This is a genomic window from Enterobacter sp. 22452 (assembly GCF_052045065.1).
GTDB classification, from domain to species: Bacteria; Pseudomonadota; Gammaproteobacteria; order Enterobacterales; family Enterobacteriaceae; genus Enterobacter; species Enterobacter mori.
In genome coordinates, this window is the sequence record NZ_JBQEOB010000004.1 from 15,222 (window position 1) to 72,634 (window position 57,413).

The 57,413-nt window shown below is 50.3% G+C and carries 57 protein-coding genes, 3 tRNA genes and 1 other annotated feature (1 of these 61 only partly in view); of the genes, 20 read left to right on the top strand and 40 right to left on the bottom strand.

The window, feature by feature from the left end; all coding sequences use genetic code 11:
* Positions 1-6: 6 nt before the first annotated feature.
* Positions 7-82, bottom strand: a tRNA-Asn gene (locus ACTJJA_RS12700).
* A 319-nt stretch (positions 83-401) separates the two neighbouring features.
* On the opposite strand from ACTJJA_RS12700, the gene nac reads away from it, so the two are divergent.
* From nac to ACTJJA_RS12735, 7 genes are all read left to right on the top strand, one after another.
* Entirely contained in the window at positions 402-1,319 is a 918-nt protein-coding gene (gene nac / locus ACTJJA_RS12705; protein ID WP_010432103.1) for a nitrogen assimilation transcriptional regulator NAC, read from the top strand.
* A 96-nt stretch (positions 1,320-1,415) separates the two neighbouring features.
* On the top strand, positions 1,416-2,366 hold the full coding sequence (cbl, locus tag ACTJJA_RS12710) for an HTH-type transcriptional regulator Cbl (RefSeq protein ID WP_440668298.1): 951 nt from the start codon (positions 1,416-1,418) through the stop codon (positions 2,364-2,366).
* Positions 2,367-2,604: 238 nt separating this feature from the next.
* Positions 2,605-2,958, top strand: coding sequence for a type II toxin-antitoxin system RelE/ParE family toxin (locus ACTJJA_RS12715; RefSeq protein ID WP_237844318.1), 354 nt, complete (start codon positions 2,605-2,607; stop codon positions 2,956-2,958).
* A gap of 4 nt (positions 2,959-2,962) precedes the next feature.
* Positions 2,963-3,265: a helix-turn-helix domain-containing protein gene (locus ACTJJA_RS12720; RefSeq protein WP_182945657.1), complete on the top strand. Its 303-nt coding sequence runs from the start codon at positions 2,963-2,965 to the stop codon at positions 3,263-3,265.
* Positions 3,266-3,493: 228 nt separating this feature from the next.
* Entirely contained in the window at positions 3,494-4,453 is a 960-nt protein-coding gene (locus tag ACTJJA_RS12725; protein WP_440668301.1) for a quinone oxidoreductase family protein, read from the top strand.
* Between the two features lie 276 nt (positions 4,454-4,729).
* On the top strand, positions 4,730-4,987 hold the full coding sequence (locus ACTJJA_RS12730; protein ID WP_440668303.1) for an AbrB/MazE/SpoVT family DNA-binding domain-containing protein: 258 nt from the start codon (positions 4,730-4,732) through the stop codon (positions 4,985-4,987).
* Positions 4,988-5,320, top strand: a complete 333-nt coding sequence (locus tag ACTJJA_RS12735; protein WP_440668305.1) for a type II toxin-antitoxin system PemK/MazF family toxin — start codon at positions 4,988-4,990, stop codon at positions 5,318-5,320.
* A gap of 54 nt (positions 5,321-5,374) precedes the next feature.
* Here the strand turns inward: ACTJJA_RS12735 and ACTJJA_RS12740 are convergent.
* Positions 5,375-5,450 (bottom strand) — tRNA-Asn (locus tag ACTJJA_RS12740).
* Between the two features lie 103 nt (positions 5,451-5,553).
* Positions 5,554-7,008 (bottom strand): multidrug efflux MATE transporter EmmdR, encoded by a 1,455-nt coding sequence (gene emmdR, locus ACTJJA_RS12745; RefSeq protein ID WP_120157882.1) that lies wholly within the window; start codon positions 7,006-7,008, stop codon positions 5,554-5,556.
* Between the two features lie 161 nt (positions 7,009-7,169).
* On the opposite strand from emmdR, the gene ACTJJA_RS12750 reads away from it, so the two are divergent.
* A tRNA-Asn gene (locus tag ACTJJA_RS12750) sits at positions 7,170-7,245 on the top strand.
* A 53-nt stretch (positions 7,246-7,298) separates the two neighbouring features.
* Complete coding sequence (locus tag ACTJJA_RS12755; protein ID WP_440668307.1) at positions 7,299-7,631, top strand: gamma-glutamylcyclotransferase family protein; 333 nt, start codon at positions 7,299-7,301, stop codon at positions 7,629-7,631.
* 49 nt (positions 7,632-7,680) lie between these two features.
* On the opposite strand, the gene ACTJJA_RS12760 is transcribed toward ACTJJA_RS12755, so the two are convergent.
* From ACTJJA_RS12760 to dacD, 4 genes are all read right to left on the bottom strand, one after another.
* Entirely contained in the window at positions 7,681-8,016 is a 336-nt protein-coding gene (locus ACTJJA_RS12760) for a DUF496 family protein (RefSeq protein WP_010432067.1), read from the bottom strand.
* A 147-nt stretch (positions 8,017-8,163) separates the two neighbouring features.
* Positions 8,164-9,222: an FUSC family protein gene (locus tag ACTJJA_RS12765; RefSeq protein WP_100165945.1), complete on the bottom strand. Its 1,059-nt coding sequence runs from the start codon at positions 9,220-9,222 to the stop codon at positions 8,164-8,166.
* Positions 9,223-9,313: 91 nt separating this feature from the next.
* Positions 9,314-9,787 carry a DNA gyrase inhibitor SbmC gene (gene sbmC, locus ACTJJA_RS12770; protein ID WP_010432063.1) on the bottom strand — a complete coding sequence of 158 codons (474 nt, stop codon included), beginning with the start codon at positions 9,785-9,787 and terminating at the stop codon, positions 9,314-9,316.
* Between the two features lie 118 nt (positions 9,788-9,905).
* On the bottom strand, positions 9,906-11,078 hold the full coding sequence (dacD, locus tag ACTJJA_RS12775) for a serine-type D-Ala-D-Ala carboxypeptidase DacD (protein WP_440668565.1): 1,173 nt from the start codon (positions 11,076-11,078) through the stop codon (positions 9,906-9,908).
* Between the two features lie 192 nt (positions 11,079-11,270).
* Between dacD and sbcB the strand changes: the two genes are divergently transcribed.
* On the top strand, positions 11,271-12,707 hold the full coding sequence (gene sbcB / locus ACTJJA_RS12780; protein WP_440668310.1) for an exodeoxyribonuclease I: 1,437 nt from the start codon (positions 11,271-11,273) through the stop codon (positions 12,705-12,707).
* A 108-nt stretch (positions 12,708-12,815) separates the two neighbouring features.
* Here sbcB and ACTJJA_RS12785 read toward each other — a convergent pair whose 3' ends face one another.
* The 4 genes from ACTJJA_RS12785 to ACTJJA_RS12800 form a co-directional block, all read right to left on the bottom strand.
* A complete protein-coding gene (locus ACTJJA_RS12785) occupies positions 12,816-14,174 on the bottom strand; it encodes an APC family permease (protein WP_010432055.1) in 1,359 nt (452 codons plus the stop codon).
* Positions 14,164-14,226 carry a membrane protein YoeI gene (yoeI, locus tag ACTJJA_RS12790; protein WP_099458931.1) on the bottom strand — a complete coding sequence of 21 codons (63 nt, stop codon included), beginning with the start codon at positions 14,224-14,226 and terminating at the stop codon, positions 14,164-14,166. The genes ACTJJA_RS12785 and yoeI overlap by 11 nt, the downstream gene beginning before the upstream one ends.
* 219 nt (positions 14,227-14,445) lie before the next feature.
* Positions 14,446-15,375 carry a LysR substrate-binding domain-containing protein gene (locus ACTJJA_RS12795; RefSeq protein ID WP_440668312.1) on the bottom strand — a complete coding sequence of 310 codons (930 nt, stop codon included), beginning with the start codon at positions 15,373-15,375 and terminating at the stop codon, positions 14,446-14,448.
* Positions 15,376-15,416: 41 nt separating this feature from the next.
* Positions 15,417-16,241 (bottom strand): SDR family oxidoreductase, encoded by an 825-nt coding sequence (locus tag ACTJJA_RS12800; RefSeq protein WP_260659004.1) that lies wholly within the window; start codon positions 16,239-16,241, stop codon positions 15,417-15,419.
* A 173-nt stretch (positions 16,242-16,414) separates the two neighbouring features.
* On the opposite strand from ACTJJA_RS12800, the gene hisL reads away from it, so the two are divergent.
* The 9 genes from hisL (at position 16,415) to hisIE (ending at position 23,631) form a co-directional block, all read left to right on the top strand.
* Positions 16,415-16,465 carry a his operon leader peptide gene (gene hisL, locus ACTJJA_RS12805; protein WP_099516347.1) on the top strand — a complete coding sequence of 17 codons (51 nt, stop codon included), beginning with the start codon at positions 16,415-16,417 and terminating at the stop codon, positions 16,463-16,465.
* Positions 16,441-16,564: a sequence feature (His leader region), on the top strand. (Overlaps the previous gene by 25 nt.)
* 45 nt (positions 16,565-16,609) lie before the next feature.
* Complete coding sequence (gene hisG / locus ACTJJA_RS12810; RefSeq protein WP_028018500.1) at positions 16,610-17,509, top strand: ATP phosphoribosyltransferase; 900 nt, start codon at positions 16,610-16,612, stop codon at positions 17,507-17,509.
* 5 nt (positions 17,510-17,514) lie between these two features.
* Entirely contained in the window at positions 17,515-18,819 is a 1,305-nt protein-coding gene (hisD, locus tag ACTJJA_RS12815; protein ID WP_440668315.1) for a histidinol dehydrogenase, read from the top strand.
* A complete protein-coding gene (gene hisC, locus ACTJJA_RS12820; RefSeq protein WP_440668317.1) occupies positions 18,816-19,877 on the top strand; it encodes a histidinol-phosphate transaminase in 1,062 nt (353 codons plus the stop codon). The genes hisD and hisC overlap by 4 nt, the downstream gene beginning before the upstream one ends.
* The gene (gene hisB, locus ACTJJA_RS12825; RefSeq protein ID WP_042716027.1) at positions 19,874-20,941 is read left to right on the top strand and encodes a bifunctional histidinol-phosphatase/imidazoleglycerol-phosphate dehydratase HisB; all 1,068 of its coding nucleotides are present in this window, start codon (positions 19,874-19,876) and stop codon (positions 20,939-20,941) included. The genes hisC and hisB overlap by 4 nt, the downstream gene beginning before the upstream one ends.
* Positions 20,941-21,531 (top strand): imidazole glycerol phosphate synthase subunit HisH, encoded by a 591-nt coding sequence (gene hisH, locus ACTJJA_RS12830; RefSeq protein ID WP_042716025.1) that lies wholly within the window; start codon positions 20,941-20,943, stop codon positions 21,529-21,531. The genes hisB and hisH overlap by 1 nt, the downstream gene beginning before the upstream one ends.
* Positions 21,531-22,268, top strand: a complete 738-nt coding sequence (gene hisA / locus ACTJJA_RS12835; protein ID WP_089600476.1) for a 1-(5-phosphoribosyl)-5-[(5-phosphoribosylamino)methylideneamino]imidazole-4-carboxamide isomerase — start codon at positions 21,531-21,533, stop codon at positions 22,266-22,268. The genes hisH and hisA overlap by 1 nt, the downstream gene beginning before the upstream one ends.
* The gene (gene hisF, locus ACTJJA_RS12840) at positions 22,250-23,026 is read left to right on the top strand and encodes an imidazole glycerol phosphate synthase subunit HisF (protein WP_042716022.1); all 777 of its coding nucleotides are present in this window, start codon (positions 22,250-22,252) and stop codon (positions 23,024-23,026) included. The genes hisA and hisF overlap by 19 nt, the downstream gene beginning before the upstream one ends.
* Positions 23,020-23,631, top strand: a complete 612-nt coding sequence (gene hisIE, locus ACTJJA_RS12845; protein WP_440668320.1) for a bifunctional phosphoribosyl-AMP cyclohydrolase/phosphoribosyl-ATP diphosphatase HisIE — start codon at positions 23,020-23,022, stop codon at positions 23,629-23,631. The genes hisF and hisIE overlap by 7 nt, the downstream gene beginning before the upstream one ends.
* 39 nt (positions 23,632-23,670) lie before the next feature.
* Here hisIE and wzzB read toward each other — a convergent pair whose 3' ends face one another.
* Positions 23,671-24,651 (bottom strand): LPS O-antigen chain length determinant protein WzzB, encoded by a 981-nt coding sequence (wzzB, locus tag ACTJJA_RS12850; protein ID WP_440668322.1) that lies wholly within the window; start codon positions 24,649-24,651, stop codon positions 23,671-23,673.
* Positions 24,652-24,842: 191 nt separating this feature from the next.
* Here wzzB and ACTJJA_RS12855 point away from each other — a divergent pair, with 191 nt between their 5' ends.
* The gene (locus ACTJJA_RS12855) at positions 24,843-25,847 is read left to right on the top strand and encodes an NAD-dependent epimerase (RefSeq protein ID WP_440668324.1); all 1,005 of its coding nucleotides are present in this window, start codon (positions 24,843-24,845) and stop codon (positions 25,845-25,847) included.
* Between the two features lie 53 nt (positions 25,848-25,900).
* Here the strand turns inward: ACTJJA_RS12855 and ugd are convergent, their stop codons facing one another.
* From ugd to ACTJJA_RS12995, 28 genes are all read right to left on the bottom strand, one after another.
* Positions 25,901-27,067 carry a UDP-glucose 6-dehydrogenase gene (gene ugd / locus ACTJJA_RS12860; protein WP_440668326.1) on the bottom strand — a complete coding sequence of 389 codons (1,167 nt, stop codon included), beginning with the start codon at positions 27,065-27,067 and terminating at the stop codon, positions 25,901-25,903.
* Between the two features lie 224 nt (positions 27,068-27,291).
* On the bottom strand, positions 27,292-28,698 hold the full coding sequence (gene gndA / locus ACTJJA_RS12865; protein WP_440668328.1) for an NADP-dependent phosphogluconate dehydrogenase: 1,407 nt from the start codon (positions 28,696-28,698) through the stop codon (positions 27,292-27,294).
* 149 nt (positions 28,699-28,847) lie between these two features.
* A complete protein-coding gene (locus tag ACTJJA_RS12870; protein WP_440668330.1) occupies positions 28,848-29,924 on the bottom strand; it encodes a DUF1972 domain-containing protein in 1,077 nt (358 codons plus the stop codon).
* Positions 29,921-31,006 (bottom strand): hypothetical protein, encoded by a 1,086-nt coding sequence (locus tag ACTJJA_RS12875; protein ID WP_214593807.1) that lies wholly within the window; start codon positions 31,004-31,006, stop codon positions 29,921-29,923. Before ACTJJA_RS12875 ends, ACTJJA_RS12870 begins: the two co-directional genes overlap by 4 nt.
* Positions 30,990-32,171: a glycosyltransferase family 4 protein gene (locus ACTJJA_RS12880; RefSeq protein ID WP_440668332.1), complete on the bottom strand. Its 1,182-nt coding sequence runs from the start codon at positions 32,169-32,171 to the stop codon at positions 30,990-30,992. The genes ACTJJA_RS12875 and ACTJJA_RS12880 overlap by 17 nt, the downstream gene beginning before the upstream one ends.
* Positions 32,158-33,129: a glycosyltransferase family 52 gene (locus tag ACTJJA_RS12885; RefSeq protein ID WP_440668334.1), complete on the bottom strand. Its 972-nt coding sequence runs from the start codon at positions 33,127-33,129 to the stop codon at positions 32,158-32,160. The genes ACTJJA_RS12880 and ACTJJA_RS12885 overlap by 14 nt, the downstream gene beginning before the upstream one ends.
* Positions 33,126-34,382 carry a lipopolysaccharide biosynthesis protein gene (locus ACTJJA_RS12890; protein ID WP_440668336.1) on the bottom strand — a complete coding sequence of 419 codons (1,257 nt, stop codon included), beginning with the start codon at positions 34,380-34,382 and terminating at the stop codon, positions 33,126-33,128. The genes ACTJJA_RS12885 and ACTJJA_RS12890 overlap by 4 nt, the downstream gene beginning before the upstream one ends.
* 12 nt (positions 34,383-34,394) lie before the next feature.
* On the bottom strand, positions 34,395-35,084 hold the full coding sequence (locus ACTJJA_RS12895; protein WP_429165524.1) for a cytidylyltransferase domain-containing protein: 690 nt from the start codon (positions 35,082-35,084) through the stop codon (positions 34,395-34,397).
* A complete protein-coding gene (locus tag ACTJJA_RS12900) occupies positions 35,084-36,142 on the bottom strand; it encodes a nucleotidyltransferase family protein (protein ID WP_440668339.1) in 1,059 nt (352 codons plus the stop codon). Before ACTJJA_RS12900 ends, ACTJJA_RS12895 begins: the two co-directional genes overlap by 1 nt.
* Positions 36,143-36,175: 33 nt before the next feature.
* Positions 36,176-36,787 (bottom strand): acetyltransferase, encoded by a 612-nt coding sequence (locus ACTJJA_RS12905; protein WP_440668341.1) that lies wholly within the window; start codon positions 36,785-36,787, stop codon positions 36,176-36,178.
* A complete protein-coding gene (neuB, locus tag ACTJJA_RS12910; RefSeq protein ID WP_440668343.1) occupies positions 36,780-37,856 on the bottom strand; it encodes an N-acetylneuraminate synthase in 1,077 nt (358 codons plus the stop codon). Before neuB ends, ACTJJA_RS12905 begins: the two co-directional genes overlap by 8 nt.
* Before the next feature lie 4 nt (positions 37,857-37,860).
* The gene (gene neuC, locus ACTJJA_RS12915) at positions 37,861-39,015 is read right to left on the bottom strand and encodes a UDP-N-acetylglucosamine 2-epimerase (protein ID WP_440668345.1); all 1,155 of its coding nucleotides are present in this window, start codon (positions 39,013-39,015) and stop codon (positions 37,861-37,863) included.
* A gap of 11 nt (positions 39,016-39,026) precedes the next feature.
* Positions 39,027-40,175, bottom strand: coding sequence for a LegC family aminotransferase (locus ACTJJA_RS12920; protein ID WP_440668347.1), 1,149 nt, complete (start codon positions 40,173-40,175; stop codon positions 39,027-39,029).
* Between the two features lie 10 nt (positions 40,176-40,185).
* Entirely contained in the window at positions 40,186-41,376 is a 1,191-nt protein-coding gene (locus ACTJJA_RS12925) for a UDP-N-acetylglucosamine 4,6-dehydratase (RefSeq protein WP_440668349.1), read from the bottom strand.
* A gap of 3 nt (positions 41,377-41,379) precedes the next feature.
* Positions 41,380-41,925, bottom strand: coding sequence for a dTDP-4-dehydrorhamnose 3,5-epimerase (gene rfbC / locus ACTJJA_RS12930; RefSeq protein WP_440668351.1), 546 nt, complete (start codon positions 41,923-41,925; stop codon positions 41,380-41,382).
* 3 nt (positions 41,926-41,928) lie between these two features.
* A complete protein-coding gene (gene rfbA, locus ACTJJA_RS12935; protein WP_214593795.1) occupies positions 41,929-42,807 on the bottom strand; it encodes a glucose-1-phosphate thymidylyltransferase RfbA in 879 nt (292 codons plus the stop codon).
* 52 nt (positions 42,808-42,859) lie between these two features.
* Positions 42,860-43,759 (bottom strand): dTDP-4-dehydrorhamnose reductase, encoded by a 900-nt coding sequence (rfbD, locus tag ACTJJA_RS12940; RefSeq protein WP_440668353.1) that lies wholly within the window; start codon positions 43,757-43,759, stop codon positions 42,860-42,862.
* Entirely contained in the window at positions 43,759-44,844 is a 1,086-nt protein-coding gene (gene rfbB, locus ACTJJA_RS12945; protein WP_440668355.1) for a dTDP-glucose 4,6-dehydratase, read from the bottom strand. The genes rfbD and rfbB overlap by 1 nt, the downstream gene beginning before the upstream one ends.
* Positions 44,845-45,196: 352 nt before the next feature.
* Complete coding sequence (gene galF / locus ACTJJA_RS12950) at positions 45,197-46,093, bottom strand: GalU regulator GalF (protein WP_010431970.1); 897 nt, start codon at positions 46,091-46,093, stop codon at positions 45,197-45,199.
* Between the two features lie 177 nt (positions 46,094-46,270).
* Positions 46,271-47,662, bottom strand: coding sequence for a colanic acid biosynthesis protein WcaM (gene wcaM / locus ACTJJA_RS12955; RefSeq protein WP_440668357.1), 1,392 nt, complete (start codon positions 47,660-47,662; stop codon positions 46,271-46,273).
* Between the two features lie 12 nt (positions 47,663-47,674).
* Entirely contained in the window at positions 47,675-48,895 is a 1,221-nt protein-coding gene (wcaL, locus tag ACTJJA_RS12960) for a colanic acid biosynthesis glycosyltransferase WcaL (RefSeq protein ID WP_010431964.1), read from the bottom strand.
* Positions 48,892-50,172, bottom strand: coding sequence for a colanic acid biosynthesis pyruvyl transferase WcaK (gene wcaK, locus ACTJJA_RS12965; RefSeq protein WP_100165926.1), 1,281 nt, complete (start codon positions 50,170-50,172; stop codon positions 48,892-48,894). Before wcaK ends, wcaL begins: the two co-directional genes overlap by 4 nt.
* Positions 50,173-50,187: 15 nt before the next feature.
* Entirely contained in the window at positions 50,188-51,666 is a 1,479-nt protein-coding gene (wzxC, locus tag ACTJJA_RS12970; protein WP_440668360.1) for a colanic acid undecaprenyl disphosphate flippase WzxC, read from the bottom strand.
* A gap of 1 nt (position 51,667) precedes the next feature.
* A complete protein-coding gene (gene wcaJ, locus ACTJJA_RS12975; protein WP_108418179.1) occupies positions 51,668-53,062 on the bottom strand; it encodes an undecaprenyl-phosphate glucose phosphotransferase in 1,395 nt (464 codons plus the stop codon).
* A 128-nt stretch (positions 53,063-53,190) separates the two neighbouring features.
* On the bottom strand, positions 53,191-54,561 hold the full coding sequence (gene cpsG, locus ACTJJA_RS12980; protein WP_440668362.1) for a colanic acid biosynthesis phosphomannomutase CpsG: 1,371 nt from the start codon (positions 54,559-54,561) through the stop codon (positions 53,191-53,193).
* Positions 54,562-54,671: 110 nt separating this feature from the next.
* Entirely contained in the window at positions 54,672-56,108 is a 1,437-nt protein-coding gene (gene cpsB, locus ACTJJA_RS12985; RefSeq protein WP_089598073.1) for a mannose-1-phosphate guanyltransferase, read from the bottom strand.
* Positions 56,109-56,111: 3 nt separating this feature from the next.
* A complete protein-coding gene (gene wcaI / locus ACTJJA_RS12990; RefSeq protein WP_126816548.1) occupies positions 56,112-57,335 on the bottom strand; it encodes a colanic acid biosynthesis fucosyltransferase WcaI in 1,224 nt (407 codons plus the stop codon).
* Positions 57,332-57,413: the 3' end of a GDP-mannose mannosyl hydrolase gene (locus tag ACTJJA_RS12995; protein ID WP_148400094.1), read on the bottom strand. Its footprint extends 398 nt past the window's final position; only the last 82 of its 480 coding nucleotides appear in the window; the start codon falls outside the window, past its right edge; it ends in the stop codon at positions 57,332-57,334. Before ACTJJA_RS12995 ends, wcaI begins: the two co-directional genes overlap by 4 nt.

A 57,413-nucleotide genomic window follows, 5' to 3' on the forward strand; every position in this document is an offset into this window, starting at 1 on the left:
CAAATTTGGCTCCTCTGACTGGACTCGAACCAGTGACATACGGATTAACAGTCCGCCGTTCTACCGACTGAACTACAGAGGAATCGTGTGAACGGGGCGCATATTATCGACCTGCGTTCGCCTTGTCAAAGGATGGATCAACACCTTTCGATCGTTTGCTGACAAAATCAGCAAAGTGACGCTTTTGCCAACGTAATGCACCGTCATGGTGCAAACATACCTCTAATGGGGCAGATCATAAACTGCTGTTTCAGTCATTAAACCCCCATCCATGATTAGCTTTCCTTATTTTCAGCCGCTTAGCAACAAATCAGACCTCTTCGCAAAACTGGCATTCATATTGCAAAACCAGTTCAACAACGACAGCCGGTTCCGGCACAGTTTTTTGAACAGGGGGCAAAATGAACTTAAGACGACTGAAATACTTCGTAAAAATCGTCGATATCGGCAGCCTGACTCAAGCGGCAGAAGTGCTGCATATCGCGCAGCCTGCGCTGAGCCAGCAGGTGGCTACGCTGGAAGGCGAGATGGATCAGCAATTACTGATCCGCACCAAGCGCGGCGTAACGCCAACAGAAGCTGGCAAAATTTTGTATACCCATGCCCGCACTATTCTGCGTCAGTGTGAACAGGCGCAGCTGGCGGTGAACAATGTCGGCCAGACCCTGAGCGGACACGTTTCCATTGGTTTAGCGCCAGGAACCGCGGCATCGTCTATCACCATGCCACTGCTGCAGGCCGTTCGCGCTGAGCTGCCTGAAGTGCTGGTCTACCTGCACGAAAACAGCGGTTCTGTGCTGAATGACAAACTGCTCAACGGCCAGCTGGATATGGCCGTCCTTTACGATCGCTCTCCCGTCGCCGGGATCACCAGCCAGCCGCTGCTGAAAGAAGATCTTTATCTGGTCGGCACCCGCGACTGCCCCGGTCAGAGCGTTGATTTAACCGCCGTGGCCGAGATGAATCTCTTCCTGCCGCGCGATTACAGCGCGGTGCGCGTGCGCGTGGATGAAGCGTTCTCCCTGCGCCGCCTGACGGCCAAAATTATTGGCGAAATTGATTCTATTTCCACGCTGACCGCAGCGATTGCCAGCGGAATGGGAGTAACGGTCCTGCCGGAATCCGCCGCCCGCTCGCTGTGCAGTGCGGCAAACGGCTGGATGGCGCGCATCACCACGCCTTCAATGAGCCTGCCGCTGTCGCTGAATATGTCCGCACGCGGATCGCTGTCGCCGCAGGCGCAGGCAGTAAAAGAGATTTTGATGTCGCTGGTCAGCAAGCCGTCGCTTGAGAACCGTGAACTCCAGCTCGTGAGTTGATATTCCATAAAAGCATAAGATGCTGGTTTTTATTATTTGTTCTGCAGCTCAGCTGACTCTAACAATAGAGCTATGTCAGATGCGCCGGAGTGAATCGTGAATTTCCAGCAACTTAAAATTATCCGTGAGGCGGCCAGGCGGGACTACAACCTGACCGAAGTCGCTAACATGCTTTATACATCCCAGTCGGGCGTCAGCCGCCATATTCGCGAGCTGGAAGAGGAACTGGGGATAGAGATTTTTATCCGTCGCGGCAAGCGTCTGCTTGGGATGACGGAGCCGGGCAAGGCATTGCTGACCATCGCTGAGCGGATCCTCAACGAGGCCAGCAACGTGCGTCGTCTGGCGGATCTCTTCACCAATGACGCCTCGGGCGTGCTCACCATCGCCACTACCCACACGCAGGCGCGCTACAGCCTGCCGCCGGTGATTAAAGCCTTCCGCGAACTTTTCCCGGATGTCCGTCTGGAGCTTATTCAGGGCACGCCGCAGGAAATTGAAGTGCTGCTGCAAAACGGCGGGGCGGATATCGGCATCGCCAGCGAGCGTCTGAGCAACGATCCGCTGCTGGTGGCCTTCCCGTGGTTCCGCTGGTACCACAGTTTATTACTCCCTGTCGATCATCCGCTGAATCAGGTCTCTCCCCTGACGCTGGAAGACATTACGAAATGGCCGCTGATCACTTACCGCCAGGGCATTACCGGACGCTCGCGCATTGATGAAGCCTTCAACCGCAAAGGGCTCACGCCGGACGTGGTGCTGAGCGCGCAGGACTCCGATGTGATCAAAACCTACGTCGAGCTGGGTCTGGGCATTGGCCTGGTGGCGGAACAATCCAGCGGGGAACGCGAAGATGGGAACCTCGTGCGTCTTGATACGCGTCACCTGTTTGACGCCAATACCGTCTGGCTTGGCCTGAAGCGCGGACAGCTGCAGCGCAACTATGTCTGGCGCTTTATCGAGCTCTGCAACGCCGGGCTGTCGGTGGACGAGATTAAACGTCAGGTAATGGAGCCGGAAGAAGTGGCGATTGATTACCAGATTTAGCTGCTGGCTTGCCCGGTAGCGCTGCGCTGGCCGGGCTCGTCGCTCAGTTGAGCGGATCCTGACTTTTTTCGATGCTGCTCGTAACAAAATGAATATCCGATAAGGGATACGCAGAATTACTCCGGCACGCATTCTGTATTCTCCTAACCCCACAAGAATCTTCTTTTCCATCTCAGCATAATCATTGCTATAGCTTTGCACGTATATAGCTTTTGATCTATATTTGATGGGAGGTCTTGTGTGGACAATTAATACGACGGACAGGTTTGATCGCTGGTTCACTTCGCTTGACGATACCGATCGCGCCAGCGTACTTGCAGCAATGCTTGTTTTGCGAGAGAAGGGGCCGGGTTTATCGAGACCCTACGCTGATACGCTTAAAGGCTCTCGTCACAGCAACATGAAAGAGCTACGTATTCAGAGTAAGGGTGATCCATTGCGGGCGTTTTTCGCATTTGACCCAAACCGTACCGGCATCATGCTTTGTGCTGGCAATAAGGTCGGCAGTGAAAGGCGATTCTACGATGAGATGCTTCTCGTTGCTGACCGGGAATTCACTTACTGGCTGAATACATTAAAAGAGAGGGAATAGCACGATGGGAAGAACCCTTGAGCAGCTTATAGCGGATGAAAAGCCGGAGGTTGTCGCCAGCGCTCAGGCGATAGCAACGGATATTTTGCTCAACATTCATCTGGCTGAGTTACGTGAGAAAGTACATAAAACCCAAGTAGAGATGGCACAGGCTCTGGGTATCAGGCAGCCTACCGTTGCGGTAATGGAAAAGCCCGGGCGCGATTTGAAACTCTCTTCACTTAAGCGTTACGTTGAGGCTGCGGGCGGAAAGCTGCGGCTTGATGTTGAACTGCCAGATGGCTCGCACTATGAGTTTGTGCTGTAGGGCAGAAGAATGATGGACAACGTCGCTTGTTTATCCGCCCGATCTGGCACCTGTAAAGTGTCTTTGTGTTCACCGGACAGATTTCGCCCCATTACAAAGGTACAAACATAACAACATGCGAAGCCGTTTTCCCCTTCGGACAGCAGGCGTTCTATGATCGTAATCGGTGCTCACCTGCCATAAAATCTAACGACTTCCCACGGGTCTTGATATGACAGAGGAAAATGAATGAAAGCAGCGGTTTATGACGTGGAAGGCGCTCCCGACGTCCTGCAATACATTGATGTCCCGGATCCGGTCGCAGGGCCTGATGACGTCCTGATTTCTGTCGAGGCAATCTCGATTGAAGGGGGAGATCTGATCAACCGGCGCTCAACGCCGCCGCCTCTTCCTTCGTGGATCGTCGGCTACGCGGCCGCGGGCACAGTGGTTGCCGTCGGTTCGAAAGTCCGTCATCGCAGGGTTGGAGACAAAGTGACTGCGTTTAGCATGCAGGGATCGCATGCGGAACGCTGGGCTGTGCCTGCGGAACGAACCTGGCTTATACCGGATGGGGTGGATGCAACAGACGCGGCGGTGGTACCGATTTCTTTTGGAACCGCGCATCATTGCCTTTTCACACGAGGCATGCTCCGGCACGGAGAAACCGTCCTGATTCAGGCAGCAGCAGGGGGCGTGGGGCTCGCGGCCGTTCAGCTTGCCTCACAAGCAGGCGCGACGGTTATCGCCGTGGCAAGCGGAACGCAGCGAAGAAGTCGGTTGCTTGAATTGGGTGCCGATTATGTTGTGGATCGTGTAGAGGACAACATCGTGGACAGTGTCCGAGAGTACACCCGTGGCGCCGGTGTTGACCTTGTCATCGATCCGGTAGGGACGACGTTGCCTGTTTCGCTTTCTGCACTCGCTCCGCAAGGACGTCTCGTCTTCGTCGGTAATGCGGGCGGTGGCAGTCTGACTGTCGACTTGTGGCCGCCAATGCAGTCTAACCAGACACTCATGGGGGTATTCATGGGGCCCCTTTTTGAAAGGCCCGGCGTTCGGACAAGTGTGGACGACATCTTGCAGGCTGTGGCAGAAGGGCGCATCAGGGTTGTCATTGACCGTGTCTTCCCCCTGGCTAACGCCGCCGCAGCCCACGAATTCGCTGAGACAGCGAAACCGCTTGGTCGCATCGTTATGAAGCCGTGAGAGAGGGGGACCTCAACCTGGCCCCGACACAGCCCTGATCCGGAAGCCGCCACGCATTTCGTTTATCCTATCCCCCATAATCCTTTGAACCGCAAAAACAGTTTTCTATTATCAGCCTTCTTAGTGACGCATTTCGTTCCCACCTGCACCGTCCTTTGATGGATAACGGCTTTCTGCAAACTTCATTACGAAAAGGAAATCACCATGAATCTGATGAATAATTGCGCACTCTCTGCCATGAATGTTATATTAAAATATAATATTCGGAGGTGCGCTATGTATACAACTCGCCTGAAAAAGGTTGGCGGATCCATCATGCTGGCGGTTCCTCCCGCCGTGCTGAAAACGCTGGAGCTGTCGACGGACAGCGAAGTCGGCATGACCATTAATAATGGCTGCCTGATTATTGAACCCCAGAAACGGCCTCATTATTCGCTTGAGGAGCTGCTGGCGCAGTGCGATCCGCACGCTGAAATGAACGAAGAGGAGCGGGAATGGATTGATGCGCCTGCGGTAGGCAAGGAGATCCTGTAAATGGACAGAGGGGAAATCTGGCTTGTTTCACTGGATCCGATTGCTGGCCACGAGCAAAGTGGAAAACGTCCGGTACTCATCATATCGAAGGCATCGTTTAACAAGCTGACTCGGCTACCGGTAGTGGTTCCCGTCACCAGCGGCGGAAACTTTGCACGTACAGCAGGTTTCACCGTTTCACTGGATGGGGCGGGGACAAAAACAACGGGCGTTATTCGCTGCGACCAGCCCAGAACCATTGATATGGCTGCCCGGAACGGCATGCGGCTGGAACGCATACCTGACGCCGTTGTAAATGAGGTGCTTGCCAGGCTGGATGCGATTCTGAATTAACATCAGAGATGCAGAAAAGCAAAAAGCCTGCTTTAAAAGCAGGCTTTTCAAATTTGGCTCCTCTGACTGGACTCGAACCAGTGACATACGGATTAACAGTCCGCCGTTCTACCGACTGAACTACAGAGGAATCGTGTGAACGGGGCGCATATTATCGATGCTCCCCGATGATGTCAAAGGCAGAATGCAGATTTCCGATCGTTTGCCGATTTATTCTCCATTTCGCGCATTTGTCAGGCATTCTTCCGTGGATATTTCCATAACCAACGCCCACTTACCATGCGCCAGTAGAACAGTGCACCGCGTACGGCCCAGTCCAGGAACATACCCAGCCAGACCCCTACAACGCCCATTCCCAGCATAATCCCCAGCGTATAACCCGCCACCACGCGGCAACCCCACATCCCGAGCATGGATACCCACATGGCAAACCGGGCATCGCGCGCGCCTTTTAAGCCAGCGGGCAACACCCAGGACGCGGCCCAGATCGGCATAAACGCGGCATTGAGCCAAATCAGGATCTTAACCACCTCTTTAACATCGTTTTCGTGGGTGTAAAACGAGGCCATCAACCCGGCAAAAGGCGCGGTTCCCCAGGCGATCATTGTCAGCCCAATGGTCGATAGCCAGAAGACATGCCGGAGCTGACGCTCCGCCTGCCCTATCTGTCCTTTCCCGAGACGTTTGCCGGTGATAATTGTGGAGGCGGAACCAAGGGCGTTGCCCGGCAGGTTAATCAGCGAGGCGATGGAGAAGGCGATAAAGTTACCGGCGATAACATCTGTCCCCATACCGGCCACAAACATCTGCGTGAGCAGCTTGCCGCCGTTGAACAGCACCGACTCAATGCTGGCCGGAATACCGATGCCCATCACTTCCCAGATAATGGCAAAGTTAAACGGCCTGAAATAGCTTTTCAGCGTGAGGCGCAGCGACGGGGTGATCCCCGTCATCAGCACGCCGATAATCGCTGCCGCGCCAATGTAACGTGAAATAGTCAGGCCAAGGCCAGCACCAACAAACCCCAGACCGTCCCAGGAAAAGACCCCGTAAATCAGTACACTACTGATGATAATGTTCAGGATATTCATCCCGCCGTTGATCAGCAGCGGAATTTTGGTATTGCCCGCCCCGCGCAGCGCACCGCTACCAATCAGGGCAATAGCCGCCGCCGGATAGCTTAACACCGTCATTTCCAGGTATGTCAGCGCAAGGTCTTTTACCTCACTGGTCGCCTCACCCGCGACAATATCAATAATCTCTTTGCCGTAGTAATGGATAACCGCCGCCAGAACGATCGAAAAGAGGGTCATGATCATCAGCGACTGGCGTGCCGCCTCGCGCGCGCGCTTCGGATCAAGTTTCCCCAGACTAAAGGCAACGACGACCGTTGTACCCAGATCGATGGCGGCAAAGAAAGACATCACCACCATGTTAAAGCTGTCCGCCAGCCCTACCCCTGCCATCGCCTCTTTGCCCAACCAACTGACCAGGAACGTACTTAGCACGCCCATTAGCAGTACGCAGGTATTCTCCAGGAAAATAGGCACAGCAAGGGGGGTGATTTCACGCCAGAACAGAACACGATAACTTTTACGTTTTGCATACCAGGGCGTGCGCATGATCGCCTGGCGTAAGGGGGCAGTGACGTTCAAAATGGACCTTAGCGAGAAAAGTTGAAACTCCATTTCAAATGATGGGGGAGAAATGGCTATCCTGCAAAGTATTTCCATAAAAAAGATGTTTGGATTTACAACAAACTGACGACAGAATCAGCAATCAGTCGATTTTCCCTAAGATCAGGTTTGACAAAACTTTTTTCGCCGCTAAGATAAGCCTCCACAACGATTCCTCTGTAGTTCAGTCGGTAGAACGGCGGACTGTTAATCCGTATGTCACTGGTTCGAGTCCAGTCAGAGGAGCCACATTTAGAAAAGCCTGCTTTCGAGCGGGCTTTTTGCTTTTCCGGTGAGGATAAATGGACGCACTGTTTGTTTACGGCACACTACGCCCCGGTCACTCTAACGCGCATATTCTTGAAAACATTGGCGGTGAATGGCTCGCTGGCTTCGTATCCGGCACGTTTTACGAACGCGGCTGGGGCGCTGCAGCGGATTTCCCGGGGATTGTGCTCCACCCGGACGTCCCCCGCGTCGAAGGCTATCTGTTTATCTCTGATAACCTTGCCGCACACTGGCAAATGCTGGATGAGTTTGAAGACGGCTACGATCGGGTTGAGGTCACGGTGACTACCCTTGAGGGTAAACAGGTTAAGGCCTGGATTTATCAGCTACAGCCGCGCTCTGCGTAATAAAAAAGGCTCTCTGTCACCAGAGAGCCTTTTTCACAATTCGCAGCGATTACTCGCTTTTTGCTTCAGCGTTTTTGATTTCGCCCATCACTTTCAGCTTCTTGGAGATGTCGCGACGCTCTTTGGACAGCTCAGCATTTTTGATGATGTAGTCATCAACGCGGTCTTCGTAATCGCTCTTCATGCTGGCGATGATGCCCTGAATAGCTTCAACGCTCATGCCTGGCTTGATGTAGTCGCTCAGGTTGTCGAGCAGCAGAACACGTTTCTGGTTGTCACGGATCTTCTTCTCAACGTCCTGGATTTCACGCTGCAGTTTGTTTTTGCGGCGGAACAGGCGGACGAATTCCAGAACATCCTGGAACGAAGGCTTGGTAGTTTCCATTTTTACACCCCTGATAATGTGAGATTCGGATTCGTTAAGGCAACCGTTGTAACAGACAGCGGCTGCGAATGACAATGAGTATATCGTTTAAATCTATCATAACCCCAATTGCTGCTGAATCGAAGCAGCAGGCGTCACATACGCCTTTTATTTGCGCAGCGCCCGGCAAATAAGATGCGATAACAGCTCAAGCTGCCGCGCCAGTTCCATACTCAGCCAGACGTAGCCATGAATGGGCGTTTCCGCCACGTTATCGCTCTGGCGTTCATTGATTAACTGCTTCAGCTCCGCGACGATCTCATTCAGTCGCTCGCTGTTGGCCAGTATCGGCTGCGGGTTGCCTTCATAGAGCGCATGGGCGATGGTCAACAGCGTTTGCTGCGTCATCTGCTGGGTCTCTTTGAGCGTATGCGCATTAAGCATCAGCAGATGGCTGGGACGCGAGGCCCAGTGCGCGTTGATTTGCAATTCAAGCATGCAGACCAGATTGCGGCTTACCGTCTGGATGGCTTCGAAAATCGCTTTCTGAATATGGGTTTCTTTGCTGGCGGGCGTGATCAGGCCGCGCATTTTGACGACATCATTGAGGATCTTCTGCAGGTGTTTTTCCAGCCGTGGCCGTTCAACCAGATTCGGGGAAAAGCCGGCCTGATAGACACGGTTAAATGCCGTAACGTAATTCGCCATCTGGATGCGCCAGTGCAGAAAGGCGCGTTGCGGCCAGATCCCCGTAAACAGCATCGCCAGCAACGAGCCGAGGACCACATCCCCGCTTCGCCACAGCGCCGTAGTCATATCCCCGGCGGGCGCACCGACCACCACCGCGAGAGTAATCCCAATCAGCAACGCCTGATACGGTCTTTTGCCCAACGCCAGCCAGCCGCAGAGGAACATGGCGGCGCCGCACCATGCCAGCATGACAGGAAAGGAGATCAGCTCCAGTTTCAGGGCGATTAGCCCAAGGGCGGAGCCTAATACGGTCCCACCAATTCGCTCAAGCGCGCGCGGAACAACGTTTCCCCAAAAGGAGATGGGCCCCATCACGACTACCAGCGTAATCAGCGGCCACGTCCCCTCCGGAACATCCAGCAAGCGAACCAGTACAAACGTCAACACGAACGCCAGCGCGATGCGACACCCATGCACCACGCGGTAATGTTTGTACAACCGAATTTCAAACGGCGTTAATGATTTGTCGGGACGCACACCCGCTCTCCAGCTACACGGCAAATCACAATTGTACTGTGTTTTCAGCCGGGTGGATCGCCCCCGGCTAAAAATCCCACTTTTTACAGGGTTAACCCGCTTTATGCTCTACCGCGACGAACATCTCAATGTCCCAGTAGCCATCGGCATTACCATCATTAAGATAGCGTTCGAAGCAGGGTTTTGGAGCAATCTGGTACTTATTGTCCTGCAGGAGGGAATTAAAGAACTGATACCACGGGGTCGCAAAGTCGTAATTTTCAACACGTGCCGTCGCGACCGCATAATCCCCGGCTACAATTTCGGTCATCATCACCCCTTCACTGTTATCGGGAATGATAAAGTCGTCGGGTACGGTGACGGCGGTGTCACAGCGCAGTTTTTCTGCCGGGACCTCATCAGGATTATCGTAGTAAACCGCTACCCACTCCAGCGGCTGAATGTGACGCCCATCCACCCACATGACCAGTTGTTCAAAGCCCTGCTTAACGGTTTTTTCCCACGGCCCAACAAGGTGAAAACCTGCGATTTTACGTTTCTGTTGCTGCTTGATGCTGTAGTCCATGCTGCCTCCGTTTATTACTGTATATTTATACACTATAAAGCAGAATGAATATTATCGCCAAACGAGGAGTGTTTATTATGTGAGCAGACTCGCAACCCCGCCAGTCTGCTCAGAAAGGTTAGATGTTGTGATGCAGATAATCACTCAGGCGGGAGAAAATACCACCTTTATCAACACGTTCCAGCGTGACCAGCGGCCAGTGCGCCACCAGCTTATCGCGGTCGTACAACTGAATTTCACCGACCCGCTGATGGGCGGCAATTGGGGCTTCCAGCGTTTTTGTATCCAGCACGTATTTAGCCTTAATGTTCGGCACTTCCGCTTTTGGCAAGGCCAGCCAGAAGTCCTGATCGGTTCCCAGGTTTACCTGTTCTTTATCACCGTACCAGATCCGCTCGGTCCCCACTTTTTTACCGCTATGCAGGATCTGCACCGTATCAAAGTTCTGTTGTCCCCAGTGGAGCAGCTTGCGCGCCTGATCTTCACGCCCCTTCGGGCTGTCTGCGCCCATTACCACGGCGATCAACCGACGCTGACCGTCCACCGCGGAGGCAATCAGATTAAAACCTGCGCCGGAGGTATGCCCCGTTTTCAGACCGTCCACGTTCATGGTTTTATCCCACAGCAGGCCGTTGCGGTTCTGCTGGGTGATCCCGTTCCAGGTCAGGCTCTTCTCGCTGTACATATGATAAAACTCTGGCTCACCGTGAATGATCGCACGGGAGAGAACGGCCAGATCGTAAGCGGAGCTGTGCTGCCCAGGTGCATCCAGTCCGTGAACGGTTTCGAAATGGGTGTCGCGCAGGTTCAGCTTTTGCACATAGTCATTCATCATCTTCACGAACTGCGGCTGGCCACCCGCGACGTGATCGGCCAGCGCCACGCAGGCATCGTTACCGGAGTCGACAATTAGGCCCCGGCTGAGATCGCGTACGGAAACGCGATCGCCCTCTTTCAGGAACATCAGAGACGATCCGTCAAAAACCGGGTTACCTTTTGCCCACGCGTCGCGCCCAACCGTGACGATGTCATCCGGGCTGATGCGATGGCTGTCGATAGCGCGGTCGACGACGTAGCCCGTCATCAGCTTGGTCAGGCTTGCCGGATTACGCTGTTGATGTTCGTTGCCCGCCGTTAATATCTGACCAGTAGTGTAATCCATCAGCACCCAGGACCCCGCCTGGATGGCCGGTGGCTGCGGGGAGAAATCCAGCGGATCGGCAGCCAGCGCAGATGTGATACTCGAAGCAAGTAAAGAAACAGCAATAAACAGACGGCGTTTCAACGGTATATCCTCAGGTCATTAAAAATCGATGACCTTTTTACGGGAGTTCCGCTGTCGTTACCTGCCTTAATTGCAAAAAAATGTGACAAAGTGCATGTTTTTCTCTGACGCTGTCTCGCAAATTTCACGCATGATAGCGCTTTTTATTCGGACTGCTTAGCGCGATCGTTTACCATAGCGTCGTGAATTTTTTACAGGATGATATTACTGGTGTCTGATTCTGCCGCGCGCCCAACTTTTTTGTTCCACGATTACGAAACCTTTGGCACCCACCCGGCGCTGGACAGACCGGCGCAGTTTGCTGCCATCCGTACCGACGACGAATTCAACATCATTGGCGAGCCAGAGGTCTTTTACTGCAGGCCCGCGGATGATTATCTGCCGCAGCCGGGCGCGGTGATGGTTACGGGCATTACACCGCAGGAAGCACGGGAAAAAGGGGTGAGCGAAGCAGAGTTTGCCCGCCGCATCCACGATCTGTTTACCGTTCCCCATACCTGCGTGGTCGGTTACAACAACATCCGTTTCGATGATGAAGTGACGCGCAATATCTTCTACCGCAACTTCTACGACCCCTATGCCTGGAGCTGGCAGAACCGCAATTCGCGCTGGGATTTACTCGATATTATGCGCGCCTGTTACGCCCTGCGTCCTGAAGGCATTAACTGGCCGGAGAACGAGGATGGGCTGCCGAGTTTCAGGCTTGAGCACCTGACGCGCGCCAACGGCATCGAGCACAGCAATGCTCACGACGCGATGGCAGACGTCTATGCCACCATTGCCATGGCAAAGCTGGTGAAAACCGCCCAACCGCGTCTGTTTGAGTATCTGTTGAGTCACCGCAGCAAACAGAAGCTGACTACGCTCATTGATGTAGCGCAGATGAAGCCGCTGGTACACATCTCCGGAATGTTCGGTGCGTGGCGCGGCAATACCAGCTGGGTTGCGCCGCTGGCATGGCATCCCGACAACCGTAATGCCGTTATCATGGTGGATTTGGCGGGCGATATCTCCCCGCTGCTGGAACTGGACAGCGATACGCTGCGTGAACGGCTTTATACGCCGAAAAACGAGCTCGGCGATCTGCCTGCGGTACCGGTGAAGCTGGTTCACATCAATAAATGTCCGGTGCTGGCGCAGGCCAATACGCTGCGACCGGAAGATGCTGACAGGCTGGGTATTAATCGTCAGCACTGTCTGGATAACCTGAAGGTGCTGCGCGACAACCCGCAGGTACGGGAAAAAGTGGTCACTATCTTTGCGGAAGCCGAGCCGTTTGTGCCGTCTGAGAACGTCGACGCACAGCTTTATAACGGCTTCTTCAGCGATGCCGATCGCGCGGCAATGAATATCGTCCTGCAAACCGAGCCGCGTAATTTACCGGCGCTGGATATTACCTTTGCAGATAAGCGCATTGAAAAGCTGATGTTCAATTACCGGGCGCGTAACTATCCGGGGACTCTGGATGAAGTGGAGCAGGAACGCTGGCTGCAGCATCGGCGTAACGTGTTTACGCCGGAATTCCTCAATAGCTATGCGCAAGAGCTGGAAATGCTTTACGGCCAGTATGAAGGGAATACTGAGAAACAGGCGCTGTTGAAATCCCTGTTCCAGTACGCACAAGAGATTGTTTGAGTCATGGGTACAAAAAAGCCGGAGACATTGTCTCCGGCTTTTTTTTCGCCCGGTGGCGCTACGCTTACACGGGCCTACGGGTGTACAGGTCGGGCACCCGTCATTATGTTACGCAACGTCTTCGTACTGAGGTACCGGGTTACGGAAGCTTTTGGTTACGCAAGCCAGATAGATCAGACCGATAGCACCCCAGATCAGACCCAGAACCATTGAGCTCTCTTCCAGGTTAATCCACAGCGCACCCACCGTCAGCGCACCACACATTGGCAGCACCAGATAGTTGAAGTGGTCCTTCAGCGTTTTATTACGCTTCTCGCGGATCCAGAACTGAGAGATTACCGAGAGGTTAACAAAGGTAAACGCCACCAGCGCACCAAAGTTAATCAGCGCGGTTGCAGTCACCAGGTCAAACTTAATGGCCATCAGTGCGATTGCGCCAACCAGCAGTACGTTCCACGCCGGGGTACGCCATTTCGGATGAACGTAGCCGAAGAAACGGGTTGGGAACACACCGTCACGACCCATTACGTACATCAGGCGAGATACACCTGCGTGTGCTGCCATACCGGATGCCAGTACGGTTACGCTGGAGAAGATCAGCACGCCCCACTGGAAGGTTTTCCCTGCAACATACAGCATGATTTCAGGCTGTGATGCGTCCGGCTCTTTAAAGCGAGAGATGTCCGGGAAGTACAGCTGCAGGAAGTAGGAAGCACCGATAAAGATCATACCGCCAATCAGCGCGGTCAGGAAAATCGCTCTCGGGATCACGCGCTCGGCGTCTTTGGTCTCTTCAGACAGAGAAGAGATACCGTCGAAGCCCAGGAACGAGAAGCACAGGATGGTCGCACCGGTAATCATCGGCACAACGTGCGCGCCTTCAGACCAGAACGGACGGGTGCTGGCCAGCGTACCTGCGCCTTCACCATGAGACACGCCGTAAATGATCAACCCCACGATAACCGCAACGATACCCATTTGCAGAATAACAATCAGGGTGTTGAAGTTCGCCACGGTCTTGATGCTGCGCAGGTTAGAGATGGTCATAAAGGCCACCAGCGCCACCACGAAGATCCACGACGGTACGGAAGGTACCAGCGCTTCGAAGTAAATTTTTGCCAGCAGAATGTTGATCATCGGCATGAACAGGTAGTCCAGCAGAGATGACCAGCCCACCATAAAGCCAACCGCCGGGCTAATGGATTTCTGAGCATAGGTGTAGGCAGAGCCTGCAGACGGGAAACGGCGAACCAGTTTTCCGTAGCTCAGCGCTGTAAAGAGAATGGCGACCAGCGCAAAGGCGTACGCCGTTGCGACGTGACCGTCAGTAAGGCCTGATACGATACCGAATGTATCGAACAGCGTCATCGGTTGCATATAGGCAAGGCCCATCATAACAACCGGAATCAACGTAAGCGTTTTACGTAATTCCACGCGAGAGGTGTTTGGAGTTGCGTTATGCGACATAGTTATTCTCCTTTACGGTAATAACCGCCACGTAAGCGAAAAATTGCCCCATTTCTTTCTTCCTCAGCGACAACAACTGTCGGATTTTAGTAAATATCTATCCGGTACGAAGCCCGGCCTCTTGGTTTTTAGTTTCGTTTCGTACATGCAAAAAAAAATAACCGACGCCTTTTATATCGTCGATTATTCATTTGTTTGCAGCGGCGGCATTTTGCCCCACATCAGATACAAAAGGCAATAGTTTGCAACGCACCGGGCAATTTTCTTTTTTCTAACTGGCTGATTTATCGACGCTGCCCTGCGAGTAAACTGCAGCGATAGCACTATTTGCTAAAATTTCGTCCCGCCACCATGCGCTGGCAAGCCCGGCAGTTTGTTCATTCCAGCCCACCCAAACCGATTCGTTGCTGCTTTGAGCAAGTACCTGTTTTTCAACAAGCGCACCGCTTTCAATAAAGCGCTGCGCCAGATAGCGCGGCAAATAGCCGCACCCCAGACCGCTTATTTGCAGTTCCAGCTTGGTTTTAAAGTCAAACACGGTAATCGCCTCTTGCTCATCAAGCAGCTGCGAAGAGACGCCACATTCAGGCCTGGAGCTGTCGCCCACCACAATGGCACGGTAGTTTTTAATAATACGGCGGTTAATGGGCTCCGCTTCATTCGCCAGCGGATGATGGGGCGCGACGGCAAAAATTTGCTCCAGTATACCCAGCCGCGCAAAGCCAAAATCACTCAACTGGGGGGGCTCATGCAGTGCCCCAACGATGATATCCGCCCTGCCCCGCGTCAGGGCATCCCAGGAGCCGCCCAGCACACCATTAATGAAGATTAACCGGGTCACGCTGTGACGCTGATAGAACGCTTCGATCAGCGGCGTCAGGAGAGAAAAGGGAAAGGTATCATCCACGCCGATCACCAGTTCGTTTTCCCAGCCCTGATGAAGTTTGATGGCCTGTTTTTCCAGTTCGCGAACCGTATGGAGAACATCACGCCCCTTTTCCAGCAGCATCTGTCCGGTTCGCGTAAAACGCGCGCGATGCCCGGAGCGATCCAGCAGCTCAATGTTCAGATCGCTTTCAAGTTTATGCACGGTATAGCTGAGCGCCGAAGGCGTTTTATAAAGCTTCGCTGACGCCGCGGCGAAGCTTCCCTCTTTTTCCAGTGCATCCAGAATAATAAGAACATCCAGCAGCGGTTTCATCTTCGCCCCCTTACGGTGTGCGATCGTCTCCGCTGATGGCATTATTCCATGGGCATCACCAGCGGATCGGGATACTGATACTCAAATCCCAGTTCATGACAAATACGATTGCCATCAACAATTTTGCCTTTCCCTTCCCCTTTCGCATCGCCAAAGACTGGCGGAGCCAGACCCAATTGACGAGCCATCAGCGGATAGAAGGTACTTCTCGATGGATGAGAGGGTGCACATATATTATAGATGTGCCCACCTTTCGGAGCCTGTAATAGCAACTCAATTGCCCCAATAACATCCTCAAGATGGACGAGATTGACGCCATGTTGTCCATCCGGAGCCGATTTTCCGGCAAAGAACCGTCCTGGATGACGACCCGGCCCCACCAATCCGGCCAGACGCAGGATATCTACCTGAGTGCCCGGCAGGTTATGCAGCCAGTCCTCCAGATCTTTCAGCACGCGACCACTCGCGGTTACCGGTTGACGTTCACTGTTTTCCTTCACCGTCCCCTCAACGTCACCGTAGACTGAGGTGGAACTGGTGAAAATGATACGCGGGATGTGATGCGCCAGCGCGCTGTCGACAATCTCCTGCATCGCCTGCAGATAAAAAGACTCTCCCGGCCCGCTGCGACGGGCGGGTAAGGTAATAACCAGCGCATCGACATCCATCAGCGCATCCAGATCGTCAGCATCACAAACCAGTTCGGGCTCAAGGCGCAGCTCAACGCCCTCGATGCCACACATGCGTGCGGCTTCAACCCCATCCGACGTGGTTTTGCTCCCGGTCACCTGCCAGCCTTTCGCGGCTAATGACATCGCCAGCGGCATTCCTAACCATCCTAAACCGACAATCGCGACCTTTTTCATGAAAACTCTCCGCTTACACATGCTTGTATTAAGGCTACGCCAGCCCGGCAGAACACACAATTCATAGCATCAATATGAAATGAATTAATGATCACAAAAAGCCCTTGCAATCTGCCGGGCAAGTGGTTTAGGTTAAAAGACATCAGATGCATAAGCATTCAACGAGAATTTATATGACACGCGTTCCATTTAAAAACCACCATCACCACCATCATCCTGACTAGTCTTTCAGGCGATGTGTGCTGGAAGACGTTTGGATCTTCCAGTGGTGCGCGAACGCAAGAGAAAGCCCCCGGAAGATCATCTTCCGGGGGCTTTTTTTTGGACCGCATTCAGACAGGTTAAAACAGGTTAACGAGGAATAAAGAATGTTAGATAACTCACGTTTACGCATAGCTATTCAAAAATCAGGCCGTTTGAGTGACGATTCACGCGAACTGCTGGCCCGCTGCGGGATTAAAATCAACCTGCACACCCAGCGCCTGATTGCCCTGGCTGAAAATATGCCTATCGATATTCTGCGCGTGCGTGATGACGATATTCCTGGCCTGGTGATGGATGGCGTCGTTGATCTCGGCATCATCGGCGAAAACGTGCTGGAAGAAGAGCTGCTGACCCGCCGCGCGCAGGGCGAAGACCCGCGTTACTTCACCCTGCGTCGTCTGGACTTCGGCGGCTGCCGCCTGTCGCTGGCTACGCCGGTCGATGAAGCGTGGGACGGCCCGGCTGCGCTGAACGGCAAACGTATCGCCACCTCTTACCCTCACCTGTTAAAGCGTTACCTCGACCAGAAAGGCGTGCAGTTTAAATCCTGCCTGCTGAACGGCTCTGTTGAAGTGGCACCCCGTGCGGGTCTGGCGGACGCCATTTGTGACCTGGTCTCTACCGGCGCGACGCTGGAAGCGAACGGTCTGCGCGAAGTGGAGGTTATCTACCGCTCCAAAGCCTGCCTGATTCAGCGCGACGGCGACATGGCCGACGCCAAACAGCAGCTCATCGACAAACTGCTGACCCGTATTCAGGGCGTGATTCAGGCGCGTGAATCCAAATACATCATGATGCACGCGCCGACCGAGCGCCTGGACGAAGTGATTGCCCTGCTGCCGGGTGCGGAGCGTCCAACCATTCTGCCGCTGGCAGGCGATCAGCAGCGCGTGGCGATGCACATGGTGAGCAGCGAAACCCTGTTCTGGGAAACCATGGAAAAGCTGAAGGCACTGGGCGCAAGCTCTATTCTGGTGCTGCCAATTGAGAAGATGATGGAGTAATGGCCATGAGCTTTAACACAATCATCGACTGGAATAACTGTAGCGACGCACAACAGCGCGAGCTGCTGATGCGTCCGGCGATTTCCGCGTCGGAAAGCATTACCCGTACCGTGGCCGAGATCCTCAATAACGTCAAAACCCGTGGCGACGATGCGCTGCGTGAATACAGCGCGAAGTTTGATAAAACCGAGGTTGGCGCGTTAAGGGTCACTGAAGAGGAAATCGCGGCAGCGGAAAGCCGTCTCGGTGACGAGATCAAACAGGCGATGGCCGTCGCGGTGAAAAATATTGATACCTTCCACACCGCGCAGAAATTACAGACCGTTGATGTGGAAACCCTGCCCGGCGTGCGCTGCCAGCAGGTGACGCGCCCGGTTGCGTCGGTCGGCCTTTATATCCCGGGCGGCTCTGCCCCGCTGTTTTCCACCGTACTCATGCTGGCGACCCCGGCGCGTATCGCCGGGTGTCAGAAAGTGGTGCTCTGCTCGCCACCGCCGATTGCCGATGAGATCCTTTATGCCGCGAAACTGTGCGGCGTGCAGGAAGTGTTTAACGTGGGCGGTGCGCAAGCCATTTCCGCGCTGGCCTTTGGCACAGAGTCCATCCCGAAGGTTGACAAGATTTTTGGCCCGGGCAATGCGTACGTGACCGAAGCCAAGCGCCAGGTCAGCCAGCGTCTGGACGGCGCGGCAATTGATATGCCAGCCGGTCCGTCTGAAGTGCTGGTGATCGCAGACAGCGGCGCGACGCCGGATTTTGTGGCCTCCGACCTGTTATCTCAGGCGGAACACGGCCCGGACTCGCAGGTCATCCTGCTGACGCCGGATGCCGATATGGCGAAACGCGTAGGCGAAGCGGTTGAGCGCCAGCTTGCGGACCTGCCGCGTGCCGAAACCGCACGCCAGGCATTGTCCGCCAGCCGCCTGATCGTGGCGCGCGATCTCGACCAGTGTATTGCCATCTCTAACCAGTACGGTCCCGAGCACCTGATCATTCAGACCCGCAACGCGCGCGATCTGGTCGACAGCATCACCAGCGCAGGTTCGGTGTTCCTCGGCGACTGGTCACCGGAGTCCGCGGGCGATTACGCCTCCGGCACCAACCACGTGCTGCCGACATACGGTTACACCTCCACGTGCTCAAGCCTGGGCCTGGCGGATTTCCAGAAACGGATGACCGTGCAGGAACTCTCCCGCGAGGGGTTTGCGTCACTGGCTTCCACCATTGAAACCCTGGCCGCCGCCGAGCGTCTGACCGCCCACAAAAACGCCGTGACCCTGCGCGTTGCCGCCCTGAAGGAGCAAGCATGAGCATTGAAGATTTAGCCCGCGAAAATGTCCGACGACTGACTCCGTATCAGTCTGCCCGTCGCCTGGGCGGTAACGGCGATGTCTGGCTGAACGCCAACGAATTTCCGACGGCGGTGCAGTTCGAGCTGTCACAGCAAACGCTGAACCGCTATCCGGAGTGCCAGCCGAAAGCGGTTATCGAAAACTACGCCCAATACGCGGGCGTGAAGCCGGAGCAGGTGCTGGTCAGCCGCGGCGCGGATGAAGGTATTGAACTGCTGATCCGCGCGTTCTGCGAGCCCGGTAAAGATGCGGTGATGTACTGTCAGCCTACTTACGGCATGTACAGCGTCAGCGCGGAAACCTTCGGCGTGGCGTGCCGCAACGTGCTGTCCCTGGAAGACTGGCAGCTCGATCTGCAAGGGATCGCCGACAACCTAGACGGCGTGAAGGTGGTCTTCGTCTGCAGCCCAAATAACCCGACCGGCCAGATTATCAACCCGCAGGATATTCGTACCCTGCTGGAAATGACCCGCGGCAAGGCGCTGGTGGTGGCGGATGAAGCCTATATTGAATTCTGCCCGCAGGCGACGCTGGCAGGCTGGATTGAAGAGTACCCGCACCTGGTGGTGCTGCGTACGCTGTCGAAGGCTTTCGCCCTCGCGGGTCTGCGCTGCGGCTTTACGCTGGCCAATAAAGAGGTCATCGACCTGCTGCTGAAAGTTATTGCCCCTTACCCGCTCTCCACGCCGGTTGCCGACATTGCCGCACAGGCGCTGGCGCCGCAGGGTATCAACGCCATGCGTGAACGCGTGGCGCAAATTCTGGAAGAGCGTCAGTACCTGGTGACGGCCCTGAAAGCGATCCCCTGCGTAGAGCAGGTGTTTGACTCTGAAACCAACTACATTCTGGTGCGCTTTACTGCTTCAAGCTCCGTATTTAAATCTTTATGGGATCAAGGCATTATCTTACGAGACCAAAATAAACAACCATCCTTAAGCGGCTGCCTGCGTATTACCGTCGGCACCCGTGCAGAGAGCCAGCGCGTGATTGACGCCCTGAAAGCGGAGAAAGTATGAGTCAGAAGTATCTCTTTATCGATCGTGACGGCACCCTCATTTCGGAGCCACCTACCGATTTTCAGGTCGATCGTTTCGACAAGCTGGCTTTTGAACCCGACGTAATCCCGGTTCTGCTCAAACTGCAGAAGGCTGGCTTTAAGCTGGTGATGATCACCAATCAGGACGGGCTGGGTACGGACAGCTTCCCGCAGGCGGACTTCGACGGCCCGCACAACCTGATGATGCAGATCCTCACCTCGCAGGGCGTGGCGTTTGATGAGGTGCTGATTTGCCCGCACCTGCCAGCCGACGAGTGCGACTGCCGTAAACCGAAAGTGAAGCTGGTTGAGCGTTATCTGGCGGAAGAAGCGCTCGATAAAGCCAACAGCTATGTGATTGGCGATCGCGCCACCGACATCACCCTCGCCGAAAACATGGGCATCGCGGGCCTGCGTTACAGCAGCAGCGATCTCAACTGGGCGAAGATTGGCGAACAGCTGACCAAACGCGACCGTTACTCACACGTTGAGCGCAACACCAAAGAGACGCAGATTGATGTGAAGGTCTGGCTGGACCGTGAAGGCGGCAGTAAGATCCACACCGGCGTCGGATTCTTTGACCACATGCTGGACCAGATTGCGACCCACGGCGGTTTCCGCATGGAAATTACGGTAAAAGGCGACCTTTACATTGACGATCACCACACCGTGGAAGACACCGGCCTGGCGCTGGGCGAAGCCCTGAAGCTGGCGCTCGGTGACAAACGCGGCATCAACCGTTTCGGCTTCGTCCTGCCGATGGACGAGTGCCTGGCACGCTGCGCCATGGACATCTCGGGTCGCCCGCACCTGGAGTATAAAGCCGATTTCACCTACCAGCGCGTGGGCGATCTCAGCACCGAAATGGTGGAGCACTTCTTCCGTTCGCTCACCTACACTATGGGCCTGACGCTGCACCTGAAAACCAAAGGCAAGAACGATCATCACCGCGTGGAGAGCCTGTTCAAAGCCTTTGGACGTACGCTGCGCCAGGCGATCCGCGTTGAAGGTGACGCCCTTCCCTCGTCGAAAGGAGTGTTGTAATGAACGTGGTGATTCTGGATACCGGATGCGCCAACCTGAACTCCGTGAAGTCGGCGATTTCCCGCCACGGCTACGAGCCGGTGGTGAGCCGTGACCCGGACGTGGTGCTGCGCGCCGACAAACTCTTTTTACCGGGCGTGGGCACCGCGCAGGCGGCGATGGATCAGATTCGCGAACGCGAGCTGGTCGATCTGATCAAAGCCTGTACCCAACCTGTGCTCGGCATTTGCCTGGGTATGCAGATCCTGGGCCGCCGCAGCGAAGAGAGCAACGGCGTCGACCTGCTGGGCATTATTGACGAAGACGTGCCGAAAATGACCGACCACGGTTTACCGCTGCCGCACATGGGCTGGAACCGCGTTTACGCCAAAGCGGGCGACCGGCTGTTTCGCGGCATCGAAGACGGCGCGTACTTTTACTTCGTGCACAGCTACGCCATGCCGGTGAACGCGAACACTATTGCCCAGTGCAACTACGGCGAGGCGTTTACCGCAGCGGTACAGAAAGATAATTTTTACGGTGTGCAGTTTCATCCGGAACGCTCTGGTGCCGCAGGCGCACAGCTGCTGAAAAACTTCCTGGAGATGTGATGATTATTCCCGCTTTAGATTTAATTGACGGCACGGTTGTTCGTCTCCACCAGGGCGATTACGGCCAGCAGCGCGACTACGGTAACGACCCGCTGCCGCGCCTGCAGGACTATGCGGCGCAGGGCGCTGAGGTACTGCACCTGGTCGACCTGACCGGCGCGAAAGATCCGGCGAAACGCCAGATCCCTCTGCTCAAAAAGCTGGTTGCCGGCGTGGATGTCCCCGTGCAGGTTGGCGGCGGCGTGCGTACGGAAGACGATGTTGCCGCCCTGCTGGACGCGGGCGTGGCGCGCGTGGTGGTCGGTTCTACCGCCGTGAAAGATCCTGATACGGTGAAGGGCTGGTTCCGCCGCTTCGGCGCCGATGCGCTGGTGCTGGCGCTGGACGTTCGCATTGATGAACAGGGTAACAAGCAGGTTGCCGTTAGCGGCTGGCAGGAAAACTCCGGCGTAACGCTGGAAGAGCTGGTCGATATTTATCTTCCCGTCGGCCTGAAGCACGTGCTGTGCACGGATATCTCCCGCGATGGCACGCTGGCCGGCTCTAACGTTTCGCTGTACGAAGAGGTCTGCGCGCGCTATCCACAGGTGGCGTTCCAGTCTTCTGGCGGTATCGGTGATATTGGTGACGTGGCCGCGCTGCGCGGTACCGGTGTGCAGGGCGTGATAGTGGGACGGGCCTTACTGGAAGGCAAATTTACGGTGACGGAGGCGATTCAATGCTGGCAAAACGGATAATCCCTTGCCTGGACGTACGTGACGGCCAGGTGGTGAAAGGCGTGCAGTTCCGCAACCACGAGATCATTGGCGACATCGTTCCGCTGGCGAAACGCTATGCCGATGAAGGTGCCGATGAGCTGGTATTTTATGACATCACCGCCTCCAGCGATGGACGCGTAGTCGACAAAAGCTGGGTCGCACGCGTGGCAGAAGTGATCGACATCCCGTTCTGCGTGGCGGGCGGAATCAAATCCGCTGACGACGCGGCCAAAATTCTCTCGTTTGGCGCGGATAAAATTTCCATCAACTCCCCTGCGCTGGCCGATCCGGAACTCATCACCCGCCTGGCCGATCGCTTTGGCGTGCAGTGTATTGTGGTCGGTATCGACACTTGGTTTGACGATGCCACCGGCAAGTACCACGTTAACCAGTATACGGGCGACGAAAGCCGCACCCGCGTTACCCAATGGGAGACGCTGGACTGGGTGCAGGAAGTGCAGAAGCGAGGCGCGGGCGAGATTGTCCTGAACATGATGAACCAGGACGGCGTGCGTAACGGCTACGACCTGGAGCAGCTGAAAAAAGTGCGCGCCGTGTGCCATGTGCCGCTGATCGCCTCCGGTGGCGCGGGCACCATGGCGCACTTCCTGGAGGCCTTCCGCGATGCGAACGTGGACGGCGCGCTGGCCGCGTCCGTGTTCCACAAACAAATTATCAATATTGGTGAGTTAAAAACGTACCTGGCCGACCAGGGCGTGGAGATTAGGGTATGTTAACAGAGCAACGACAGGCGCAGCTGGACTGGGAAAAGACTGACGGATTATTGCCGGTAGTTGTACAGCATGCTGTTTCAGGTGAAGTGCTGATGCTGGGGTATATGAACCAGGACGCGCTGGCAAAAACGCTCGACAGCGGTAAGGTCACCTTTTTCTCGCGCACCAAACAACGCCTGTGGACAAAAGGCGAAACCTCCGGTCATTTCCTGAACGTGGTCAGCATAACCCCTGACTGCGATAACGATACCCTGCTGGTGCTGGCAAATCCGATTGGCCCGACGTGCCACAAAGGGACCAGCAGCTGCTTTGGTGAGGCGAGCCACCAGTGGTTGTTCCTTTACCAGCTTGAGCAGCTTCTGGCTGAACGTAAAACGGCTGACCCTGAAAGTTCGTATACTGCGAAGCTGTACGCCAGCGGAACCAAGCGCATAGCGCAGAAAGTGGGCGAAGAAGGCGTCGAGACGGCGCTGGCGGCGACGGTGCATGACCGGGACGAGCTGACTAACGAGGCGTCTGACCTGATGTATCACCTGCTGGTGCTGCTGCAGGATCAGGAGCTGGATTTAACGGCGGTGATTGAGAACTTACGTAAGCGCCATAAATAAAAAAAGACCGGGGAAACCCGGTCTTTTTTTGTCTGCGAATCAGGCTTTTGGCTTGTAGTTACGCAGCGCGTTGCGGCCCAGTACTACACCAGAACCGATAATCCCGCCCAGCAGTACGGCGAGAATCAGGGTGATGGCTTTTTTCGGGCTATCGCGACGGATAGGTAAATTCGGTTTCATCACATAACGGTAAACGTGAATGGTGTCCGGGTTCACATTCAGGTTCTGGATGTCCAGCAAATTTTGTTTGGTCTGATAGTAAGCGCCAGAAAAAACCAGCGGACGAGACGCTTCGTTATCAATCATTGACTTCAGCGCTTCGCTGCCCAGCAGGAACATAGTTTCTTGGGTTACATCCTGAGTTTGCTGAATCTGCGGCGTCGTGATTTTTGCGGCTTCGGCGTTTTTAAGCGCCTCGGTGATCTGCTTGATGCGCAGATCTTTTTGCTCCTGAGAGACCTTCTCCTGGTTTTCCAAGGAGTCGTTCAGAGTGGTAATCTGTTGTTTGATGTTATCCCTGAGGTCGAGAGTCAACTCTTTTGCGGTTTGCTCGTCAACCTGCTGGATGTACTGAGCTAATTGCTTTTGAGCGGCTTCTGCGGATTCACCCTCATAACTTACTGACAACGGTAAAGGTTGTCCTTTGACCGCTTGCTCAATCGTCAGTTTTTCAGGTTGTTCCTGATTTTCAAGTGCCTGGGCTAAAGCAGAGAATGAGGAATTGAAACGACCAATCGCACGAGTCTGAATGTCCAACATTGCCGGAGCTGAGCTGCCGTACAGGATATTCAACGCATTCGCGTAGGTGGCAATCTGAGCCGCATCGGGCTGGGCAATGATAGCAGATGAGGTCCATTTCTCTTTTGCTACCGTGATGTATACACCTGCAAATACGATGAAAACAGCGACAAACGCCCCTATTACCCACTTTCCGCGCCAAAGTTGCAGCACTAAATCAAGTAAATCAATTTGCTCCGGGCCAGTACTGCGAGTGACCAGGCTATTGTTGTTTTGTGTCATACAATCCCTAACAGATGAAAAGGGCAAAAAAATTATGTTTACGTAGTTTATCTGTTGCTGCGGATTTTTCTATAGGAATTCGATGAGTTATATCGGAAAGATGGGTTATGTAACTGATGCGCTACGCGCTATCATAGACAAATTCTGATGACTCAAGCATCAACAAGAACGAAGCGTTAACGAGGAAAGATATGAAATTTTTGGTAACGGGCGCAGCAGGCTTTATCGGTTCACATGTCAGCAAGAGACTACTGGACGCAGGTCATCAGGTCGTCGGTATTGATAATCTGAATGACTATTACGATCCGAACCTAAAGCTGGCACGTCTGGATCTGCTCAACTCCGATAATTTCACCTTCCACAATCTGGATTTGGCCGACCGTGAAGGTATGGCCACGCTTTTCGCCAACGAGAAATTTGACCGTGTGATCCATCTGGCCGCTCAAGCGGGCGTACGCTACTCGCTGGAAAACCCACACGCCTACGCAGATGCTAACCTGGTTGGCCATCTCAACGTGCTGGAAGGTTGCCGCCATAACAAGGTTCAGCACCTCCTCTATGCCTCCTCCAGCTCCGTTTACGGCCTGAACCGTAAGATGCCGTTCTCAACTGACGACTCAGTGGATCACCCGGTTTCTCTGTACGCGGCGACCAAAAAAGCCAATGAGCTGATGTCGCATACTTACTCGCATCTCTACAACCTGCCGACAACCGGGCTTCGCTTCTTTACGGTGTACGGTCCATGGGGACGCCCGGACATGGCGCTGTTCAAGTTCACCAAAGCGATGATTGAAGGCAAGAGTATTGACGTCTACAACTACGGCAAGATGAAACGTGACTTCACCTACATCGATGATATCGCTGAAGCGATCATCCGCCTGCAGGATGTGATCCCTCAGGCCGATGCAAACTGGACCGTCGAGGCCGGTTCACCAGCGACCAGCTCCGCACCGTATCGCGTCTACAACATCGGCAACAGCTCGCCTGTCGAGCTGATGGATTACATTACCGCGCTGGAAGACGCGTTAGGTAAAGTGGCAGAGAAAAACATGATGCCCATCCAGCCCGGTGACGTGCTGGAAACCAGCGCCGATACGAAGGCGTTATATGACGTGATTGGTTTTAAACCTCAGACCTCGGTAAAAGACGGAGTGAAGAACTTTGTCGACTGGTACCGTAATTTCTATAAGGTTTAATACAAAAAAACCCGGCGCATGAGCCGGGTTTTTTATGTGCGGTAGACGGGAGATTAGTCGCTACCAAACAGATCGCGGGTGTAAACCTTATCCGCCACGTCTGCCAGCTCTTCCGCCATACGGTTCGAGATAATCACATCCGCTTCTTTCTTGAAAGCGCCCAGATCGCGGACCACGCGGGAGTGGAAGAACTCGTCTTCCTGCATCGCGGGTTCATAGATAATGACCTGCACGCCTTTGGCCTTAATACGCTTCATGATCCCCTGAATAGACGAAGCGCGGAAGTTATCAGAGCCGCTCTTCATGATCAGACGATAGACACCCACCACTTTCGGCTGACGCGCAAGGATAGAATCAGAGATGAAGTCTTTACGCGTGCGGTTGGCATCCACAATCGCGGAAATCAGGTTGTTTGGCACCGCCTGATAGTTTGCCAGCAGCTGCTTGGTATCTTTTGGCAGGCAGTAACCGCCGTAGCCAAATGACGGGTTGTTGTAATGGTTGCCGATACGCGGGTCGAGGCACACGCCTTCGATGATCTGGCGGGTGTTCAGGCCAAGACTCTCTGCATAGCTGTCCAGTTCGTTGAAGTAGGCCACGCGCATTGCCAGATAGGTATTGGCAAAGAGCTTGATCGCCTCGGCTTCGGTGGAGTCAGTGAACAGTACCGGAATATCTTTCTTGATTGCGCCTTCCTGCAGCAGTGCAGCGAAGCGCTCCGCACGCGCAGAGCGCTCACCGATCACGATTCGGGATGGGTGCAGGTTATCGTATAACGCCCTGCCCTCGCGCAGAAACTCTGGCGAGAAGAAGACATTATCAATACCCAACTCTTCTTTGATCGATTTGGTGAAGCCTACCGGAATGGTCGATTTGATGATCATCACCGCTTTTGGGTTGATTGCGATAACATCTTTGATCACCGCTTCTACGGTTGAGGTGTTGAAGTAGTTGGTTTTAGGGTCGTAATCCGTTGGTGTCGCGATGATGACGAAATCTGCGTCACGGTAGGCGTCTTCTTTGTCCGTCGTGGCACGGAAATTCAGCGACTTATTTGAGAGATAATCCTGTATTTCCTTATCAACAATCGGGGACTTCTTCTGGTTGAGCATATCAACTTTGGCCTGCACGATGTCCAGTGCAACCACTTCATGATTCTGAGCAATTAGAATGCCGTTTGAAAGACCAACATAGCCTGTTCCGGAAATAGTTATTTTCATTCGCTAATGACTTCTGTGAGTTAACTGTATTGATGGCCGCCTGACCATCGCGATGAACCTGACTGTTGGGCTTTGTACCTCCTTGCCAACAGAACTGTCAAGGCAAACCAGGAGTAATCCCTACGAGCGGGCTGACATTCAGACTTCTTCGAAAAAAATCGCCATTTTCAGGATAAAAAAACCCGGAGAATTCTCCGGGTTATGTTCACAGCCAGTTGATTAAATTATTCCATCCATTCGGTATGGAACACACCGTCTTTATCGGTACGTTTATACGTATGCGCACCGAAGTAATCACGCTGTGCCTGAATCAGGTTCGCTGGCAGTACGGCAGCACGGTAGCTGTCATAGTACGCCACCGCAGCGGAGAAGGTCGGAACAGGGATACCGTTCTGCACAGCGTAAGCAACCACATCACGCAGCGCCTGTTGGTATTCGTCCGCGATTTTCTTGAAGTACGGTGCCAGCAGCAGATTCGCGATACCGCCATTTTCAGCGTACGCATCTGTAATCTTCTGCAGGAACTGAGCGCGAATAATGCAACCAGCACGGAAGATCTTCGCGATTTCGCCGTAGTTCAGATCCCAGTTGTTTTCGTCTGAAGCGGCACGCAGCTGAGAGAAACCTTGTGCATAAGAGACGATTTTACCCAGATACAGCGCACGACGAACTTTCTCAACGAATTCAGCTTTATCACCAGCTGGCTTGGCCTGAGGGCCAGACAGTACTTTTGAAGCAGCAACACGCTGCTCTTTCAGAGAGGAAATGTAGCGTGCAAACACAGATTCGGTGATCAGGGACAGAGGCTCGCCCAGATCCAGAGAGCTCTGGCTAGTCCATTTACCGGTACCCTTGTTCGCTGCTTCATCCAGAATCACATCAACCAGGTATTTACCCTCTTCATCTTTTTTAGTGAAGATATCTTTGGTGATGTCGATCAGGTAGCTGTTCAGCTCGCCTTTGTTCCACTCGGTGAAGGTCTCGGCGAGTTCTTCGTTAGAGAGGTTCAGGCCGCCTTTCAGCAAGGAGTAAGCTTCAGCAATCAGCTGCATATCGCCGTACTCGATGCCGTTGTGAACCATTTTCACATAGTGGCCAGCACCGTCAGGACCGATATAGGTCACGCACGGCTCACCGTCTTCTGCAACGGCGGCAATTTTGGTCAGGATAGGAGCGACCAGTTCGTACGCTTCTTTCTGGCCGCCAGGCATGATAGATGGACCTTTCAGTGCACCTTCTTCACCACCGGAAACGCCGGTACCGATGAAGTTAAAGCCTTCCGCAGAAAGTTCACGGTTACGACGAATGGTGTCGTGGAAGAAAGTATTACCGCCATCAATGATGATGTCGCCTTTATCCAGATACGGTTTCAGGGAATCGATAGCAGCATCGGTACCCGCGCCCGCTTTCACCATTAACAGGATACGACGAGGCGTTTCCAGAGACTCAACGAACTCTTTAACCGTATAGAAAGGAACCAGTTTCTTGCCTGGATTCTCAGCGATGACTTCTTCAGTCTTATCACGGGAGCGGTTGAAAACGGAGACGGTATAACCACGGCTTTCGATGTTGAGCGCCAGGTTGCGCCCCATCACTGCCATACCGACAACGCCGATCTGTTGCTTGGACATTACATACTCCTGTCAGGTGTGGTCACCACGAAAAATACGTGGCTTGAATGTATCTATGATGTTAACTCAGGATATGAGGTGAAAGGTAGTGGAAGATGCTCTTTAAATAATTTTTATTTTTATCAATGCGTTATGAAACACTGAGCATCTTAATACAAGCTTTCATACTGCCTGGAGATAATCTTCCAGGTATACCTGCGTTCTGCAATTTCCTGCATTGCAGCTGCATTCTCAGAAATTTTAAGCATTTGGTCATTCAAAAGCTGTACAAGGTTATCGCTGTCAGTAAAATAGAAAGCTTGTCCTTCCGTTGTGAAACGGTTGAAGCTGCAATCATATGCATATATAGGTTTGCCAAAGTGCATTGCTTCAACCAGGGAAGGATTAGTACCTCCAGCGGAATGCCCATGAAGATAGCCAGCACAAGACATTCGAATTTGATAGAGAAGATTTATATCATAAATTGGATTGATTAGCTCAATGTTGGAAAAGTAGCTATATTTCTTTACGAGGTCACGTCCATATTCGCTAGAATTCCAATTCCCAATGAATTTAATTTTCTTTTGAATTTTCGTAAACGAATCAAGAATAAGGTGTATATTATTCTCTGGTTCTATCCGGCAGATGCTGAGAAAAAACTCTTCATCGTCCTTGAGGAATGTATCAACTCCACTGGAGGTTGATATTTCACCAACATTTACTGCGTGATCACCGCCATATGCAATAACTTCACTTTGCAACTTATATTTGCTATAGACATAATCCGACAAAGCTTGATTATCGGTAATAATTACATCAGAAAATTTAATGGCTATATATTCAGAAAATTTCAAGAATAAACGTGCGAACCGACCCCACTTTTCTCTCCTCCACTCCAACCCATCAATATTTGTAATAATCCTACTGCGACTAAAGAGTTTGAAAAAAGGAAAAATAACAGCACCAGAAACACCGAGCACAAGTATCACATCTGGTTTGGTTTTCAGGGTTTGCATTATTGAAACCATATCATATGCAATACTTTGAATTCCATTCGCTTTTAATGGAATATACTTTAATTTAGCGCCATTGTGGTGTTCTAAACGTGTCGTAAGTTGTTTTGATGAACAAAAGACTTCGTAGTTAATATCTTCACTAGAAAACCTTGTCAGGTTTTCAACAAGCGATTCAAATCCACCATAGGAGGCAGGAATACCAACAATACCAATTATAGATATTTTTTTCATTTATAACCTTCATTCTTCGAATCAATTGAATTAATTGATCGCTTTCCATTCATTAACAGCATAATAGGGAACATATAAAAAACATCTAACAAATTAAAAAATAAAACACTATCAGTCATTGCTTTAATAGGTATTATCGCGAACAATAAAGAGCATATAAAACCATAGCGTAAAAACGTTTTAAACGTCACGACTATAAATAGAATTAAAAGCATTAATACCGGTAGCAACCCAAATAATGAGTGTATTAAGACAAAAGAATTATGTGGATTGTTATTTAATATATTAATTATCTCCATTCCATTGAATGATCGCCCCAGGACAAGATCTGTCAGACCGAAATTAGAAAAATACTCATCATATATAACACTTCTTGTGGTTTTTAATCCTTCGGAAAAATTTGTATTATCAGCAATTCTTTCATTTAGAGAACTGAAATCAACATACATTATAAAAGGTGAGCAAATCAAAACTACAATCAGCATTCCTTTCAAGCCAAAAGTCTTATACAGTGCAACACACAATATCACTGCGGAAATTAATAAAGCTGTTCTTCCCTTTAATAAAAAGCACATTAATAATGTAATAATTGCGACGGGCAATAAACTTCTATTTCGTAAAGTAAACAAAAAACTACAGGCAACGGGAAAAATTACAAAGGTGGCTACAATATTTCTGCTGGCCTCAAAGAAAATTAGATTTTCATCATGAACAATTAAAAGACGTATTATAATCAGCGTGCACGCCAATAGAAGAAAGTGAAAAAAATAACGCTTATAATCCAAAATATACAATGCATATGAAAAAGCTAAAAATGCCACCCCAGAGAATATAAAGTAGATCTTCAGTTTCCAGTCATCGTTTGGTGATAATAAAGCTGAAACAGAAAAAATAATCAAAATGATTGCGAGCCCAAAAATGACGTTTTGGGAGAAATAAGTCCTATTAAAGATGAATAACACTAGAGAAGATGCTAAAAAAAGGACTGTTACCATTTGTCGAATTAGCACACCATCGAATGTCATTGAAAAGAGATAAATTGCAGTCAATAATAAGAACACTGCTTTAAATATGCTTTTCATCGATATGATCTTTTATAAAAGTTTGAATATGACTAAGAATATTCTTTTCAAAAATATCTTTAGTTAGGTTGGTAGCATAAAACTCTCTGGCTCGGGAAGCTAAAAGCTCAGTATCAACTTTTTGTTGGCAGATATTTTTTAACACTTCGGCGAAAGCGTCATTATCATCTTTATTAATGAGTATCCCGTTATAATTATTGCTAACTATCTCTGCAGCTCCACCATGTGAAGTTGTAATTATTACACATTTCGCTCGCATTGCCTCCAACACTGTAGTTGGAAAAGGATCACTCATAACAGATGGAACAAGAACCACGTCATAGTTGAACATTTGACGATCAGCACAGTCACTGAAACCAAGTAATCGAATATTATTCTCTATATTATTTTCTTTAAGATAATGTCGAAAATCGTCGAGTAATGAAGGTCGATTAGGTGGTGCATCTCCGTATGCATCAACTAAGATACTTTGGTTTTCATTATTTGTGAGTTTCTTTACAGCATCAGCTAAAAACCAATATCCCTTCTCAGGCATTATTCTACCAACTATAAGGAATTTCGGATTGGCAAGATTGATCTTCTTTTGGGTTATAGAAGCTTCAAAAATATCTGGAACACCATTTTTTATTACGGTAGCACATATACTCTCGTCTCCATTAGTTACATAATCTTTAACTACATTGGATACGCAAAAAATTTGATTCGCACTCTTCTTTATTAGAAAAGCCAATGCCCTTCCTGAGAATTTTTGTTTCTGATTTTCATGGCAATGGACTATATTTTTAACAAGAAATAATTTACAGCCAAAAGAAACCAAACCTGCAGCATAGGTGTTAATGTAAAAAAAATCATAGTTATTTTTATTTTTGAACAAATAAAAACTAAATCTCATGAAATCTTTAACAAGAGAAGATATACCTTTCGCAGTGAAAATTTTACTATGTACAACTGGAATAGTTTCGACTTTATTATATTTTATATTCTCAATTTTGCTTGATTGTTTTGACAGAAATTCTTCAAGACACGTTTTATCATTTTTAAACCAGACTTCAATGAAAAAATAATTTGATAAAATAGATATTACATAAGATAAAATCTTCGTTGCACCATAGCTGTCATCTAAAGGATGAATTACAACAATCTTTCTCATTTCATTCAAATCCATTATAGTTTCCTTCAAAGTAACCAGCTTTCTTCAAAAGAGATTCGTTAAAAGAGGTTCCCCATACATGTGTCTGAGCATTACCTTTTACAAAACCCACGCTCGAATAAATTGTTGCTAATACTTCAGGCTGATCCATTAAAATCATAATCTGACCAGGGATTTTTGATTGAATAAAAGTACAGTCAAAATATCGAGAATAATCCGTATTTTCTCGCGGGTGGGATTTTATGCAAATTTCATTTTTATCATAGATGCTGCAATAATGCTCATAAAGAATTTTATAAATCGCGATTTTCTCTACCTCGGACATCATTCCATCTTCTGAAAATGGTTGAGTAAAAATAACAACTTTTGAAAGTGGCACATAAGGCTCATTAGAAAAAAGATCTAGGAAATAGTTTTTCTGAATAGATGAGAGGTTATTCCAAGTTTTAGTAATATCGATCTGCGTTACTTTGCTGCTGATTTCCTCTGGTATATTAACAATTCCAGAGAGAATAACCTCATTTACATCATCGCCCCATCCAAAGAAAGGACCACTTGAACCGAAAAGATATTTTCTGAATAAAGATTTACGATTTTGCTTTGTAGATGCATAATTAGCCAACCCATCTTCAATTAAAACGAAACCAGGACTGCGCTTAATGTAAAGGTGCGAAAAATATAGATGATCATGCCCATACACTTTACTCTTTTTAATATTAAAGTGAAGGCAAAAGTTTTTATAATGATAATAAACTGCCCGTAGCAATAAGCTTATTAATTTAGGATGGTTATTGAATGAAGGAAATAACACTGAAGAAGGCAGTTTTCTCTGGACATCTTGTGAAATGCCATCGGAAACAATAAAGGTTGTCTTTTTAAAATCTTCTGGCCTTATAAGATAATATATGAAAAGACCATGTATATTATTAACAACACAAATGATTGGTAATTGCGATTCTCGACTATTTATCATCTAACATTCCCTAAAGCCCACGGTACAAGTTTTGTTTTATAAGCAAGAATCCAGGTACCTAAAAAACGTAGAAACATCGAAATAGCAAATGAAATCGCGACGCCTTTTATACCAAATGGAGTAATCAATAACATAAGTAGAATGACATTAAATATTCCGCAGGCAATCGTTAAAATTGATAACTGCCCTGTTTTTTTGGCGTAAAACAAATAATTGGTTACCATTAAATACATGCCAAGACAAACCTGCCCTATGCACAACCAGCCTATAACTGATTTTCCTGTTTCATATTTCTCACCTGCAACCACGGTTAAAACATAAGGTGAAATAAAGAAAGATAACACACCTATACATATTAATAAAATAAAATAATAATACGTTTTACTAACGATATGCTTCCTCTCAATAAAAGCACTGTTACTCAATTCCTTGAAAAGCCACGGCATAAATGCTTTATTGACTGCATCGAAAACGATCACCATTCCCATACTTAATTGCATTGCAACCATGTATATACCGGCCTGATCAGAACCCAATTTAGCATTTATAAAAAAACGGTCGACTGAACTAATAAGATACATACCAAAAACATGAGGTATTAGAGGAACGCTAAAACTTAACGCATCCATGAACATACCTTTATGTATCTTCTTAAAGCTTAATAATTTATCTTTTTGAATGAGGTAAATGACAATTACTAAAACAATCAACATGGAATATATTTGAGCTTCAATTCGTCCCTCGGCATGACGTCCAAGAACCACAACGAAAGCCAATGTGAAAATAAAAAGAAGAAGGCTTTGTCCGATTTGCAACATTCCAAATGATATCGCTTTCTCAATAATTTGCCATTGGTTAAGCCGAAATTGGACAATGAAATTTATGCCACTTATGAATATAGCAGCGAGAATCCAGTTTTTATTTATCCCAGTAAAATATTCCAGGTCTGATGAAAACATTAAAGTTAAAGGGATAACGATTGCAAGACTTAAAATCAAGAGATAAAAACAAGCACCGTTGTAATTCCTTAAAAAATCTTTATCTTTTTTATCGAAAAAAACCCGCGCAGTAGCACCTAAAGTATTAAATGCAATAACTGACACCAATCCTGTAATAATTGTTTGGAAAATAGCGATTTTTCCATACTCAGATGTCGTAAGATATCGAGTTAATATTGGTAAAAGAACGAATGGTATAGATGCATTTAATATGTTTGAAATCAAATATACTGATGATTTCTTTAGAAAAGACATAGGATACCTGTTTTAATTAATTCTTTTCGACAGTAGTATTTCAGCCAATTCAAAATCTATTTTTTCATCAATATCAATAGAATTAAACCTGTTCATTATATAAGCAAAAGTCCCTTTACTATAAATATTATTTATATTCGAGACATAATCTCTATTAAATAAATAGATAGAGCCATTTAATCTATAATATGTAGGAAGATCTTGTGTCCGTTTAATACTGGCTGCTGGAATAAAATTATCCATCGATAAATCATCTTCCAAAACGTTACAATATTGAATAGGATGCTCGACCTCGCATACTGAGACTATCGCCTTTGCTTTTTTTTCTACCATCAAGTCAAATGCATTAATGATGTCAGTCTCGGTTCGCAGAGGTGAAGTTGGTTGTAATATCATTATAGTAGAAACAACGACACCAGTTCCCTCTAACCATTTTACTATATCTGTAACAACATCATTGGTAGTTGCCGTATCAGATGCCAGTTCAGGCGAACGAAGGTAAGGAACCTCAGCTCCGGCGCGTATAGAAATTTCACGGATCTCATCAGAATCTGTGCTAACTATTATCCTATCGAATAGCTTAGATTTTAAGGCAGCTTCTATCGTCCATTCAATCAGAGGTCGCCCACAAAGATTTTTAATATTCTTACCTGGAAGTCTTTTACTACCGCCTCTGGCAGGAATTATCGCTATTTTCTTCATTATAAGTACAACCCCTGGATATCTTGTTGAGCTTTATTAAAATCATCCATGCGACCAATATCCAACCAGTATTCATGGATTGGGAACATTGTTACTTGTTTATCCATTTTTATTTGTTGCTCTAATAATGTTGGCATGTCAATTTTAGTATTTGCTCCAACATTTTTATATATTTCTGGATTAACAACATAAATGCCTGCATTCACAAAAAATTTCTGGATTGGTTTCTCGACCATGTCCGTAATGACATTGCCTTTGCCACGAACCACGCCATAGGGTATTTGATACTCATATTCCCGCACGCACATAGTTGCAATAGATTTAGATTCAATATGAAATTGCAAAAGCTTCTCAACATTAAGCGTAGTAAGTACATCACCATTAATCATGATCAATGGCAAATTACCAATATCTTTAGGTAAAAGTCCGAGGGCACCGCCAGTACCTAAAGGCTCAGCCTCATAAACATAGGTTATATTAACGCCCCATTTAGAACCGTCGCCAAAATAGTCTGAAATATAATCTGGCATATAATGCGTTGAAATATATATATTCTCGAACCCAGATGAAATAAACTGAGTTAAAAGTGTTTCCAAAATTGGTTTATCACCAACCTTAAGCATTGGTTTTGGGCAATTATCAGTTAAGGGTTTTAGCCTGGTACCAAACCCGCCCGCCATTATAAAAATAGGATTTTGGTAGCTAGGCTTCTCAATACTTGTTTCATAAGTTTCCAAACCAACTACTTTCCTTGTAAGAGAGTCAATAATTGGAATTGCTAGTATAGACCGATTTGACATTAATTGGATTAACTGGGATTTTGATGTTTCAACAGTTGCTGTAATAGGTGATTTATTCATCACGCAGCTGACATTTTCGTCAAGATCAATATTATTTATTATACCACGCCGTATATCACCATCGGTAAGTACTCCAAGCAACCGGCCTTCAGCATCGATAACAAGGGCTATACGTAAGGCTTCGTCATTGATTATTTTGAGTGCACTACGAATACTTTCATTTGGTGATATAAGAACTTTTTGCCATTTTTTTTTCATCGTATCCCCCTGACTAGCGAGCAATCATTATATTTAGTAAAAGGTTGAGTTAGGTAGAATATTTTTCCGGACAAGTGCTGCAGAACCGATAATGCTTTCATCTCCGATAATGATGTTTTGAATAACAGTCGCATTCGCGCCTACAAAAACATTATCGCCGCAAGTAACACCACCGCACAGCACACCACCAGGTGAAATATGGCAGTTATTACCGACAATTGAGTCATGCTCAATGATAACGCCCGTATTGATAATTGTATTTTCACCAAGTCTTACGCCAGGTTGTATTATTGCGCCAGGTAAAACCTGTACTCCTTCGCATAATACTGAGTACGAAGAAACTATAGCGTCTTTAGATACAACTGTTTCAAATGCAAACCCAATGGTTTTTAATTTCTCAAAAATCGTTTTTCTGATATCAGACCCAGGCACAAAGCCTAAACCATTTACTACCTTTATTGCCTCGGGTGAGTATTTACTAATAAAAACATCATCAGAAATAACGGGTATACCATTAAATACTTCACGATGTAGAGATAACTGTTTATCAACTATAACTTCTATTCTATACCCAAGCTTGAGTAACATATCAGCAATTACAGAGGCATGGCCCCCACCACCAAATAAAGCAATCGTTTTAGTCATTGCTGATTCTGTCACCTTCACGATAATCTTTTTTTGCTATTTTCCCTTGCATATTCCAATATTCATACGGTGAAATACCATCACCGGGACGTTTAATAGCAATATTATCGCTACTAAAACTAGAACCCGAACTGATATCTTTTGCAGCAACAATGCTTCGACGCGCTATCGATTTATTCTTTTGCTCTGAAGCCGTAGGTCTTTTAACTCCATCACCTAAAGCTAATTCAACGTTTCTAATTGCTTTAACCATTTCTGCAAGCTCGTTTGGTTCAAGAGATGCTTTATGATCAGGCCCTTCCATATTCTTATCGAGAGTGAAATGCTTTTCTATTATAACAGCCCCTCTTGCAACAGCCGCAACTGGAATAGTAATACCCTGACTGTGATCTGAATATCCTGTCGGTAAGCCAAACGCCAAAGCCATAGAATCCATCGCCCTCAGATTTATTTCATTCATTGGTGCAGGATATTCAGTCGTGCAATGTAATATACGTACCTTTTCTTTCAGTGCACGCTGCCCAGCATCCGATGAATATGCTTTCTGAAATTCTGAGCGTGACGGTTCCACATCACCATCAGAAGTAAATCCAAATGCAAGCACACCCAGAGCATCTTCAATTTCGGACAATGTAGCCATTCCTGTTGACAACATAATATTGCAGCCTGTCAATGCATGCAATAATACGAATGGAGCGTTCGTTATCTCTCCTGAAGGTATTTTCAACGTCTTCAAGTTCAAGTCGTTCACCAGAAAGTTTAAGCTTTCTTCATCAAATGCAGTAGATAAAAACTCAATGCCTAACTGGTTGCAATAGTCAATTAGTTCCTTATGAACTTCATAAGATAACTCTAACCGACTTAACATAGCTAGCTGCGATTCGGTTTTATTAGTATTAGCAACTTGATATTCAGCCTGGACTGCACTAGATGTAACGAGATTTTGCGATTTGAAGGTTTGAAACTTTACTATATCAGCTCCGGCATCGTGTGCCGCATCGACCAAACGAAAAGCCAGGTCACGCTGGCCATTGTGATTTACACCGGCCTCTGCAATGATAAGAGTCATAATGTTATCCTAAATCGTGAAATTTTTTCATGGGATTAAAATCGAGTGCTTTAACTGCATTAATAATTTTTTTGCTCGAATCACCTTCCCCATAAGGATTATCAATTTTTACAGAATTAAGTTTAACTTTCATCTGGCAGGCTGCTTTTATAGCTTCAACAATAGCATTCTTATTTGGGGGGCAGTTAAAGACAGAGTCAGCAGCCAATCTACCATTTTGCCGAGAACCTATATTTATAGTTGGGACACCAAATGATGGTGCTTCAATGATTCCACTTGAAGAGTTCCCAATTACCATAGTGCTATGCTTTAATGCAGAAAGGTAGCGAAGTTGCCCTAAGGAGGGTATAGCAAAAACTCTATCCGTCTGATTCCTCGCATATTGCTCCAGAATTGGAATTATTTGCCGCCCACCATCGTCTGAATTTGGATAAGTTATAATGATTTTGTATTCTTTAAATTCATCAAGTGCACCCAATAATGCCTCAAAAGAGCACTTTGGTGATTCGTCTGCAAGAGTTACAGGGTGATATGTAACTAGAAAATAAGGACAATCTAACGCAAAATTTAATGATTTACTTAATTCAGCTAACCCTAGTAGATTAGTACGATGAAGGTGTTCGAGGCCTAACGCGCCGACATTGTAAACTCTATTAGGTTCCTCACCTAATTGAATGACTCTGGTTCGATATTCTTCTGTTGAAACTCCATGCAGATAACTAAGCTTAGTTATGGCATGACGAATAGCATCGTCGTATGCACCTTCAGTAATTTCACCGCCATGTAAATGAAAGATAGGTATTCTTAAGAACATTGCTGCCTGGGCTGCCGCAAAAGCTTCATATCGATCCCCCAGAATAATAATCAGGTCAGGTTTCATTCTGGTTAGTGCATCGGCGAATCCAATTAAACCAAGCCCTATACTCTTCACCACTCCAACAGCACTGTCCGAAGATAGCAGGATTTCTACTTTTTCATCAATCTTAAAACCATCTTCTTCTATCTGCTGCCATGTTAGGCCAAATTCAGGGGACAAATGCATCCCGCTGACCAAAACCTGGAGTTCAAGAGTAGGATCATTTTTTATGTCCTGCATTAACCAATATAGCAGACCATATTCAGCTCTTGTACCAGTAAAGACAGCAATTTTTTTTGGCATACCAAATTTTCCTACAAAGTATTGATAGGGGTACTTGGAAGATTTATTAATCTCTCTTCGATAATTTCCGATTGTGTCAATTCATCACGAATGCATCCGCTATACATTGGTAAACGATGCATTAATTTCCAGACAGGCCTGGTCATTATCCCCTTCTGATTCATATCGTTAAGTAACCTTTCTCTGGTTTCTTTTGTGTCACATATAACGGCATTTAACCAGTAATTAGAACGTGCATATTCAGGCTCAGATACAAATGTCAGTTCGCTTTTAGCAAAAAAATCTTGATATTTTTTAGCAAGTTCTCTTTTTTGAGAGAGGAACAGATCAATATTTTCTATTTGTGCACAACCAAGAGCGGCATTAATATTTGGCATCCGATAATTAAATCCTGGTTCATCATGATTAAACTCGTAAGGATGAGGGATTTTCGCCGTAGTTGTTACATGCTTAGTTCTTTTACCTTCCTCCTCTGAATGACATAAAATCATTCCACCGCCGCCAGTGGTGATTATTTTGTTACCATTAAAACTTAAACATCCATATTTTCCGATTGTGCCAGTATGTCTACCTTTATAATAAGAGCCCAAGCTCTCTGCAGCATCTTCTACTAAAGTGATACCCCACTTAAGGCATACTTTAAGTAATTCATCTAACTCAACGGGATGACCAAAAGTATGCATCGGAACTGCCGCTCGAATATTTTTACCCGTTTTCCGATGAATTGCACCTGATTCAGTGAGCTCAGCGTTTTCATCAAGCCAATTACTCATCGCTACTGGACATAGGCCCATGCTAATAGGTGATATATCGATGAAGACAGGCTCTGCACCTAAATGATATATGGCATTGCATGTTGCGACGAAAGTTAATGCTTGTGTAATGACCAAGTCACCTCGATGCACTCCAGAAAGATAGAGTGCTGCGTGCAGCGCAGCGGTACCATTTACTGTCGCCACTGCCCTTGGGCTTTTTGTATAAGATTCGATTTTCCTCTCGAATTCATCCACATACTTCCCAACGCTAGAAACAAAACTTGATTCAATTGTATCTGCTACATATGCCTTTTCATTTCCAATAAATGTTGGCACATGGAGAGGAATGAAATCATCCGTTTTATACAGGTTTCTAATAAAGTCTACCAGGATATCAGCATTCATGTTTCAACCTTTACATTTTGCCATCTAAATATTTGCCTTTTTCTTGATGTCCGAAACCACCAATAGTTTCGTGAAATAAAGAAACGATTTCATCTTTGTTCCATGATAAATTTTTCTTCATGCCCTGAATTTTATCACGGAAATTTTGTATTTTTTCATAATCAGGAGAGGATGTATTTTTAACTATTCCAATATTATTGTATTTATTCATATCAACGATTTCATTTGCCATGAAAAACTCTTCGAAATCTTTTTCACCTGTAGTATCACTCGGTGTAAACAAACAAGGCCATAAATCCTTGTTTTGATTGTTTTTGGCAAACTCTCGAGCTTCTTCTTCTGAACTACATAAGTATGGTTTTAGTCCTAGCTGTTGTAAATAAAGCACAGCAATTTCAGAAAAAGTTATTAAATCTAACTCTTCGCTTAGTTTAGGGAAAAATATATCACCGCGTTCTCCGAAGATACATGACATCAAGCATAACTCACCGGACTCTTGTGGAGTAACAAAATAGCGTTTGATATCATTAGGTGCAACAATTGGTTGTCTTTTCTGTATTCTCTGGTTAAAACCATGTAATAACGAACCATCAGAGAAAGCAACGTTTGCAAATCTTGCTGTTGAGATATTTATGTTCTGGCTTTGTTCCATTAAAAACATTTCCATGATACGTTTAGAGCCACCCATCATATTAACGGGATTAGCGGCCTTATCCGTTGACACACAGAAATATTTTTTTGCACCGTGCAAATGAGATTGAATAATTGTTTTTTCAGTATTAAACACATTAACATCTATCATACGCATTAATGTGTAAGGGTCTTTTTCACTACGAACGTGCTTTAGAGCCGATAAATTTAATACATAATCATATTCGCCATCAGCTTTTATGAATGCATCATATTCGATGGATCCTATATCTAAAGCGAATGTTTTAAAATCTCCATTGATATAACCAAAAGAACTTCGGATATCACGGACGAGCTCTACTAAATTGTTTTCACTGATATCAACCACATGTAATTTTTTAGGGTTTCTTTTAAATATTTCTTTAGTTACCGCCTGACCTATTGAACCAGCACCGCCAAGAACCAGAAACTTCGAATCTGAAACAATCTCTTTAAGTTCACTCTCATAGTGGATAATATCCGAGTCGAACAACGCTTTGTTTCTTCCGATTAATTTTAAAATATCAATCATTTCCTATCTAACTCCAATAGATTTATAGAATTGTGGATTTTGTTTATCTTTTTCTGATAAAACCACTTCAATTGAAGGCCATTCAATATTTATGGTTTCATCATTCCAAATTATTCCAGCCTCATGCTGGGGTGCGTAATAATTTGTAGTTTTATAAACAAACTCAGCAGATTCACTTAATACTAAAAATCCATGCGCAAATCCTTCAGGGATCCACAATTGTTTTTTATTTTCAGCAGAAAGATTTACACCAACCCATTTACCAAAAGTTGGAGAAGATTTGCGAATATCCACTGCGACATCAAATACTTCGCCAGCAACGCAGCGTACTAATTTACCCTGCGCGTAGGGATCTAACTGATAGTGCAGTCCACGTAAAACGCCTTTACACGATTTCGAATGGTTATCTTGAACAAATTCGATTTTTCGCCCAACTGCTTCTTCAAAAACTTTCTGGCTAAAGCTTTCAAAGAAAAAACCGCGCTCGTCACCAAATACTTTCGGCTCAAAAATGAGTACATCTGGAATATCAGTTTTTACAACTTTCATCGATTAGTAACCTTTTATCATTTTGAGCAGATATTGACCGTAAGCGTTCTTTTTCAGAGGTTCTGCCAGTATCTTGACCTGCTCCGCATCGATGAAACCTTTTCGAAAAGCAATCTCTTCAGGACAGGAAACCTTTAGCCCCTGACGCTCTTCAATTGTCGCAATAAAGTTACTCGCCTCGATCAGGCTCTGGTGTGTACCGGTATCCAGCCAGGCATAACCGCGTCCCATCATGGCAACTGACAGACGTCCCTGCTCCAGGTAAATACGGTTGATATCCGTGATTTCGAGCTCACCGCGCGCAGAAGGCTTCAGGTTTTTAGCCATTTCGACAACATCGTTATCGTAGAAATAAAGGCCCGTAACGGCATAGTTACTCTTAGGCTCAAGCGGCTTTTCTTCCAGGCTGATGGCCGTACCGTTTTTATCAAACTCCACAACGCCATAGCGTTCAGGGTCGTTAACATGATAGGCAAATACCGTTGCACCATCATCTTTATTCAACGCAGCTTCAAGCTGTTTTGGCAGGTCATGACCATAGAAAATGTTATCGCCGAGGACCAGCGCGCAGCTATCGTCACCAATGAACTCTTCGCCAATAATAAAGGCCTGCGCCAGCCCGTCCGGGCTTGGCTGCACTTTATATTGAAGGTTTAACCCCCACTGGCTGCCGTCACCGAGCAGTTGTTCAAAACGTGGCGTGTCCTGCGGGGTACTGATGATGAGGATGTCTTTAATCCCCGCCAACATCAGCGTTGACAGCGGATAATAAATCATCGGTTTGTCATAAATTGGCAGCAGTTGCTTGCTCACAGCCATAGTAACCGGATAGAGACGAGTGCCGGATCCACCAGCAAGAATAATGCCTTTACGCGTAGCCATTGTAATTTCTCTGTAAATGCAAATTGCCCGGATCCGGGCAATTATTTAATGATTAGACTGATTCAGCTGAAAAAAGCTCGGCGAGCATTCGCTTAACGCCCACATCCCATGCCGGTAATACAAGGCCAAAGTTATGCTGGAATTTCTCTGTATTTAAACGCGAATTCTGCGGACGACGCGCAGGCGTAGGATACGCGGTGGTTGGAACGGCATTGAGTTTTTCAATTTCCAGTTCAATCCCCGCCTTTCTGGCTTCATCGAATACTAACGCGGCATAGTCATACCAGGTGGTTGTGTCCGATGCTACCAGATGATAAAGACCAGCCACTTCCGGTTTAACTATTGCCACACGGATTGCATGGGCGGTACAGTCAGCCAGTAACTCAGCGCCTGTTGGCGCACCAACCTGATCGTTGATCACGGAAAGTTCTTTACGCGTCTTCGCCAGGCGAAGCATTGTTTTTGCAAAGTTATTGCCTTTGCCGGCGTAAACCCAACTTGTACGGAAAATCAGGTGCTTAGCGCAATGTGCCTGGAGCGCTTTTTCGCCGTCGAGCTTGGTCTGACCATAAACATTGAGCGGTGCGGTCGCATCCGTTTCACGCCATGGCGTTTCGCCATCGCCTGGAAAAACGTAATCAGTAGAATAGTGAACCACCCAGGCACCAATTTTCGCCGCTTCCTTTGCGATTGCCTCGACGCTGGTTGCGTTAAGCAGCTGCGCGAACGCCTGCTCGGATTCAGCTTTATCCACTGCAGTATGCGCCGCTGCGTTGACGATGACGTCAGGTCTGATGGTGCGGACGGTTTCAGCGATGCCTTCTGGATTGCTAAAATCACCACAGTACTCTCTGGAATGCACGTCAAGTGCAATCACGTTCCCTAACGGTGCGAGTGCGCGCTGGAGTTCCCAACCCACCTGCCCAGTCTTGCCGAACAGAAGAATGTTCATTATTGACGTTCTCCGTAATTCTGTTCGATCCAGGTCTTATAAGCACCGCTTTTAACGTTGTTAACCCAGTCCTGGTTGCTCAGATACCATTCAACGGTCTTACGGATACCGCTTTCGAAGGTCTCTTCAGGCTTCCATCCCAGCTCAGTGCCAATTTTATGCGCATCAATCGCGTAGCGGCGGTCATGCCCGGGGCGGTCAGCGACGTAGGTGATCTGATCGCGATAGGAGCCTTCTTTCGGCACGATTTCATCCAGCAGATCGCAAATGGTGTGCACCACGTCCAGGTTCTGCTTCTCGTTATGCCCGCCGATGTTGTATGTCTCACCCGGTTGACCCTGGGTTACAACGGTGTACAGCGCACGCGCATGGTCTTCAACGTACAGCCAGTCGCGGATCTGGTCGCCTTTGCCGTAAATTGGCAGCGCTTTACCGTCCAGGGCATTCAAAATCACCAGCGGGATCAGCTTCTCAGGGAAGTGATACGGGCCGTAGTTATTGGAGCAGTTGGTCACGATCGTTGGGAAACCGTAGGTACGCAGCCATGCGCGAACCAGGTGATCGCTGGACGCTTTAGACGCAGAATACGGGCTGCTTGGCGCATAGGCTGTGGTTTCGGTAAACAGCGGCAGCTCATCAGAGGCAGGATGTTCATCAGGATGAGGTAAATCACCGTACACTTCATCCGTAGAGATGTGGTGGAAGCGAAACGCCGCTTTGGCCGCGTCATCCAGCGTCGACCAGTAAGCCCGTGCGGCTTCCAGAAGCACATAGGTACCGACAATATTGGTCTCAATAAATGCAGCGGGGCCAGTAATAGAACGGTCAACGTGGCTTTCTGCCGCAAGGTGCATCACCGCATCCGGTTTATGCTCGGCGAAAATGCGATCCATTGCCGCTTTATCGCAAATATCCGCATGTTCAAAGACATAACGATCGCTATCATTAACGTCGGTCAGTGACTCCAGGTTACCGGCATAGGTCAGTTTATCCACATTGACGACTGCATCCTGGGTATTATTAATAATATGTCGCACCACTGCTGAGCCGATAAAACCGGCACCGCCCGTAACAAGAATCTTCACGTTAGCTATTCCATCTATTGGGTATATCGAGATATTGATGCTCTGGAACCCGATTAATAATAACGGTTTCAGAAATTTTGCACGCTACCGCCCCTGGCTTAACAGCTACCAGTGCACTGAGCGAATGTTGAATAAAGGATTTTGAGGTCTGATTACAGACAAAAAACTGGCGTTAATTGTCGTCCTAAATGGACTCGGAAACAAGCACAAATCGTTACAAATCAGTCCACATTTGAATCAGATAACTCCATGTTATCACTAGAATTAATAACAAAAAGCGGCAGTTACCATTTTGGTTATGTTTACACATACCAAATGATAACTGCCGCTTTTTCAAACAGACAGAGACAAATCAGTCGTTAGCCAGCAGCTTCTCAATGCGGCTTCTGAACTTCGCCCCTTCCTTCAGGTTACGCAGACCGTAGTTCACAAACGCCTGCATATACCCCATTTTCTTGCCGCAGTCATAGCTGTCGCCGGTCATCAGCATGGCATCAACGGACTGTTTTTTCGCCAGTTCAGCAATCGCATCGGTTAACTGGATACGGTCCCAGGCGCCTGGCTCCGTTTTTTCCAGCTCGGCCCAGATATCCGCGTTCAGAACATAGCGGCCAACGGCCATCAGGTCGGAGTCCAGCGTCTGAGGCTGATCTGGCTTCTCGATGAACTCAACAATGCGGCTCACCTGCCCTTCCGTCTCCAGCGCTTCTTTCGTCTGAATGACAGAGTACTCAGAGAGATCGCCATCCATGCGCTTCGCCAGCACCTGGCTGCGGCCCGTCTCGTTGAAACGTGCCACCATTGCCGCCAGGTTGTAACGCAGCGGGTCCGCAGATGCGGTATCAATGATGATATCCGGCAGAACGACGATGAACGGGTTATCACCCACGACCGGACGCGCGCACAGAATCGAGTGGCCCAGACCCAGCGGCTGCGCTTGGCGCACGTTCATGATAGTCACGCCAGGCGGGCAGATAGATTGAACTTCTGCCAACAGCTGACGCTTAACGCGCTGCTCAAGCAACGCTTCGAGTTCGTAAGAGGTGTCGAAGTGGTTTTCAACCGCATTCTTCGAGGAGTGCGTGACCAGAACGATTTCTTTGATCCCTGCAGCAACAATCTCGTCGACGATGTACTGAATCATCGGCTTGTCGACGATCGGCAGCATCTCTTTAGGAATTGCCTTGGTGGCTGGCAGCATATGCATGCCCAGACCCGCTACCGGAATGACTGCTTTCAAATTAATCATTATATCTTCCACCTTAAAATGGTTGACGAATTATAGCTTTTAAACCTGTTTTCGCCAGTATGTTTTGCTGTAATTCTGGATTCATGTTACGCCCAGGCACCACAAATTACAGTAGTTGTAATCTGAATAGATCACATTATCCAACCAGGAATCGTCGCAAAAATTACCCGCGGGTGATTATCTACTCGGCAGCGCAAAATTCAGCCGTTCCGTATTCACGACATGCTGGTCAACCCGGTCAATATCCACCGAGCTTTGCCCCTTTTCATTGACGGCCTTAATGTTTGCCAGCGACAGCAGCGTTTCGTCTTTGGCCATAAACTTGCCCCGCACGTCCTTACGCAAATCGAATTTGATTTTCAGCGCTGGTCCCACGGCAGCTTCCTGCATCACGTTGATGTTACGCAAGAAAAGATGCTGAGGCTTGTTGTGCAGTTCAAGCGTCGCGCGCTGCATGTCAACGTTAGTGATGGCGACAAACGAGGTCGCGTTGCCGGATGAAATTTGTATTCCGCGCAGCTTATAGGCAAGTTGCCGATTATCCAGGCGAATATCGTTGAGCTTAAAATTCTGCGGTATCGACAGGTAGTTGCCTTTAATTACGCCGTAACCGATTAACATTCCAGCACTGTTGACCATGTCGACATTATCAATAACGAAATTATCACAGCCGTAAATCGCTACCGTGGCGTTATCTATTCCCGCTTTTTTGCTGAAGTCAGGGGTAATGTTTTTAGCCTTAATATTGCGAATAACAAAGTGCTTACCGTTTTCGACATGGACTAACTGACGACAGTTGCTGCCCGTTATATTGGCTACCACGAAGTTCTTCACGGTTTGCTTTTCAGGGTAGTCATTGTCGTAGGTACTGCCCGCAAGCCCGATTCCAATCCCCCAATTGATTTTGCCGTTGGTGCAGTTGATGTTGTCGATCACATGGTCAGAGATCAGAATGTTACGGTCGTTGATCGCCACGTTCCACTCAATCGCGTCACCCTGCAGGTGGCTAAATCGACTGTTGGTAATGCGCGCACCGTCCACCTGATTATGGAAGCCCTGTCGCAAAATGGCGTAGTTGGCCTGGCTCACGTTGATATTGTCGATGAGGAGGTTGCGCATCACCCTCGGCTTTTTGCCGCCGATGTAGATCTGCGTGACGGGGCCAAAGCCGCTCATCGCCAGACCTTTGATGACGCAATCGGAGCCGCGGACATCCAGCGTGATGTTGTGCGTGCGCCCTTCTCCCTCACCGATGACTTTACTGCCTTCCTGGAGCACAAAGCGCCCGCGCCCGTTGCCTTTGAGCCCACCCCGTATCAGGAGCGTTTTACCGTCGGGGATAAAAATCCCGGTATTGATGTTATCGCAGACGAGATCGGCGGGTACCACAACGGTGTCGGCCTCGGAGAACGCCTGCTTAAAAGCGGCGATCCAGTCGCTGTTGTTGTATTGTCCCACAGAGACCGTCCTCCCGTTGGCTGCCCGCGCGGCGCGCGGCGACAGCAACGGCATTGCCGCCAGGACGGATAAGGAAGAGACAAAATGGCGTCGGGTAATCTTTTTCAGCATACAACCTCGGCGTTACAGCGTTTGCAGCAGGCTCGCTAGCTGGCGATTAATCACCTGCTGGTTAAATTCTGTTTCGACTTTTTGTCGGGCATTTTGCAGCACCGGTACCAGCTCCTGCTGGTCGATGTCGCTGAAGGCCGCTAAGCGGTCGGCCAGGGCGAAAGCATTATTTTCAGGCACCAGCCAGCCGGAATATTCAGACCTGATCAGTTCCGGGATCCCGCTGTGCAGCGTAGACACAACAGGAATGCCCACGGCCATGGCCTCCATCAGCGCGACCGGAATACCTTCCATATCACCGTCCGCACCAGTCACGGAGGGCAGCAGGAAAACGTCCGCCTCGTCGAGCATCGCCTTCACCTCATGGCTTGGCTTGAAGCCCGGCATCTCCACGCAGCCTTCCAGCTGGTACTGTTCGATCAACGTGCGCAGTCGTCGCTCCCAGGGGCCGATACCTAAAATGCGATAGTGGAAATCCACCCCACGCGCTTTTAGCTGACGACAGGCTTCAATCGCGACGTGCAGCCCTTTCTTCTCGGTTAAACGCGCGACCGAGATAATCTGCAGCGGTTTCCCCGGCACCTTCACCGGGCGCTGGGTGAAGCGCTCCATATCGACACCCATCCGCGAAACGGTGATTTTTTCGCTCGGGCAGCCCATCTTTTTCAGCCGACCGGCCCACAGTTCGCTGATGGGCAGCATCATGTCACCGCGGCGGAAAAGCTGCTGATACTCCGGGGTATAGTGGTTCAGCACTTCCCGGCTGGAGATATCGATACCGTGGAAAATGGTCGCGATTTTGCCGTCAATTACCCCCAGCTCGCGCAGCTTCGCGGCGGTCACGCCCGCCGGGCCGAAGTGGGCGATAAACACATCCGCCCGATACGGCTGCGCCGTTTGCCCGCAAATGGCGGAGAGGATCAGATTGCGGGATTCCGCCCCGTAGCGTGACACGTTCAACGCTCGCCACGTCGAGGGACGGTGCAGCCCGCGCAGCGTCTGGCTGGCGCGGTAGCGCAGTTTGTTCAGCCGCCCGCCCGGCTCATCCTGCAGCCAGCGGGTTTTGGCTTCCAGCCCATACTGGGTGTATGCCGCATGGGTGTTTTGCGTATCGCCCTTTTGCAGGGCGATAATCTCCACGTCATATCCCATATCGATAAACGCGGTGATTTGGTTCAGTACAAAGGTCTCAGACGACAGCGGAAATTTCAGTAAGAAGAAACCAACCTTCATTTCCCCTCCCCAACGCGGTCGAGCACCGATTTCACCATGCCGATCCCTTTTTCGCGCTCGGCTTTCACCGCCACGGCCAGGCGTTCGTTAATCGCAGGCAGCTGTCCCAGCGTGTCGCCGACCATGGCACCCAGCGAACCGTCGAGAAGATGACGAATATCGACCGCCATTTCCGGCATGCCAAGCTGCTGCATAATGCCCGCGGATTTGTGCTCGTAGTTGATGGCAATCGCTGGCGTGCCGAAGTTCATGGAGATAATGGCCGAGTGCAGGCGCGTGCCGACGGTGAGGTCGCAGGCGGAGAGCAGTTTGCCCATCTCCAGGTCGTTCAGCTCGTCCATCACCACGTGGTAGCGCGACGGGTCGTTCACCAGGTGACTCAGGTTAAGCGCCACCATGCGGTCATCTTTGTTGTAGCTGTCGATACCGGTACAGGTGGAGAGCGCCAGCACCTGGTAGCCGCTGTCCAGCACGCGGTTCACCACGTCGGCGAAGGCTTTCTCATACGCCGCCTGCGTGGTGCCAAGACGTTTATCAAATGGCGCGAGCTCGCGCAGGGTGATGGCGACGGTTTTCTGTTTCGCCGCCACGTCGAGCCAGTGCTGTACCGCGTAGCTCGGCTGGAAATTATCGACCTGGTGATCCACCAGCCAGGCGGTGTCCACGCCGTGCTCAACTTTTGACGTGTCGATCTCGCTGCGCTTCATCAGGTCCAGGCTCACGGACTCACGCAGGATCAGCGCGTCGCAATGACCAAACACGTAGTTCGCCAGCTGGTTAAACTGCGGATCCTGGAAGGGCCCGACGCTGTGGCCGATCATAAACAGCGGCTTTTTCGCCATAAAGGTGCAGAGCGCATGCTCAAACTGCGGCACGCCGTAGAGATCGACAAAGAACGAACCGCCGACCTGAATAATGGCGTCATAGCCGGAGAGCAGACGGACAAAATCCGTAAAGCCCTGGGCAATGGCGATATTGCGCAGCTTGCCGGTGTCGGTCACGCGGGAAAGCAGCACCTGATGCTGGTAGCGACGGCGCAGGACTTTCTTCACGCGCCCCATCACGCCCGCGGCGTTGTTGTGCTGTTTCATCTGGCTGTAGAGCGGGTCGCCCATCACCGGGCGGTTCAGTAACCAGGATGAGCTGACCGGATAACGGCTCATCACATCCACTTCTGTCTCAGGCTCAAGGGTGTTAATTGCATCCAATAAACCGCGCAGGATGGCGCTGTCGCCACGGTTGCCGCAGGTATGGTTGCCAAGAATAAGTAATTTCATAATGGCCTCTTAAAATTAGCCTGCGCGAAGCAGCGTTTTCATTTTTTCGTTACGGCAAAACTGGCGCTTCATCTCCACCACCAGCGCGTTGCGCGACAGCACAATCATCACGCCGAACGCCAGCGCGCCCGCGGCGACCTGAACTGCCAGCAGCGCCGCCAGCGGCAGATGACCGCTGAGCACCACGCCCAGGCCATAGCTGACCGCAAGCGTGGGTAAGGAGAGATAAAACGGCAGCCACAGGCTCAGGATGTACTGACGGTAGCTGGAGCCCAGCACCGGCTTGATCATCACGAAGTAGCTCAGCACGGTATTGATAATTTGTACCAGCAGGAACCCGAGCGTGACGCCGATAGCGCCCGCCATGTGTCCGCCCACGATAATTGCCGGAATAAACAGGAAGGTTTTGAACACGTTAAACTTAAAGCTGATGTCCACACGCGCTTTTGCCATCAGCAGGGAACCAATCGGATTTCCCACGGAGCGCAGCAGCCCTACCACGCACAGCAGCTGCAGGATCGGGATGATGCCGTTCCACTTCTCACCAAACACCAGCGGCACGAAGTTGCTGGACACCACCATCAGCCCCAGCAGCACCGGGAAGTTAATAATCCCCACTACGGAAAGCAGCTTGTAGAAGTTAACGCGCAGCTTTTCGGTGTCGTCCTGAATCTTGGCAAACGCCGGGAACAGCACGCGGGTGATAATCGGGTTCAGCTTCATCGGCGGGACAACCGCGACGTTGTAGGCCAGGTTGTAGCCCCCCGCCACGCTCGCGCCCAGAATGCGCGCCAGCACCAGCGTCGAGAGGTTGGTATTGACGTAGTTGATAATGCTGTCCGCCGTCAGCCACGCGCCAAAGCGGAGGTTGGACGAGACGGAAGCGAGAGAGAAATGCAGTCCCGGGCGGTAGATCTTGCGGCCAAAGTAGCCGAACAGCAGCGTACGTACGGCAGAGTTAACCAGGTAACCGAGGATGGCGGTCATCGCCAGCGGCCAGAAATGGGCGCTTACCACGGTGAAGGTAAAGCCCGCCAGCACCGCGCTGGTCTCGATCATGCCGATCTTGTTGAACTCCAGCTCTTTTTGCATCAGCGCGCGGAACTGCTGCCCGTGCGGGATCACCACAAAGGCAAACGACAGCGTGCGCATCAGCGGAGCCAGATCCGGGTTGTGCAGCACGCGGGCGATGGTGTCGCTTAGCAGGAACACCAGTATGAACACGAAGATCCCCAGCCCGACGTTCAGCCAGTAGAGCGTGGTCAGCTCCAGATGGCTGATCTCTTTGCGCTGGATAATCGAGTTGGCGATACCGAAGTCAGACAGCGTATCGGCCAGCGCGATAATCACCAGCGAGACGGTCAGCAGGCCGAACTGGTGGTTATCGATAATGCGCGCCAGCACCGTCATCTGCACCAGCCCAAGGCCGATGATGACGACGGTGGCCATGGCCGACCACTTGGCGCCGCTGATGGTTTTTTCACGTAAGCTCATCTTAGTACGCCGCTTTGTTCACGAAACCTTTGAAGATGGTCAGAAAAACAATCTTGATATCGAACCAGAGGCTCCACTCACGGATGTACTCCAGATCGAACTCAATGCGTTTTTCCATTTTTTCCAGCGTGTCGGTCTCGCCGCGCCAGCCATTGATCTGCGCCCAGCCGGTGATGCCTGGCTTCACCTTATGGCGCAGCATGTAGCCTTCAATCAATGAACGGTACTGCTCGTTATGGGCTACCGCGTGAGGACGTGGGCCAACAATCGACATGCCGCCGGTGAAGACGTTAATGAACTGCGGCAGCTCGTCCAGCGAGGTCCGGCGCAGGAAGTTCCCCACGCGGGTCACGCGCGGATCGTTCTGCGTCGCCTGGGTCACCACCTTGTCGTTTTCCATCACCTTCATGGAGCGGAATTTCCACACCATGATCGGCTTGCCGTCCATGCCGTAGCGCGTCTGGCGGAAGATAATCGGCCCGGGTGAACTGATTTTCACCGCCAGCGCAATGCAGCACAGCACAGGCGAAATCAGCAGCAGGATCAGCGAAGATAGAACAATATCTTCCACGCGCTTGAGCACGCGGTTAATGCCGGACAGCGGCGTATCGTACAGCGGCACAACCGGCACGCCATTCACTTCTTCAATGCGGGAATGGAGGATGTTGAAGGTAAAGACATCCGGGATCAGGATCACCGAACAGGTGGTATCCGCCAGCTCGCGCATCAGTTTCTTAATGCGGGATTCGTCTTTCATCTGCATGGCGATATAGACGTTGTGGATCTTCCCTGCTTTCGCGTCGTCGATAAGCTGCTCGTAGTTGCCAGCCCACTCAGACGGGACGCCGCCCGGCTTCGCGTCGTGGTAGATCCCCACCACTTCAAAACCTAACCACGGCTCTTTGCGGAAGCTGTCGAGCAGCACCTGACCGACGGGCAAATCCCCTGCTACGGCCACATAGCGTCTGTTGTAACCCCGATTGCGCAGCCAACCCGCACCGAAGCGGATCAGCGAACGGCAGACCACCATGCCCACGCTGGTCAACAGGTACCAGCAGAGATAGGTCACGAGGCGGTTATCAAAATCATGGCTGAATGCCACCAGCCCGGCGCTGAAAATCAGGCTTAAGGTCCAGTTTTGCAGCAACAACATCAGCTCGGTGGTGATTTTCACCCCACGCCACGAGCGGTAAAAATCGGTCATCCCGCCGATCATTTGAAACACGACCAGCGCAATCAATGCCATCAGCAGATGCATATATAAGAACGGTTGCCCGCTAATCCGACACACCGCCCACAATCCGCCGACCATGATGGTGATATCAGAAAAACGCTGCACCATAGAGATTAACGATGCATTCGTTCTCGCTCGTTCGCGTTTTTTTAGATTCGTCATCGTTGTTCCTTTAGTTCAAAACCTTACCCCTCGCCCCTCACCCCGGCCCTCTCCCCAGAGGGGAGAGGGTGTTCAAGTTCCCTCTCCCCTCTGGGGAGAGGGTTAGGGTGAGGGGTAAGGTTTTCGTATTACTGATTCAACAGCGCCAGAATGTCCTTCGTTCGGGCTTCCATCAGCGCCGTGTCGGCACGGGATTCCACGTTCAGGCGGACCACCGGCTCGGTATTGGACGAGCGCAGGTTGAAGCGCCACTGCGGGAACGCCATGCTGATGCCGTCGGTACGGTCAATTTCCAGCGCGTGGATGGCAAAGTGCTGTTCCACGCGGGCAATCGCGTCGGCAGGCTGCGCCAGCTTGCTGTTGATCTCCCCGCTCGCCGGGAAGGCCGCCATGCGGTCACGCACCAGCTCGCCCAGGGTCTTCCCTTTCAGGCACAGCAGCTCGGTCACCAGCAGCCACGGGATCATCCCGCTGTCGCAGTAGGCAAAATCACGGAAGTAGTGGTGAGCGCTCATCTCGCCGCCGTAAATGGCGTCTTCTTCACGCATGCGCTCTTTGATAAAGGCGTGGCCAGTTTTGGACATCACCGGCGTACCGCCCGCCGCGGACACCACATCGACGGTGTTCCAGGAGAGGCGCGGATCGTGAATGATCTTCGCCCCCGGGTTTTTCTCGAGGAAGGCTTCCGCCAGCAGGCCGACGATGTAGTAGCCCTCGATGAACTGCCCTTTCTCGTCGAACAGGAAGCAGCGGTCGAAGTCACCGTCAAAGGCGATCCCCATATCGGCACCGTGCTCAATCACCGCGTTACGGGTGTCGTCGCGGCACTCCGGCAGCAGCGGGTTAGGAATACCGTTCGGGAAATTGCCGTCCGGGGTGTTATGCACTTTGATGAAGGTGACCGGCACGTTCAGCGCCTTAAAGCGGGCTTCCAGGGCATCCACCACCGGACCGGCCGCGCCGTTACCGGAGTTGATGACCAGCTTCAGCGGCTTCAGGTTTGCCACGTTGATGTAGCCCAGCAGGTGGTCGATGTACTCTTTTTGCAAATTGATCTGCTTGTAGCTGCCGCGCTTCGCGTCGTTCACCGGCGGGAAGTCGTTGGCTTCCGCCAGGCGCTGCACGTCGCGCAGGCCGGTATCGCCGCTGATCGGACGCGCGCCCTTGCGCACCAGCTTCATGCCGTTGTAGTCCATCGGGTTGTGGCTGGCGGTCACTTCGATACCGCCGTCCACGCCCAGGTGGAAGGTGGCAAAATAGATCTCTTCTGTACCGGAAAGGCCAATATCCAGCACGTCCACGCCCGCATCCTGCAGCCCTTTCGCCAGGGCCAGCTTCAGGGACTCGCTGGTCAGGCGCACGTCGCCGCCCAGCACGATAGTTTTTGGCTTTAAATATTCGCCGTACGCGCGGCCAATGCGCCACGCAATGTCTTCATTCAGCTCTTCGCCCAGCTTGCCGCGAATATCGTAGGCTTTAAAACAGGTTAACTTTTCCATGATGACCCCTTTTTCAGGCAACAGTTGGCCCTGACCAATTAATGGCCAAATTCTTTTTTTTCATTCGTAGGCCCGGTAAGCGCAGCGCCACCGGGCAGGAAGCAGAGGCGCTACACCCGTCCGTAACGATCCTGGAAGCGAACGATATCGTCCTCCTCCAGATACGAACCGGAGCGCACTTCAATTAAGTCGAGCGGAATTTTCCCCGGGTTCTCCAGACAGTGCGTCGCCCCCAGCGGAATGTAGATGGATTCGTTTTCGCCCAGCAGTTTGATTTCGCCGTCGATGGTGACTTTTGCGGTTCCCGCCACCACCACCCAGTGCTCGGCGCGATGGTGGTGCATCTGTACGGACAGCCCTTCACCCGGCTTCACGGTAATACGCTTCACCTGATAGCGGTCGCCGGAGTCGATGGAGTCATACTTGCCCCACGGACGGTAGACTTCGCGGTGAATGTGGTGCTCGTGACGACCATCGGCCTTGATTTGTTCAACCACTTTTTTAACGTCCTGCACGGCGTTACGGTCGGCAATCAGCACCGCATCTTTGGTCTGCACGACCACCAGATCCTTCACCCCAACCGTGGTGACCAGGCCGGATTCGGCATAAACGTAGCTGTTTTCCGTTTTGTGGCTAATCACATCACCGTGATGGACGTTACCCTCCGGGGTATGCGCGCTGATCTCCCACAGGGATGACCAGGACCCCACATCGCTCCAGCCCGCGTCCATCGGCACCACGACGGCATCCGCCGTGCGCTCCATGACCGCGTAGTCAATGGACTCCTCCGGGCAGGCGAGGAAGGATTGCTCATCCACACGAATAAAGTCGAGGTCAGGATCCACCACCGCCATCGCTTTCTCGCAGGCGCTCAGGATGTCCGGACGGTATTTTTCCAGCTCTTCGAGGTAGCGTCCGGCGCGGAACAGGAACATGCCGCTGTTCCAGTAATATTCCCCGCTGGCCACGTAGGCCTGCGCGGTTTCCAGATTCGGTTTTTCGACGAACTGCGCCACGTCAAACGCCACGCTGTCGCCTTCGCCCGGCGTCACGCTGCCGCGACGGATGTAGCCATAGCCGGTTTCCGGCAGGTCCGGCACGATGCCGAAGGTCACCAGCTTGCCGCTTTCCGCGTAAGGAATGGCTGCTCGCACCGCGTCGCGGAACGCCTCTTCCTGCTGAATGACGTGGTCAGCCGCCAGTACCAGCATCAGCGGGTCGCAGTTCGGGCTGCTGCGTTTTGCCGCCAGCGCCGCCAGGGCGATCGCAGGGGCAGTGTTACGACCGGCAGGCTCCAGAATGATGTTTTCAGTGAGTTTGTTCAGCTGGCGCAGCTGCTCGGCAACGATAAAACGGTGCTGTTCGTTACAAATAACGACCGGACTTTCACACTCCACGCCGTGCAGACGGTTGACCGTCGTTTGCAGCATGGTGAGGTCCCCTTTCAGGCAGAGGAACTGTTTTGGATAGAGCACGCGGGACAGCGGCCACAACCGGCTACCAGAGCCACCTGCCATCACAACCGGATACAACGTGGTTTGACTCATGATTTATCCCCGTATATCTGCAATAAATTGGCTCAGCACGTTCTCTTTCTCGAGCGTGCGTTCGGCATATTCACGTGCCACCGTGTTCTCTTTTGGCATGGCGAGTGCCTGCTCAATACCGGCTACCAGCGCGGGAACGGATTCTGGCTCCACGCAAACGGCAATACCGGGATAGCTGTTACACAGCTGGCCTAATTCTGTTTCGGCTTCTGCCGTAATCACCGCGTTGCCGCCCACCGCCAGAATGTTGGTCAGCTTGGACGGCAGCACCGCGTCCGCCGCGCCGCGCTTTTGCACGACCAGATGGCAGTCGCCCATCTTCAGCAGGGCAGGCAGCGCCTCGTAAGACTGAAGCGGGAAAAATTTCACGTTGGTCAGGCCGCGTTCGAGGGCCATTTTTTCCAGCCGCGCTTTTCCACCGCCCTGCCCGACAATCACAAACGTCCATGGATGTTCGCTAAGCTGCTGCGCCGCTTCAATGACGCTCTCCAGCCCCTGCTTTTCGCCGATGTTGCCTGAGTAAAGAATGATTTTTTGATCTTCAGGCAATCCGAGCTGCGCGCGGAGCGCATGAGCGTCTTGCTCTGTCACATCGCGGAAACGCGCCACTTCGGACCAGTTCGGGAAGAAAATAACTTTCTCCGCCGGGACGCCCTTTTCCTGCGCCTTGTTCATCATCGAGCGCGAGATAGTCGAGACGTAATCCACGTTGTGCAGCCCGCTGCGCTCAAAGGCGCTGGCGAGCTTCGCCACCTTGCCGCCCTTGCCCTTGCCTGCCATTCCCAGGCCGAGCATGGCGTCCACTTCATAATCCTGAATGTGCAGCAGGGTGCGTGCGCCGGAAAGTTTGCCCAGCAGGCGCATGCCCGGCGTGCAAAAGAGCGTCGGCACCACACCGATAATGCGATCCGGCTTCCAGCGACGCTGCGCCATCAGCGGGAAAAAACTGCTCAGGGCAAAGCTGCCCAGATGAATTAAACGTTTCAGCGTCGAAGGCTGTTTTGGCACGTAGAGCGGGCAGCGCCAGACGGTCGCTGCGCCCTCTTCGCGGCGATAGCGCCAGCTTGAGTAGCGCTCGCCCACCTTCCACTCCGGGTAGTACGGCGGCGCGGTAATGACCCGCACGTCATGTCCCTGGCTCGCCATCCACTCGACCATCTCGCCGGTGTATTTCCCGATGCCGGTTAATTCCGGCGAATAGTTAATGCCATACACAAGGATCTTCATAAACCCGGCACCTCGGCCTGACGTTCTGCGAGGAAGTACGCTCGACTGTTATCGTGAACGTTATCGCTCGCCAGCAGC

Excerpts from the sequence above, each read along its gene's own strand:
- nac (WP_010432103.1), top strand. The coding sequence starts at position 402 with ATGAACTTAAGACGACTGAAATACTTCGTAAAAATCGTCGATATCGGC.
- ACTJJA_RS12720 (WP_182945657.1), top strand. The coding sequence starts at position 2,963 with ATGGGAAGAACCCTTGAGCAGCTTATAGCGGATGAAAAGCCGGAGGTT.
- ACTJJA_RS12725 (WP_440668301.1), top strand. The coding sequence starts at position 3,494 with ATGAAAGCAGCGGTTTATGACGTGGAAGGCGCTCCCGACGTCCTGCAA.
- ACTJJA_RS12730 (WP_440668303.1), top strand. The coding sequence starts at position 4,730 with ATGTATACAACTCGCCTGAAAAAGGTTGGCGGATCCATCATGCTGGCG.
- ACTJJA_RS12735 (WP_440668305.1), top strand. The coding sequence starts at position 4,988 with ATGGACAGAGGGGAAATCTGGCTTGTTTCACTGGATCCGATTGCTGGC.
- emmdR (WP_120157882.1), bottom strand. The coding sequence starts at position 7,008 with ATGGAGTTTCAACTTTTCTCGCTAAGGTCCATTTTGAACGTCACTGCC.
- ACTJJA_RS12755 (WP_440668307.1), top strand. The coding sequence starts at position 7,299 with ATGGACGCACTGTTTGTTTACGGCACACTACGCCCCGGTCACTCTAAC.
- ACTJJA_RS12760 (WP_010432067.1), bottom strand. The coding sequence starts at position 8,016 with ATGGAAACTACCAAGCCTTCGTTCCAGGATGTTCTGGAATTCGTCCGC.
- sbmC (WP_010432063.1), bottom strand. The coding sequence starts at position 9,787 with ATGGACTACAGCATCAAGCAGCAACAGAAACGTAAAATCGCAGGTTTT.
- sbcB (WP_440668310.1), top strand. The coding sequence starts at position 11,271 with ATGATATTACTGGTGTCTGATTCTGCCGCGCGCCCAACTTTTTTGTTC.
- ACTJJA_RS12785 (WP_010432055.1), bottom strand. The coding sequence starts at position 14,174 with ATGTCGCATAACGCAACTCCAAACACCTCTCGCGTGGAATTACGTAAA.
- ACTJJA_RS12795 (WP_440668312.1), bottom strand. The coding sequence starts at position 15,375 with ATGAAACCGCTGCTGGATGTTCTTATTATTCTGGATGCACTGGAAAAA.
- ACTJJA_RS12800 (WP_260659004.1), bottom strand. The coding sequence starts at position 16,241 with ATGAAAAAGGTCGCGATTGTCGGTTTAGGATGGTTAGGAATGCCGCTG.
- hisG (WP_028018500.1), top strand. The coding sequence starts at position 16,610 with ATGTTAGATAACTCACGTTTACGCATAGCTATTCAAAAATCAGGCCGT.
- hisD (WP_440668315.1), top strand. The coding sequence starts at position 17,515 with ATGAGCTTTAACACAATCATCGACTGGAATAACTGTAGCGACGCACAA.
- hisC (WP_440668317.1), top strand. The coding sequence starts at position 18,816 with ATGAGCATTGAAGATTTAGCCCGCGAAAATGTCCGACGACTGACTCCG.
- hisB (WP_042716027.1), top strand. The coding sequence starts at position 19,874 with ATGAGTCAGAAGTATCTCTTTATCGATCGTGACGGCACCCTCATTTCG.
- hisH (WP_042716025.1), top strand. The coding sequence starts at position 20,941 with ATGAACGTGGTGATTCTGGATACCGGATGCGCCAACCTGAACTCCGTG.
- hisA (WP_089600476.1), top strand. The coding sequence starts at position 21,531 with ATGATTATTCCCGCTTTAGATTTAATTGACGGCACGGTTGTTCGTCTC.
- hisF (WP_042716022.1), top strand. The coding sequence starts at position 22,250 with ATGCTGGCAAAACGGATAATCCCTTGCCTGGACGTACGTGACGGCCAG.
- hisIE (WP_440668320.1), top strand. The coding sequence starts at position 23,020 with ATGTTAACAGAGCAACGACAGGCGCAGCTGGACTGGGAAAAGACTGAC.
- wzzB (WP_440668322.1), bottom strand. The coding sequence starts at position 24,651 with ATGACACAAAACAACAATAGCCTGGTCACTCGCAGTACTGGCCCGGAG.
- ACTJJA_RS12855 (WP_440668324.1), top strand. The coding sequence starts at position 24,843 with ATGAAATTTTTGGTAACGGGCGCAGCAGGCTTTATCGGTTCACATGTC.
- ugd (WP_440668326.1), bottom strand. The coding sequence starts at position 27,067 with ATGAAAATAACTATTTCCGGAACAGGCTATGTTGGTCTTTCAAACGGC.
- gndA (WP_440668328.1), bottom strand. The coding sequence starts at position 28,698 with ATGTCCAAGCAACAGATCGGCGTTGTCGGTATGGCAGTGATGGGGCGC.
- ACTJJA_RS12870 (WP_440668330.1), bottom strand. The coding sequence starts at position 29,924 with ATGAAAAAAATATCTATAATTGGTATTGTTGGTATTCCTGCCTCCTAT.
- ACTJJA_RS12875 (WP_214593807.1), bottom strand. The coding sequence starts at position 31,006 with ATGAAAAGCATATTTAAAGCAGTGTTCTTATTATTGACTGCAATTTAT.
- ACTJJA_RS12880 (WP_440668332.1), bottom strand. The coding sequence starts at position 32,171 with ATGGATTTGAATGAAATGAGAAAGATTGTTGTAATTCATCCTTTAGAT.
- ACTJJA_RS12885 (WP_440668334.1), bottom strand. The coding sequence starts at position 33,129 with ATGATAAATAGTCGAGAATCGCAATTACCAATCATTTGTGTTGTTAAT.
- ACTJJA_RS12890 (WP_440668336.1), bottom strand. The coding sequence starts at position 34,382 with ATGTCTTTTCTAAAGAAATCATCAGTATATTTGATTTCAAACATATTA.
- ACTJJA_RS12895 (WP_429165524.1), bottom strand. The coding sequence starts at position 35,084 with ATGAAGAAAATAGCGATAATTCCTGCCAGAGGCGGTAGTAAAAGACTT.
- ACTJJA_RS12900 (WP_440668339.1), bottom strand. The coding sequence starts at position 36,142 with ATGAAAAAAAAATGGCAAAAAGTTCTTATATCACCAAATGAAAGTATT.
- ACTJJA_RS12905 (WP_440668341.1), bottom strand. The coding sequence starts at position 36,787 with ATGACTAAAACGATTGCTTTATTTGGTGGTGGGGGCCATGCCTCTGTA.
- neuB (WP_440668343.1), bottom strand. The coding sequence starts at position 37,856 with ATGACTCTTATCATTGCAGAGGCCGGTGTAAATCACAATGGCCAGCGT.
- neuC (WP_440668345.1), bottom strand. The coding sequence starts at position 39,015 with ATGCCAAAAAAAATTGCTGTCTTTACTGGTACAAGAGCTGAATATGGT.
- ACTJJA_RS12920 (WP_440668347.1), bottom strand. The coding sequence starts at position 40,175 with ATGAATGCTGATATCCTGGTAGACTTTATTAGAAACCTGTATAAAACG.
- ACTJJA_RS12925 (WP_440668349.1), bottom strand. The coding sequence starts at position 41,376 with ATGATTGATATTTTAAAATTAATCGGAAGAAACAAAGCGTTGTTCGAC.
- rfbC (WP_440668351.1), bottom strand. The coding sequence starts at position 41,925 with ATGAAAGTTGTAAAAACTGATATTCCAGATGTACTCATTTTTGAGCCG.
- rfbA (WP_214593795.1), bottom strand. The coding sequence starts at position 42,807 with ATGGCTACGCGTAAAGGCATTATTCTTGCTGGTGGATCCGGCACTCGT.
- rfbD (WP_440668353.1), bottom strand. The coding sequence starts at position 43,759 with ATGAACATTCTTCTGTTCGGCAAGACTGGGCAGGTGGGTTGGGAACTC.
- galF (WP_010431970.1), bottom strand. The coding sequence starts at position 46,093 with ATGATTAATTTGAAAGCAGTCATTCCGGTAGCGGGTCTGGGCATGCAT.
- wcaM (WP_440668357.1), bottom strand. The coding sequence starts at position 47,662 with ATGCTGAAAAAGATTACCCGACGCCATTTTGTCTCTTCCTTATCCGTC.
- wcaL (WP_010431964.1), bottom strand. The coding sequence starts at position 48,895 with ATGAAGGTTGGTTTCTTCTTACTGAAATTTCCGCTGTCGTCTGAGACC.
- wcaK (WP_100165926.1), bottom strand. The coding sequence starts at position 50,172 with ATGAAATTACTTATTCTTGGCAACCATACCTGCGGCAACCGTGGCGAC.
- wzxC (WP_440668360.1), bottom strand. The coding sequence starts at position 51,666 with ATGAGCTTACGTGAAAAAACCATCAGCGGCGCCAAGTGGTCGGCCATG.
- wcaJ (WP_108418179.1), bottom strand. The coding sequence starts at position 53,062 with ATGACGAATCTAAAAAAACGCGAACGAGCGAGAACGAATGCATCGTTA.
- cpsG (WP_440668362.1), bottom strand. The coding sequence starts at position 54,561 with ATGGAAAAGTTAACCTGTTTTAAAGCCTACGATATTCGCGGCAAGCTG.
- cpsB (WP_089598073.1), bottom strand. The coding sequence starts at position 56,108 with ATGAGTCAAACCACGTTGTATCCGGTTGTGATGGCAGGTGGCTCTGGT.
- wcaI (WP_126816548.1), bottom strand. The coding sequence starts at position 57,335 with ATGAAGATCCTTGTGTATGGCATTAACTATTCGCCGGAATTAACCGGC.